Raw genomic sequence first — 57671 nt, forward strand, 5'->3', positions numbered from 1 at the left:
CGATGTTCACGTAGCTGAACATCACCCGCTGCTCTGGTTCGCGTCCGCGCATCCATGCTCCCGGCCGAAGGTTACGGCAATTTACAGCCGTGCCGCTTCGACCGAAAGTGTACATTGCGATTTTTAGCAGCCTGCTAAGTCATAAGTGCCAAGTGCCAAGTGCCAAGTGCCAAGTGATTAAAGGTCCGAACTTCACCATGCTCGGTGTGCGGCCGGACTTATACCACTTAGGACTTGGGACTTGGGACTTGGGACTTCTTTTTGGCTTTAGAACGCGACCTTCGGCACTTCGCGCTCGGCGGCACCGGCCTCGAAGAACTCGCGCGGGTGGAAGCCGAACGGGCCGGCGATCAGGTTCGAGGGGAAGGTCATGATCTTGGCGTTCAGGTCGCGGACGACCGCGTTGTAGTAGCGGCGCGCGTTCTGGACGGCGTCCTCGATCTGCGCCAGCTGCGCCTGCAGGTCGCGGAAGCCGCCGGACGCCTGAAGCTGGGGATACGCCTCGACCGCGACGGTCAGGCCCTGCAGCGCGGTGGTGAGCTGCGCCTCGGCCTGCGCGCGCTGGGCGGGACCGGCACCCTGCGCCTGCATGGCCTGCGTGCGCGCCTGGGTGACGGATTCCAGCGTGCCGCGCTCGTGCGAGGCGTACCCCTTCACCGACTCGACCAGGTTGGGGATGAGGTCCCAGCGCCGCTTCAGCTGCACGTCGATGTCCGACCAGGCGTTCTGCGCCTGCAGCCGCAGCCGCACCAAGCCGTTGTAGACGAGGATCACCATCAGCACGACGACCGCGAGCACTACCAGGGCGATGATCATGCGGCGCTCCATGACGGAGGATGCCCGGCCATGGCCGCCGGGCGGAGTGGAGGCCGAAACTTAGGCACGTACACGGAGCACGCGGAAGGGGGATGACGTGCGGCTCCGTCTGGTTCGTCGGATTCTCACGCGGAGACGCGGAGACGCGGGGGGCGCGAGCACAGGCTCCTCCGCGTCTCCGCGGCTCCGCGTCAGGCTTACGAGGGGTGGAGACGCGGGGATGTTTGGGGGATGAAGAAGGCCGGCACTCGCGCTTGAGTGCCGGCCTCGCTATGACCAAGGTAAATCCATCAGTGATGGCGTACTTTCGTACTCTCGTACTTCCATCGCACTTCCGCACTCACGCACTTCCGCACTTCCTCACCGCACCTTCTCCAGCCTGCCGTAGTTGACGAACTGCACCTGCCCGCGCACCTGGCCGATGTGCATGGACGCAGGGGCGGTGCCGGAGAAGACGGCGCCCAGCGGCAGGCGCACCGTGCCGCCGGGGACCGTGGCCTCGGTGTACTCCACCGTCGCCTCCATCAGCACCCGCGCGGCGTCGGTCCACTCCACCTCGATGCTGGTCACCTGCAGCGTGGCGCGGTCCAGCCGCAGCTCGCCGCGGATGTCGATGCGGCCGCGGCGCGAGCGCTGCGGGCGGAAGCCCAGGGTGTAGACGCCCGCCTCCTCGTCCAGCCCGCCGTCCAGGCAGTGCGAGCGGAGGAAGGCCGGGTCCAGGATCTCGTGCCCGTCCGGGATCTCCAGCGTCATCCGCTGCGGCGACACGCGTCCCCAGCCGGAGCGGTTGCGGTCCATGCGGTTGCGCGGGTCCATGGTCACGTGGCGCACCACCGAGTCCAGCGCGCCGCCGTTCCGCTCCGAGTAGCTGGAATACTGGCGCATGTCGAACTCGTAGTGATACGCGTCGTCGAACGCCCGCCGCGTCTCCACCGCCTTCACCGCCTCGGCCCAGAGCGCGGCCAGCGAGGGAGACTGCGCCAGGTTCCCGGCGGTGCGGCACTCCGCCGTCGCCACGATCCCCTGGATGGCCACGGCGCGCGGCGCGCTGCGGATGTCGCGCTCCACCGTCTGGTCCGCCGCGACGGTGAACGCCTCCGTGGCCTCGGACCCGAAGCCGATGCGCTCCAGCTGCAAGCGGTACGTCCCCGGCGCCACGGCCGCGAAGGCGAACGCCCCCTCCGCATCGGTCAGCGCGGTCCGCGGCGGCGCCCCGGTCCCCACCGGCGCCAGCCGCACCAGCGCGTACGACACCGGCGCCCGGTCCGCCGCGCCGGTCACGCGCCCGCGTACCATGCCTGTCCCCGCCTGCGCGAGCACACGCCCGCCGCAGCCCAGCACGAGCACCAGCGCGACCACCACCCGGCGAATCGTCATCACCCAACGCCGCGTTTCAGTGAATCAGGACTGCGCTATCTCCAACGCACTCACGCACTCACGCACTTCCGCACATTTCCATGTCCGAAGCCGCTGTCTACGTCCCTGCAACGCCGCATGTTCCCGGACCGCGACAAAACGGGTTGCGGGGCGGCGGGGGCGGGCCGAACTTCACGCTCGGCAATCACCCCCCGAATCGGCAAGAGACGGACGGATGGCGGAATACGAAGTGGCCCGCGTGACGGCGGTCCCCCCCGGCGAGGCGCGCGGCTTCACCGTCGCGCGCGAGGAGATCGTGCTCTGCAACGTGGACGGCGAGATCTACGCGCTGCAGGGGATCTGCACCCACGAGGAGCTGCCGCTGGACGGCGGCGAGATCGAGGACGGCGTGCTGACCTGCGAGTGGCACGGCGCCCAGTTCGACGTGCGGACGGGCGCCGTCTGCTCGCCCCCCGCCAGCATCCCCCTCCGCGGCTTCGACACCCGCGTCGACGACGAGGGCCGCATCTTCGTGACGATGCCGTAGACCCGGACGGCGGAACGGCGGAACCGCGGGGGACTCGGGCGTGTTTGGTGCGCGCCGAGCCCCCGTGCCGCCCTCACCCCGCGCCGGAGGGCGCGACCCTCTCCCGTCCCGGCCCGTCCCGGGAGAGGGTGGCTCGCGAGCATCCGCGCGCGTTCCCGAGCGCGGAACGGGTTCCAGCCAGGCGGGCACGATGCCGCCGCCCAGTGCAGATCCCATCCAGCTACCTCGCCCGGTACGGGAGAGGTGGACGGCCTAAGCCGGCCGGAGAGGGCACGATGCCGCGGAAACGAGCGGTTGCCGGTTCCCTCGTTGACGCCTCCGCCGCGTTGCCGTACAATCCCCGCCGTCCGTCCGCCGCTTCCGGAGCCACCGGGGGCGGCGGCGTGCTTTCGCCCTGCACCGATCCAACGCCGTGCCCGCCACCGACCTGAACGGCGCCCGTATCGCCATCGTCATGATGAGCGCCATCGGCGACGCGGTGCACACGCTTCCGGTCGTCAACTCGCTGCGCGCGCACGCACCGGACGCGCGCATCACCTGGATCATCCAGCCCGGCCCGCACGCGCTGGTCGCCAACCATCCCGCCGTCGACGAGTTCGTCGTCTTCGACCGCAAGAAAGGGTGGCGCGCCTACGCAGACGTGCGCCGCGCCGTCCGCGGCCGGCGCTTCGACCTGGTGATCGCGCTGCAGGTGTACCTCAAGGCGGGGCTCGTCACGGCGCTCCTCGACTCGCCGCGCAAGCTGGGGTTCGACCGGGCGCGGGCGCGCGACTTCAACTGGCTGTTCACCACCGAGCGCATCCCCCCGCGCGGCCAGCGCCACGTGCAGGACCAGTACTTCGAGTTCCTCGAGCACCTCGGCGTCCCCCCGCTCCTCGAGTGGGGCCTCGGCCCGACGGCGGAAGAGTCCGCGAAGTACCGGCATCTCCTTCCCGAAGACGGCCGCCCCACCGTCGCCCTGGTCGTCGGCACCAGCAAGCCGGGGAAGGAGTGGCCGGCGGAGCGCTACGCCCGCGTGGCCGACGCGCTGGCGGGCGACCTCGGCGTGCAGACGATGCTCGTCGGCGGCAAGTCCTCCCGCGAACTCGAAGCGGCGGCGGCGATCAAGCGCCTCTCCGGCCACGCGCCGCTGGACCTGCTGGAGTGGGACCTGCGCCGCCTCGTGTACCTCATCGACCGCGCGGACGTGCTGGTGAGCCCCGACACCGGGCCGCTGCACGCCGGCGTCGCCCTGAACACGCCCACGGTGGCGCTGATGGGCTACACGAACCCCAAGCGCGTGGGCCCCTACCGCCGCTTCCACGACCTGATGATCGACGCGTACGGCGACCCCGGCGAGGATTATCCCGTGAGCGCCGAATACCGCCCCGGCCGCATGGAGCGCATCACCCCCGAGCAGGTGGTGGAGAAGGTGGAGCTGGCGCTGAAGCGGTATCCGCGCGGGCGCTGATCGCCACGTCCGCAACAAAGTGTACGCACGCTGGCGCATTCGCATCGATTGCGCCGTAACGGCTTGACCGGCTCTCCCCGCTCCGTTTACCTTCTGCACTCCGGCGGTTCACACGCAGCCCGAACCTTCGCGCGCTCGTGGAGCTCTCGTCCGTAACGCTGCGCGTCCTCCTGCTGTTCTTCCCCGGCGTGCTCTGCGCGATCCTGCTGGACGCGCTGACGGTGCACCGCGAGCGGACGCCCGTGCAGTTCCTCACCAACGCGTTCGCGCTCGGGATGGCGTCGTACCTGTCGCTGGCCGCGGCGCGCGACGTGACGGCGAGCGCGGCGCAGTGGCTGCGGCTCCGCGAACCCCTGGATGTGACGTTCTTCGACGCGCTCATCGACGATCACGTTCACATTGCGTGGCGGGAGATCGCGCTGGCGGCACTGGTCGGGATGGTTCTCGTGGCGGTGATCTCGACCGTGCTGAACCGCAGGCTGGTGCACAGGGCGGCGTACTCGCTGGGCCTGACCCGCAACACGGGCGACATCGACGTGTGGAGCACGATGCTGAACTCGCCGCTCGGGAAATACGTGCTCGTGCGGGACCTCGCGCAGGACGCGGCGTACATCGGAACCGTGGAGATCTTTTCCGAAACCTCCCGCGAGGCCGAACTGCTCCTGAGCGACGTGGAGGTCTTCCGCAATACGACGTTCACGAAACTGTACGACACTGACCACGTATATCTCGCGCGAAGCGCAACCGCGCTGGTCATCGAGCCGATGAAGGAGAAATCGCACCGGGGAGGCCTGAATGCCCATCCGTAGAAGAGGTTCGACTTTCCCGTTGGGGAAGATGAAGGGCGGGTGGAACAAGGATCCGAAGGGACCGCGGCCGGACTTCGCTCCCGCGCCGTTCGGCGTCCCGTTCTCGCCCGACCCGCCCCCGCCGCCTCCGCCGCGGGTACCCTACTCTCTCGAGCCTGCACCTCCCTTCGATCCGTTTGAGGGCTTCAGGCGCCAGAAGAAAACCTGCGACGAGCCTCCGCGGCGGCCGTTCGTGCCAGGGGCGTTCGGTGTGCCGTTCGGCAGGGCGACGCCTCCCGCGCCGCCGGTCTCGCCGACATTCGATCCGAAGCCGTCCAGCTGAGCACGAGCGGGCCCGAACTCGATGGTTCGGGCCCGCTGCTTTCATCCTTCCGACTCGTCCCCTGCCACCGGCTCCTCGTCGCCCGGCGCGTCCGCGCCCTCCGCGCGAAGCTCTTCCTTCGGCGGCTTGGCGAGGTCGAGGCCCGGGGGCCAGTCGTCGCCGTAGCCGGCGCGGAAGGCGAGCCAGTCGGCCGCGGCGAGGCCTGTCCGCAGCTTGCGCGCGGAGCGGGCCAGGCGCCGCAGGTCGCGCACACGGCGCGCGGCGGAGACGGGGTTCGTGCCGACGTCCGCCCGGTCGAAGTCCAGCAGGTACACCTCGGGATCGCCATGCCCGGGCGCGACCAGGAGGTTGCGCAGGTTCACGTCGGGGTGGGCCACGCCGGCCGCGTGCATCATCCCCATCTGCCGCCCCGCCTCCGCCAGCACCGCGCGCCGCCGCGTCTCGTCTCCGCCCTCCACCGCGAGCCACGCCGCGAAGTCCACGCCGCCGGCCACCAGCTCCGTGGCCAGCCAGGCGCGGTAGCCGGCCAGCCGCGCCGGCCGCTCGATCGCCGCGACGACCACGGGGGCGCGCACGCCGCCGGCGCGCGCGCGCTCGGTGGCCCGCAGCTCGTCGAAGGCGCGGTTGCCGCCGAAGTAGACCACGCGGTTCACCCAGCGCATCATCCCCCCGCGCCGGTAGCGGCGGACCACCACGCGGGCGCCGTTCGGCAGCGTGGTGACGGGATGCGCCTCGCGCCCGCCCGCCACGGTCTCGCCGGCCCGGATGGTGTCGGGGTCGGAGAGGTGCTCGGCGGCGTCCTCCCAGCCGCGGCGCACCAGCAGGCGGGTGCGGCCGTCCACCATCGGAACGAAGTCCGCCAGCGAGGCGTCGTGGGTGCCCGGGTTTCGGCTCATGCGCCGCAAGCTGCGGGCGGGCGTTGTCCGTTGTCAAATTTCGGCTTGCGCCGCGCCGCGCGCGTTGACCCCCGGGCGCGCCGCGGCTAGCTTTTCGCCCCTATGCCCGCACCCGCCAAGCGCCTGCTCTGGGTCGACGACGAAATCGACCTCCTTCGCCCCCACCTGCTGTTCATGCAGGGGCGCGGCTACCACGTCGACGCCGTGTCCAACGGCGACGACGCGCTGGAGCTCCTTCGTCTGTCGCCCTACGACCTGGTGCTGCTGGACGAGCAGATGCCCGGCCGCAGCGGGATGGAGGTGTTCGACGAGCTCAGGCGGATGGACGCGCGCGTGCCGGTGGTGATGGTGACGAAGAGCGAGGAAGACCGCACCATGACCGAGGCCATCGGCCGCCGCGTGGCCGACTACCTCGTCAAGCCCACCTCCCCGCGCCAGGTGCTCTCCGTCGTCACCCGGCTGCTCGAGGGCCGCCAGCTGCAGCAGGAGCAGGTGGCGCGCGACTTCACGCTCCGCTTCCGCGAGCTGAACGCCGGCCGCGAGCCGCGCGGATGGCGCGAGTGGGCGCGCGACTACTCGGAGCTGGTGGACTGGGAGCTGCGCCTGCGCACCGCGGGCGAGACGGGGCTGCTGGCCGCGCTGGAAACGCTGCTCGACGACTTCCGCCGCGAGTTCTGCGAGTGGGTGTGCGACGAGTACAGCGACTGGATCACCGGCGCCACGAACCGGCCCCCGCTCTCGGTGGACATCGTCCCCCAGTTCCTGGCGCCGATGCTGGGGAAGGACGCCACCGTCCTCTTCGTCATCATCGACTGCCTGCGGCTGGACCAGTGGCGCACCCTCATCCCCCTGCTGGCGCCCTACGCACAGGTGGAGGAGGCGCTGTACTACTCCATCCTGCCGACGGCGACTCCTTTCTCCCGCAACGCCATCTTCTCCGGCCTGTACCCGGATGAGATCTCCGCGCGCGTGCCCGGGTGGTGGGGATGGGAGGGCGAGGGGAGCCTGAACTCGTTCGAGGGCGAGCTCTTCCGCGAGCAGGTGGCGCGCATCGAGGGCGCCTCGCTTCCCGTGCACTACGAGAAGGTGTTCGACGCGGGCGATGGCGAGGCCATGCTCCGCCGCCTTCCCGCGCACATGGCGCAGCCCGGCGTGACGGCGGTGGTGTTCAACTTCGTGGACCAGCTCACGCACGGCCGCTCGGAGAGCGCGGTGCTGATGGAGGTGGCGCGCGACAAGGAGGCGCTGCGCGCGCTCACCCGGCAGTGGTTTGAGCGCAGCGAGGCGCTGACCGCCATCCGCGACGCGCTGCAGAAGGGGATCCCGGTGCTGGTGACCACGGACCACGGGTCCATCCACTGCCACCGCCCGGCCACGGTGTTCGCCAAGCGCGACACCACGCAGAACCTGCGCTACAAGTTCGGCGACGACCTGCGCGCCGAGGACCCGACCACGGCGTACTCCACGCACGACCCGCGGCGGCTGCGCTTCCCCCCGGGGCGGCAGGCCACGAACTACCTGATCGCGCTGGAAGACGTCTTCTTCGTGTATCCCACCAAGCTGCGCCAGTACCAGGCGCGCTACCGCGGCAGCTTCCTGCACGGCGGCATCAGCCCCGAGGAGATGATCCTTCCGGTGGCGCTGCTCACCCCGCGATGAGCGTCTATCTCCGCATCCTCCGCTACCTGCGGCCGCAGCGGAGGCTCTTCGGGCTGGCCATCGTGGCCATGACCATCGACAACGCGCTCGACGCGTTCTCGTTCACGCTCCTCATCCCCTTCCTGGACCTGCTGTTCAACGGCGGGCAGACGGTGGCGCGCACCAGCCAGGCGTTCGGCGGCGGCGCGGTGGGCCGGCTGCTGCGGTGGACGGTGGGCGGGCTGGTGCAGGGGAACGAGCCGATGGTGGCGCTGCGCAACGTGGTCGCGCTCCTCTTCCTGGTCTACCTGCTGAAGAACGTTGCCAACTACATCTGGAGCGTGCTGGTCACGGTGATCGAAGGGCGGGTGACGCGCGACCTGCGCAACGACATCTACGCGCACCTGCTGCGGCTGGGCTTCCCGTTCTTCCAGCGCACGCGCGCCGGGCAGGTGATCAGCCGGGTGACCAACGACGTGGACCAGATGCGGGCGCTGGTCACCAACAATCTGGCCAAGCTGCTGTCGTCCATCATCCAGGCGCTGGTGTACGTCACCATGCTGCTGCTGCTCTCGTGGCAGCTGACGCTGGTCGCCCTCCTCTTCGTCCCGCTGACCGCCATGCTGTGGGGGCGGCTGCGCAAGCGGCTGCGCCGCGGGGTGATGAAGGTGCTGGACGCGGTGGGCGAGGTTGCCAGCCACGTGCAGGAGACGGTGAGCGGGATCCGGCTGGTGAAGGCGTCGGGGGCCGAGGCGTTCGAGGAGGAGCGCTTCCGGGCGCTGACGCGGCGCCACTACAAGGCACTGGTGCGCAACGACCGCTGGCGCAAGTTCATCCCCCCCGCCACGGAGATGATCTCGGCGGCCACGATCCTGGCGCTGCTCTGGTACGGCACCTGGCTGGTGCTGGGGGCGCGGACGCTGACGCCGAGCGAGCTGCTGGCGGCGCTGATGTTCGCGGGGAAGCTGGCGGTGCCGGTGAAGTTCATCGGCAACTACCCGGCGCAGGTGCAGCCGGGGCTGGCCGCCGCGGAGCGCGCCTTCGAGCTGGTGGACCGGCCGATCGAGGTGATCGACCGGGCGGACGCGGCGCCGTTCCCCGGCTTCCGGCGCGAGCTGCGCTTCGAGCGCGTGGGCTTCGCGTACTCGCCCGACACGCCGGTGCTGGAGGAGATCGACCTGTCCATCCGCCCCGGCGAGGTCGTCGCCCTGGTCGGCCCCAGCGGCGCGGGAAAGAGCACGCTGGCGGACCTGGTCCCCCGCTTCCACGACCCGACCTCCGGGCACATCACGCTGGACGGCGTGGACCTGCGCGACCTGCGGCTGGCCGAGGTGCGGGGGATCCTGGGGATCGTGACGCAGGAGACCATCCTTTTCCACGACACCGTCCGCGCGAACATCGCCTACGGGCGCACCGACGCGCCGCAGGCCGAGGTCGAGGCAGCGGCGCGCGCGGCCAACGCGCACGAGTTCATCGCCGCGCTGCCGAGCGGGTACGACACGGTGCTGGGGGAGAAGGGAACGCGGCTCTCGGGCGGGCAGCGGCAGCGCATCGCCATCGCCCGCGCGCTGCTGCGCAATCCCCCGCTGCTGATCCTGGACGAGGCCACCAGCGCGCTGGACACCGAGAGCGAGCGGCTGGTGCAGCAGGCCATCGACGAGGTGATGGCGCACCGCGCGGTGCTCGTCATCGCCCACCGGCTGTCGACGGTGCGGCGCGCGGACCAGATCGTGGTGCTGGACCGCGGCCGCATCGTGGAGCGCGGCACGCACGACGAGCTGCTGCGGCTGAACGGCGTCTACCGGCGCCTGTACGATCTCCAGTTCGCGGTCGAGGACGAGCGCGCGGAGTCGCCGCTGGTCGAGGCGGTGGACTGAGGGAAAAGAAGTCCTGAGTCCCAAGTCCTAAGTCCCAAGTGGTTTTTCCTCATCCACTTAGGACTTAGCACTTAGGACTTAGGACTTAGGACTTGGCACTGTAACCCGAATCCAACTCCCAACTTTCGTGATCGATAGATGAACGTTCCGCTTCTGGACCTGAAGGAGCAGTACCGCGGCATCGCGGACGACGTGATGCGCGCCATCCAGTCGGTGGTCGAGGACCAGCGCTTCATCCTGGGCCCCGTCGTGGACGAGTTCGAGCACGACGTGGAGCGGGCGCTGGGGGTGAAGCACGCCGTCGGCTGCGCGAGCGGCACGGACGCGCTCCTCCTCGCCCTGCGCGCCTTCGACTGCCCCGGCGCGGAGGTGGTGACCACGCCCTTCACCTTCTTCGCGACCGCGGGGACGATCCACAACGTGGGCGCGCGGCCGGTGTTCGCCGACATCGAGCCCGACACCTTCAACCTCGACCCCGCCGCCGCCGAGGCCGCGGTGACCGGGCGCACCCGCGCGGTGATGCCCGTGCACCTCTTCGGGCAGATGGCGGACATGGCGGCGTTCATGGCCCTCGGGCGGCGGTGCGGCATCGCGGTGATCGAGGATGCGGCGCAGGCCATCGGCGCGCGCCAGCGTGGGGCGGACGGCGCGTGGATCACCACGGGCACGCTGGGCGACGCGTGCGCCTTCTCCTTCTTCCCCACCAAGAACCTGGGCGCGTTCGGCGACGCGGGGATGACGGTGACGAACGACGACGCCACCGCCGAGCGGCTGCGCAAGCTGCGCGTGCACGGCGGGCGGCAGATGTACCACCACGAGGAGGTGGGCTACAACTCGCGGCTCGACGCGCTGCAGGCCGCCGTGCTGGCCGCCAAGCTCCCGCACCTGGAGGCGTGGAGCGCCGCCCGCCGCCGCCACGCCGCGTTCTACGATGAAGCCCTGGCCGGGATCGGCGGGCTGGCGACGCCGGTGGTGCGCGACGGCAACGAGTCCATCGTGAACCAGTACACCGTGCGCGTGCTGGACGGGAAGCGCGACGCGCTGCGCGACCACCTGACGGCGCACGGCGTCGGCTCGTCGGTCTACTATCCCGTTCCGCTGCACCTGCAGGAGTGCTTCGCGTATCTCGGCTATCGCGAGGGGCAGTTCCCCGAGAGCGAGCGCGCCTGCCGCGAGGTGCTGTCGATCCCCGTGTACCCCGAGCTGACGGAGGCGCAGACCGGGCACGTGGCCGACACGATCCGCGCCTTCTTCGGCGCGTAGCCCGCCGCGCCGCCGGCCGATGTTCGTCGTCGCGCACAACGGCGCGCGCATCTGGGGCGGCGCGGAGCGCGCAACGGCGGTCCTGCTGGCTGGCCTCCAGCGGCGCGGCCACCGCGTGCTCCTCCTCTGCAACGACGCCGGGGTGGCGCGCCGCGCGGCCGCGCTCGGCGTCCCCACCGAACTCCTGCCGCTGGGCGGAGATGCGATGCTCCCGCACGCGTTTCGCCTCGCGCGCCGGCTCCGGCGGCTGCGGCCGGACGCGTTCGTCGTCGGCACCTACAAGAAGCTGTTCCTGGCCGCGCTCGGCGCCCGCCTGGCGCGCGTGCCGCGCATCGTCGCGCGCGTGGGGCTGGAGACGGACACGCCGCGCTCGGCCAAGTACCGCTTCGCCCTTCCGCGCTGGGTCGATGCGGTCGTGGTGAACGCGCGCCGCATCCGCCCCGCCTTCGCCGATCTCCCCGGCTTCGCTGCCGACCGCGTCGTCGTGATCCACAACGGCGTGGAGATGCCCGTCCCCCGCGCGCCGCACGGCTCCGTCCGCGCCGCGCTCGGCATCGCCCCCGACGCGCCCGTGGTTGGCGCCGTCGCACGGCTCGCGCGGCAGAAGCGGCTCGACCGGCTCCTGCGCGCCATCTCCATCATCCCCGACCTGCACTGCATCTTGGCGGGCGATGGAGAAGAGCGCGCGGCGCTGGAATCGCTGGCGGCGGAGCTCGGCATCGCCGCGCGCGTCCACTTCCTCGGCCACCGCGACGACACCGGCGACGTGCTGGACGCGCTCGACGTCTTCGTCCTCTCCTCCGACCGCGAGGGGCTCTCCAACGCCATGCTCGAGGCGCTCGCCGCCGGCGTCCCCGTCGTCAGCACGCCCGTGAGCGGCGCCGAGGACGCGCTGGAGCCGTTCGCGGACGGCACCGCGCCGGGCGAGATCGCGGGGTTCTCGGAAGATGAGATCGCCGCCGCGCTCCACCGCCTCCTGCGCGATCCCGAACGCCGCGCGGCGATGGAGGACGCGGCGCGGCGGCGCGCGGCGGAGCGGTTCGGGATGGATGCGATGCTGGAGCGGTGGGAGGCGGTGCTGGCCGGCCGCACGCCACCGGAGGCGCCATGAAGCTGGTGATCCAGAACGGCAGCCGCGTGTGGGGCGGCAACGAGAAGTGGCTGGCCACGCTCGCGTCCGGGCTGATCGCCCGCGGGCACCAAGTCGTCGTCTCCTGCCCGCGCGGCGCCGTCCGCAACCGGCTGGGGGAGATGGGGATCGCGACCACGCCCGTCCGCCCGCGCGGCGAGCTGGACGCGGTGAGCGGGATCGCCTTCGCGCGGTGGCTGCGCCGCGAGCGGCCGGATGCGCTGCTGCTGACCTCGTGGCGCCCGCTGGCGTGGGGCGCGTGGGCCGGCCGCCGCGCGCGCGTCCCCCGCATCGCCGTGCGGCTGGGGATCGTCCGCACCTTCCCGCGCCGCGGCGGCCGCGCCCGCGCCTTCCGCCGCTGGGTGGACGCGATGATCGTGAACTCCACCGAGATCCGCGACACCTGGCTCCGCTCCGCCCCCGGCTTCCCGGCCGACCGCGTGAACCTGGTGCTGAACGGCCTCCCCGCGCGCGATGCCGAGCGCCCGAGTCTACGCGCCAGACTGCGGAACGAGCTGGGGATCGGGCCGGAGACGCTGCTCATCGGCGGCGCGGGCCACCTGGCGCCGCGAAAGGGCTTCGACCTCCTCCTCCGCGCCTTCGCCGCCGCCGATCTGGGCGACGCACGAGTGGTGATCGCGGGCGGCGGAGATCATCTAGCGGAGCTGGTGGAGATTGCGAGGGAGATGGGGATCACGGAGCGCGTGCACTTCCTCGGGCACCGCGGCGACGGGCCGGGCGTGATCGCGGGATGCGACCTCTTCGTCGTCCCCAGCCGCAACGAGGGGATGGCGAACGTGATGCTGGAGGCGATGGCGGCCGGCGTCCCCGTCATCGCCACCGGCATCAGCGGCGTCCGCGGCGCGCTGGAGGCGGAGCCCGGCGGCGCGCCCGCGGGATGGATCGTCCCCGCCGACGACGCCCCCGCGCTCGCCGCCGCGCTGGGCGAGGTGGCGGGCGGCGTCCGCGGGGCGTCTCCAACGATCGCCCAGCGCACGGGCGAGGCGCTGCGCCGCATCCACGAGCGCTTCGGGGTGGAGCGGATGGTGCGCGAGTGCGAGGACATCCTCTTCGGCGGCCGATGAGCGAGCTTCGCTACCCCGCGCGCCACGTCTGCATCGTCCTCCTCACCGGCCTGGGCGACGTGGTGCACGGCCTGCCGCTGGTGAACGCGCTGAAGGACGACGATCCCGAGCGCCGCATCACCTGGGTCGTGGAGCCGATGCCCGCGCCGCTGCTGGAGGGGCATCCGTCCATCGACCGCGTGGTCGTCTACCGCAAGAAGGACGGCCTGCGCGGCGTCGCCCGGCTGGCGCGCGACCTGGCCGCGGGCGAGCGGATCGACCTCGCGCTGAACCTGAACGTCTACACCAAGAGCGTGTGGCCCACGCTCCTCTCCCGCGCGCGCCACCGGCTGGGCTTCGACCGCGGGCGCTCGTTCGAGGGCGTGTGGCTGGCGTCCAACCACCACCTCGATCCCCGCCCGCGCGCACACACCGCCGACATGTTCCTGGAGTTCGCGGAACACCTCGGCCTCGCCGTCCCCCACCCCGAGTGGCGCATCCGCTTCACCGATGACGAGCGGCGCGCGCAGGCGGAGTTCTTCACGCGGTTCGAGGGACGCCGCGTCGCCACCATCATCCCCGCCTCCGCCAACGCGAAGAAGGACTGGCCCGCCGAGCGCTGGGCACGCGTGGCCGATGCGCTGGCGCACGACTTCGGCTTCCGCGTGGTGCTCGCGGGCGGCCCCGGCCAGCGCGAGCAGCGTTTCGCCCGCGACATCGTCGCCGCGTCGAGCGCGAAGCCGCACTGGGCGCTCGGCGATTCCATCCGGCGGCTGGCGTGGATCGTCGCGGGGAGCAGCCTGGTGCTGGCGCCGGACACGGGGCCGGTTCACATCGCGCGGGCTTTCGGCGTGCCGGTGATCGGTCTCTACGGCCACACGAACCCGTGGCGCGTCGGCCCCTGGCGCAAATACCACGACCTGTGGGTGGACCGCTACACCGAGCCGGGCGAGGCGCCGGACCCGTCCAACTTCACGCCCAGGCTCGGGCGCATGGAGCGGATCACCGTCGAGGATGTCGTGGCGAAGATAGCGCTCGCCACGGAGAACCATCTTCGCAGCGCATGACCAGAAATTCCATAATTTCCAGAAATTCCAGCCTCCGCTCCTTTCGCTGCCAATAAACCTGTAAACTGTTTCTATCATTGCGTTTGGATTTGCTATAGCGGAACTCCATTCGAGCATTAACATTGACGATCCGGTGGCAGGCTTCTACTTTCGGCAGGTAAACGGAGGGGCTTGCCAAAACTGCTACCGGGTGTTATACTGCCAATGTACAGCACGGGAGCGCGGGCGCACTTCCTCGAGTTCGTGTTCCTGCCGTCGTTCGAGCGAACGGCGCAGGGGGTTCTCTCTCCCGAAGACATCCGCGAGCTGGAGCTCACGCTGCTCCAGCAGCCGCGGGCGGGGGCGGTTCTCCGCGACACGGGCGGGGTGCGCAAGGTGCGCGCGGCCATCGAGGGCCGCGGCAAAAGCGGCAGCGCGCGGGTGGTGTACCTGTACGTCGAGGTGCGCCAGAAAATCTACCTCCTGCTCTGCTTCGCCAAGAACGAGCAGGGCAACCTCACGCCCGAGCAGAAGCGGCGCGTCCGCGAGCTCGTGGCGCAACTCCAGGCCGAGGAGGCAGCATGGCCGGCAGCGACAGCGGCAGCGCGTTCGGCGACGCGCTGATCGGGGCCCTCGAAGAGGCCGTGGCCTTCGAGCGCGGCGAGCTTCCCGCCGCGCGCGTCGACCGCGTCGACATCACCGCGCGGCATGCGCGCGCCACGCCGGCGCCGGCGTACACCGCCGAGCAGATCCGCGCGATCCGGCGCCGGCTCTCGCTCTCGCAGCCCGTGTTCGCGGAGATGCTGAACGTGAGCGCCAGCACCGTCCGCGCGTGGGAGCAGGGCGCGCGCGAGCCCGACGGCCCCACGCGCCGCCTCCTGCAGGTGGCCGACGTGCACCCCGAGGCGCTGACCGACGCGGTCTACGGCACCCGCGCCACCGAGTACCGCGACCGCGGCTGGCCGCGCATGGTCGCCGAGAGCCGCGTCCCTTTCGGCACCCGCCGCGACGACGATCAGAAGTAGGAAGCCCCGCGCCGGCCGACGCGGGGCTTCATGCATCTGTGGTGGAAAAATGCGCGTGAACTCGCGGCTACCACATCACGCAGTCCGCCTTCGCGGCGCCTTCGCGGACTTCATCGTGGCGCATGCCTGGCGCACGTGCACGGCGGCCGCATCCAGAACGCACTCCCGCACTCCCCTCACGTCACCGCCGGCACGCCGCTCTGCTGGATGAGCTTGGCGACCAGCGCGGTCCATCCCGTCTGGTGCGAGGCGCCCAGCCCCGCTCCGTCGTCGCCGTGGAAGTATTCGTGGAAGGCGAGCAGGTCGCGCCAGTGCGGATCGGTCTGGAAGCGCTCCACGCCGCCGAACACGGGGCGGCGCCCCTGGTGGCGGATGAAGATGGAGATGAGGCGCCGCGACAGCTCCACCGACACCTCCCACAGCGTCAGCATCCTCCCCGAGCCCACCGGGCACTCCACCGTGAACGACGGGCCGTAGTACCAGTCGAACTTCTGCAGCGCCTCCACGATCAGGTAGTTGATGGGGAACCACACCGGCCCGCGCCAGTTGCTGTTCCCGCCGAACAGGCCGCTGCGCGACTCGGCCGGCTCGTAGCGCACCTCGTATGTCTGGTCGCCCAGCCGCATGCGGTACGGGTTGGCGGCGTGGTGGCGCGACACCGAGCGGACGCCGTGCGGCGACAGGAACTCGCTCTCGTCCAGCATCCGCGTGAGGATGGCGCGCAGGCGCTTCTCACTCACCACCGCGAACAGGCGGCGGTCCATCTCTCCCGCGCGGGTGACGGACGCCGCGTCGCCGACCAGGTCCGGGCGGTTGCGGAGGAACCATTCCAGGCGGGCGCGGAAGCCGGGGAGCTTCTCCAGCAGCTCGGCGTCCAGCGTCTCCACCGCCAGCAGCGGGATCAGCCCCACCATCGAGCGCACCTTCACGTACGCCATCCACCCGTCGTAGTGCAGCAGGTCGTAGTAGAAGCCGTCCTCGTTGTCCCACAGGTCCACGCCTTCGTCGCCCATCGTGGCGGGGCGGTCGTTGATCGCGTGGGCGATGTGGAAGAAGTGCTCGAGGAACTTGGTCGCCACGTCCTCGTAGCAGTCGTCCTGGCTGGCCAGCTCCAGGGCGATGGCCAGCATGTTCAGGCAATACATCGCCATCCAGCTGGTGCCGTCGCTCTGGTCCAGGTACCCGCCGCCGGGCAGCTCCTCGCTGCGGTTGAACACGCCGATGTTGTCCAGCCCCAGGAACCCGCCCTGGAACACGTTGCGCCCCTCGGCGTCCTTGCGGTTCACCCACCAGGTGAAGTTGATCAGCAGCTTGTGGAACACCCGCTCCAGGAAGTGCACGTCGCCCTTCCCGCCGCGCATCCGCCGGTCGATCTGGTACACGCGCATGGCGGCCCAGGCGTGCACCGGCGGGTTCACGTCGCCGAACGCCCACTCGTACGCGGGAAGCTGCCCGTTGGGGTGCATGTACCACTCGCGCAGCAGCAGCACGAGCTGGTCCTTGGCGAAGTCGGCGTCCACCAGCGCCAGCGGGATGCAGTGGAAGGCCAGGTCCCATGCCGCGTACCAGGGATACTCCCACTTGTCGGGCATGGAGATCACGTCGTGGTTGTTCAGGTGCAGCCAGTTGTGGTTGCGCCCGCCCCACCGCTCCATCGGCGGCGGGGGCTGCCCCGCGTCGCCGGCCAGCCAGCGGTGCACGTCGTAGTGGTAGAACTGCTTGCTCCACAGCAGCCCGGCGATGGCCTGCCGCTGGATCATCCGCTCGTCGTCGCTCGCCTCGGGCGGCATCAGCGTGGCGTGGAACTCGTCGGCCTCGCGGACGCGCGCGGCGAACACCGCGTCGAAATCTTCCCACGCTTCCTGCGGCGGCGAGTACATCCGCGCCGAGAGCCGCATCCGCACCGTGGCCTGCGCGCCGGCGGGGACGGTGAGCCGGTACCACGCCGCCGCCTTCGTCCCCCGGCGCTCCGGGTTCACCGCGTCCGCGCGGCCGTGCACCACGCGCTCGTGGAAGGCGTCCTTCACGTACGGCTGCGCGTTGGGCGACCCGAAGACGCGCTCGGTGTTGGTCTCGTTCTCGGTGAACAGCAGCTCCGGCGCGCCCTCGCACGTCCAATGGTAGCGCCCCAGCGTGGGGTGGTCGGCGAGCACCTGCAGGCAGCCGTCGGCCGGCGCCTCGACGGGGAGAAGGGTGAGCGACGGAGACGTGCCGTGGTGCGTCCACGACCAGTTGTTGCGGAACCAGAGCGTGGGGAGGAGGTGGAGCGTGGCCTCGTCGGGCCCGCGGTTGAAGGCGGTGATGCGCACCAGCACGTCGTCCGGCGCCGCCTTGGCGTACTCCACCTGCACGTCCCAGTAGCGATCGTCGTCGAAGACGCCGGTGTCCAGCAGCTCGAATTCCGGGTCGTCGCGGGTGCGGCGGCGGCTCTCGTCCAGCAGCCGCTCGTACGGGAAGGCGCGCTGCGGATACTTGTACAGCGCGCGCATACAGGCGTGGGTGGGGACGTTGTCCAGGTAGTACCAGTACTCCTTCGCGTCCTCGCCGTGGTTCCCCTCCGGCCCGGTGAGCCCGAAGATGCGCTCCTTCAGGAACGCGTCCCGGCCGTTCCACAGCGCCGGCGCGAAGCAGAGGTACTGGTCCAGGTCGCAGATCCCCAGCAGCCCGTCCTCGTTCCAGCGGTAGGCGCGGCTGCGGGCGTGGTCGTGCGGAAAATTCTGCCACGCCTCGCCGCCGGGGCTGTAGTCCTCGCGCACGGTTCCCCAGGCGCGCTCGGCCAGGTACGGCCCCCACCGCCGCCAGGGCGTCCCCGTGCGCACCTCCTCCAGCCGCCTCTGCTCCTCGGTCATCGGATGGTAGTGTGATCTGAAGAATTGAAGACGTGGGATCAGGGCGTGTTTGGCGCCGAGGCGCCAAACCGGGCTGCGCGCGCGGTAGGCAACGATACGACTGTTGCCAACCGCGCCGGGCCCCCGCCGCGCCAGGCGCCGGCGCGTTTTTCAATCATCGACGCGCGCGCGGCGGTTTCCCGGCCCTCCGGGCGCGCATCCCTCACGCGGAGCCCTCCCGCCAGAGGCCACCCCGATGCGAGTCGCCGCGACCGATGCCGCGGCCGCAGTCCCGCAGGGACTTTGTGCGGTTGTTGCCCGCGAATTCCATTCGCCGGGTGGGCCGAAGCGAGCACCCGCCTTCCGGCTCCGCGCGGAAATCCATCGCACTCCCGCACTCCCGCACTCCCGCACTCCCGCGCGGAGCGCGGCCTCAATACATCGTCACCTGCTGCGTCAGCCCGCCATCCACGTAGTACGTGCTCCCGGTCACGTAGCTCGCCTCGTCGCTCGCCAGGAACACGGCGACCGAGGCGACCTCCTCCGGCTTCCCGAACCTCCCAAGCGGGATCTCGCTCACGGCATTCTTGAATGCGATGGGGTTGTCGAGCACGGTCTGGTTGATGGGCGTGGCGATCGCCCCCGGCGCGATGTTGTTGGCGGTGATCCCGTGCGGCGCCAGCTCGATGCACAGGTTCCGCATCATCATCCGGATGGCGCCCTTGCTGGCGCAGTACGAGGTGTAGTTGGGAAACGGGATGTCCTCGTGCACGCTCGAGATGAAGATCAGCCGCCCTCCCCCGCCCTGCTTCACCATCGCCCGCGCCGCCGCCTGGCTCACGTAGAAGCCGCCCTGCAGGTTCACGCCTAGCACGCGGTTCCACTCCTCGTCGGTCGTCTCCAGGAACGGCTTGTTGATCTCGATCCCCGCGTTGTTCACGGCGATGTCGATGCGCCCGAAGGCTTCCACGACGCGCGCCACCATCGCCTCCACCTGGTCGTGCTTCGACACATCCGCCTCCACGGCGATCGCGTTCGCGCCGAAGCCCGCGACGGCCGCCTCGGCCGCGTCCCGGTCCTTCGGCGAGCCGGGGCGGAAGTTCACCGCCACGCGCGCCCCCTCCGCAGCGAAGCGCGCCGCGATCCCCGCCCCGATGCCGCTGCTGGCGCCGGTGACGAGCGCGACCTTGTCCTTCAGACGCATGGAAATCCCTCCCGCTGAGTGCCGTTCTGGGAGATGGGATGCGCGCGCACCGATGAGGTTACGCGCGCCGGCGCGGGTGGGCGGGCCGGTGGAGAGGAGATGACACTACGCGCGGGGCGGGAGATGCGCAAACGGCGCGAGCCCCGGGCCAGTGCCTCTCCCGCGCGCCCCGCCGTCTCGATCTGGAGAAACCATCTGTTTGTCTCCAGGACAAACCCGCGCCCGGCCAATCCCGTCCGAGATGATGGGGGGCGCGATCGCGCACCTCTCCGCAGGACCACACCACACCGAGGAGAGTTCCATGACCAAGCTCAGGCTGATGCTCGACGAGCTCGACGTCGTCTCGTTCCCGCTGTCGGAGACCCGTGGCACGGCGATGGGCACCGTCCACGCCAACGAGGTCAGCTTCAACGGGTGCAGCAACTACTGCAACACGGGGGTGGATGGCACCTCGTGCAACACGCAGCAGCAGCCCTGCATCGTCTACACGAAGTAGCCGCGGCGCGCGAAAGGGCACGCCGGCGTTCCGGCGTGCCCCCTCGTCCCCCGCTCCAACGCCCTTTCCGGTGGAGAGATGCAGGTCGCTCAGAAGCCGAACGACAGCCCCACCCCCGTGCCGCCCGTCCGCGCCGGAGCCACGGAGACGTGCCGCGCGGCCGGCTCCCACACCTCGCGCGCGCGGGTGCCCACCAGCGCGCCGATCAGCGCGCCGCCCGCGGTTCCGCCGGCCACGATGGCCACGGCGGCTCCGGTGGGCATCTCGTTGTCGCACTCGAAGCCGGGCTGGCAGTCCACGTTGCCGACCAGCGCGTTGGCGCCAAGGACGATCACCCCGAACATCCCGCCGGCGGCGGCGCCCTGCAGCACGCCGCGCCGGGCGCCGCGGCGCACGTCCAGGTTGCCGCGGCTCACCTGCACCTCCTGGATCACGCCAAAGGGCACCGTCACCAGCGCATCCGCGCGGCCGGGGTTCGTCTGCAGCACGATGCCGTCCGCCGTCACCTCGTGCAGCACGCCGGTGCGCCACTGCATGTCGTTGGCGTCGCGCGACGCGATGCGGTCCTCCACCGCCACCGCCGAGACGCGGATGCGCGTGCCCGGGGCGATCGCGCGCACCGTCTCCGGCGCGATCTGCGCCGCCAGGCGCGTGGAAGCCAGCGCCGCCAGCGCGGCGGCCGGAACGATTCGTCGGGTCATCGGCCGTTCCATGAAAGACGGGAGGGGTCGGAGGAGCGGCGGGAGAGGATCCGGCCCGCGAGCCGGACCTGCGCGCCGCGATCGGCTTGCCGCCGCTGCCGCTTCGATCGGGAGGAGATCGCGAAGCCGGCCGCGAAAAACATACGTTCATCCGTACGCCCCGCACAACTGCCGTCCGGCCCGCGCCGCCGGCCGGAGACGGCGATGCGCGGGCGAGCTCCGCCGCCGCCCTTTCTCGCGTCCCGCGCAGCGGACATATTGGGACGGACGCTCCACGCGGCGTCTCCGCATCTCCCGCGCGCTTCCGCTCCGGTCCCGCTCTCCCGACCCATGCCCGCCGCCGCGCACCGCCTCGCGAACCGCACCGGCCGCCGCGCCGCGCCGCCCGGCCTGATCCGCCCGTGGTGACCCGGCCCGTTCCCCGGGAGGGGAGGGCCGTCCGGCTCGCCACGGCGCTGCACCGGCACGTGGTGTATCCGCTGGCGACCGCGCTGCGTGGCGAGGGCCGCATCTCCGTCCACCTGCGCGAGCTGCGCGAGGCCGAGCGGCTCGCCCCCGGCGCGCTGGCGCGCCGCCAGGACGAAAAGCTGGCGCGGCTCCTCGCCTGGGCGGCCGCCGAGTCGCCGTGGTACCGCGCGCGCATCCCCGCCGGCGTGACGGTCGGCTCCGCGCGGGAGGTGCTCGGCACGCTGCCGCTGCTGGAAAAGCGCACGCTGCAGGACCACGCCGACGAGCTCCGCTGCCGCGGCTTCCGGGGAAGGACCACGGTCAAGAGCACCGGCGGCTCCACCGGCGCGCCGGTTCGCGTGGTGAAGGGCGCCGACGGCGTGGCTCGGGAGCGCGCGGTGAGCTGGATGGCGCAGGGGTGGTTCGGCATCGGGCCCGGCGACCGCGTGGCCCGCTTCTGGGGGACGCCGCTCACCCGCCCCCGCCGGCTGAAGTCCGCGCTGGCCGACCTCGCCACGCACCGCATCCGCTTCGCGGCCACCGAGCTGGATCCGGCGCAGCTGGACCGGCACTGGAACCGGCTCGTGCGCTTCCGCCCGGCGTGGATGTACGGCTACACCTCGCTCATCCACCTCCTCGCCGAGCACGTCGAGGGGCGCGGGTGGAACGGGCGCGTCCCCGGCATCCGCCTCGTGGTCCCCACCGCCGAGCCGCTCTCGCCGCGCCAGAGCGAAGACATCTCCCGCGTGTTCGGCGCGCCGGTGCAGAACGAGTACGGCTGCGGCGAGCTGGGGGCGATCGCGTACGCCTGCCCGCTCGGCGGGATGCACCTGATGACCGAGACCTGTCTGGTGGAGGTGCTGGACGAGGCTGGACGCGCCGTAGCACCTGGCGAAACCGGCGAGGTCGTGGTCACCGATCTGGTGAACCTGCACACGCCGCTGATCCGCTACCGCTTGGGCGACCGCGCCACGACCAGCACGGAGCCCTGCCCCTGCGGACGGCCCTTCCCCACGCTGGCGAACATCGACGGGCGCATCCAGGACGTGGTGTACACCCCGCTCGGCCGACGCTGGCACGGCGAGCGGATCGACTACGTGCTGTCGCGGCTGTGGAGCGATGGGGGCGGCTTCCGCCAGTTCCAGGTGGTGCAGACCGGCCCCTCCACGCTCGAGGTCCGGCTGGTCAGCGACGCGCCGCTTCCGCCCGCGCTGGAAGAACTCATCCGCGCCGACGTCGCCGAGCGGCTCGACGGCATGGAGGCCATCGTGCGCCGCGTCGACGAGGTCGAGCGCTCGCCCAACGGAAAGCTCCGCACCGTGCGCAACGACTGGATCCGCGCCCGCGACGACGAGAGCGATCCGGCGACGGCGTGAGCTCCGGATTCGCGAGCCCGGCTGGCGATCTTTCCATCTCTCATGGAGGACGCGGAGGGTGGGACGGACCGCGCCTTTCGCTGCGTCCTCCGGGCCATACGTGGGAGGCTTCTTCTTCATGAAGAAACGGGGCGCTGCCGTTTGAAGCAGCGCCCCGTTCTTTACCGCCGGACCCGGTCCGTCACGCCGTCCGCGCCTTGCGCCCCCGCCGCGGCTTGGGGTCCGCGGGGGCGACGGCGGCCACGCGGCCGTTCAGCATCGGCGCCAGGAACTGGCCGGTGAACGAGTCCGGCACCGCCGCCACCACCTCGGGCGGGCCCTCGGCCACGATGCGGCCGCCGGCGGGGCCGCCCTCGGGGCCCAGGTCGATGATCCAGTCGGCCGTCTTGATCACGTCCAGGTTGTGCTCGATCACCAGCACGGTGTTGCCGCGGTCCACCAGCTTGTGCAGCACCTCCAGCAGCATCCGCACGTCCTCGAAGTGCAGCCCCGTGGTCGGCTCGTCCAGGATGTAGAAGGTCTGCCCCGTGGCGATCTTGGAGAGCTCGCTGGCCAGCTTCACCCGCTGCGCCTCGCCGCCCGACAGCGTGGTGGCACTCTGGCCCAGGTGGATGTATCCGAGCCCCACGTCGCTGAGCGTCTGCAGGTGGCGGCGCAGCCGCGGCACCGCCTCGAACAGCTCCAGCGCGTCGTCCACCGTCAGCTCCAGCACGTCGGCGATGGAGTGGCCCTTGTAGAACACCTCCAGCGTCTCGCGGTTGTAGCGCTTCCCGCGGCACACGTCGCAGGGCACGTACACGTCGGGAAGGAAGTGCATCTCGATCTTCACCAGCCCGTCGCCCTGGCACGCCTCGCACCGGCCGCCCTTCACGTTGAACGAGAAGCGCCCCGGCGTGTAGCCGCGCATCTTGCTCTCCGGCAGGTCCGAGAACAGGTCGCGGATGATGGTGAAGAGCCCGGTGTAGGTGGCCGGGTTCGACCGCGGCGTACGCCCGATGGGGCTCTGGTCGATGTCCACCACCTTGTCCAGCAGCTCCAGCCCGTCGATCCCCGCGTGCAGCCCGGGAACGGTCTTGGCCCGGTAGAAGCGGCGCCCCATGGCGTTCCACAGGATGTCGTTCACCAGCGTGCTCTTTCCCGAGCCGCTGACCCCCGTGACCGCCACGAAGCACCCCAGGGGGATGCGGGCGTCCAGGTTGCGCAGGTTGTGCTCGCGCGCGCCGCGGATCACCAGCTCGTGCCCCGGCCGCGGCTCCTTGCGGTGCTCGGGGATGCGGATCTGGTGCTCGCCGCGCAGGTACGCGCCGGTGAGCGAGGCGGGCGCGGCGAGGATGTCGTCCACCGTGCCCTCGGCGATGATCTCGCCGCCGTGGCGCCCGGCGCGCGGGCCCAGGTCCACCACGTGGTCGGCCGCGCGGATGGTTTCCTCGTCGTGCTCCACCACCAGCACGGTGTTCCCCAGGTCGCGCAGCTGGATGAGCGTTTCCAGCAGCCGGCGGTTGTCGCGCTGGTGCAGGCCGATGGAGGGCTCGTCGAGGATGTACAGCACGCCGCAGAGCCGCGAGCCGATCTGCGTGGCCAGGCGGATGCGCTGCGCCTCGCCGCCCGAGAGCGTCTCGGCCGAGCGCCCCATCGTGAGGTACTCCAGCCCCACGTTCACCAGGAACGAGAGGCGCTCCTTCACCTCCTTCAGGATCGGCCCGGCGATCTCGCGCGAAAGGTACGGGAGCCGGTCCACCCGCTCGAAGAAGGCGTGCGCCTCGGAGACGGGCATCGCCACCACCTCGCCGATGGAGCGGCCGTCCAGCGTAACCGCCAGGCTCTCCGGGCGCAGCCGCGCGCCGCCGCAGGTGGCGCACGGGAGGGTGGACATGTACTCCTCCAGCGTCTCGCGCATCGACTCGCTGGTGGTCTCCTTGTAGCGCGCGGCCACGTCCTTCAGGATCCCCCCCCAGCGCAGCTTCGGCGCGCCCTTCTTCCCCTCGCCCCCTGGCGCGCCGTACAGCAGGACCTGCCGCGCGTTCTCGGGCAGGTCGCGCCACGGGGTGTTCAGGTCGAAGCCGAGCGCCGCCGCCAGCCCCTCCAGGATCGTCCCCCGCAGGTGCCCGCGCGGGACGCCCCAAGGCAGCACCACGCCCTCCAGGATGGAGAGCGAGGTGTCGGCCAGGACCAGCTCGGGGTTGGGCTCCTTGCGCGTGCCCAGCCCGCCGCAGTCGGGGCAGGCGCCGAAGGGCGAGTTGAACGAGAACTGGCGCGGCTCCAGCTCGGGGATGCTGACCCCGCACTCGGCGCAGGCGTACGCCTCGCTGTACAGCTCGCGCGCCGGCTCGCCGCTCTCGGGATGGGCGATGACCTCGACCACGCCTTCCGCCGTCCGCAGGCCGGTCTCGATCGAGTCGGCGATGCGCTGCCGGTCGTCCTCGCGCACCTCCACCTTGCGCTCCACGAAGACGGAGATGTCGTGGTTGGCGCGGCGGTTCAGTGTGGGCGGCTCCTCCAGGCGGTGGTTCTCGCCGTCGGTGCGGGCGTGGGTGAAGCCCTTCTTCCGCATCTCCTCGAAGAGCTCGCGGAACTCGCCCTTGCGGCCGCGGACGACCGGCGCGAGAACCTCGACCCACGTTCCCGCGGGGAGCGCCATCACCCGCTCCACGATCTGCGACGCGCTCTGCCGCTCCACCGGCTTCCCGCAGCTCGGGCAGTGGGGAACGCCCACCCGCGCCCAGAGCAGGCGCAGGTAGTCGTACACCTCGGTCACCGTGCCCACGGTGGAGCGCGGGTTGCGGCCGGCGGTCTTCTGCTCGATGGAGATGGCGGGCGACAACCCCTCGATGGAGTCGACGTCGGGCTTCTCCATCATCCCCAGGAACTGGCGCGCGTACGCGGACAGGCTCTCCACGTAGCGCCGCTGCCCCTCGGCGTAGATGGTGTCGAAGGCGAGCGAGCTCTTCCCGCTCCCCGACAGCCCCGTGATCACGGTCAGCCGGTCGCGGGGGATCTCGACGTCGATGTTCTTGAGGTTGTGCTCGCGGGCACCGCGGACGATCAGGCTTTCTTCAGGCATCCCTGAAAGTTACCGCAGTGAGCCGCGTCATTCAACCGTCCCCCGCTGACAAAGTGCGGGAGTGCGGAAGTGCGGGAGGCGGGAGTGCGTGAGTACGGTGGATCGGTATGCGGGCCCGGCACCTTTCGAGAGACGGACCGGCGGGCGGCGCCACGCGGAGACGCAGAAATGCCATCGATCTCCCGCGGCTGTGCGTCTTTGCGGGATGGATCCGGGTTACGGAACCGGGCGGGCGCGCCGTCCGGGCCCTTCCGTCGCTTGCGGCCCCTTCGATTGCGATCCGATTGCGGGACAACGACTTACGGAGAATCCTGAAGCGTTGACGAACGCTCGTTCCACGGTTATCATTGTGGCCTGTCCCCGTGGTTCCGAAGTTCCCGAAGGCGGCGGACATCGCTTCCGTTTTACGCAGAATCCCACAAGAAAACAGCGCACCACCGCGGAGCATCCGCGCCGTGGCAAGCGTTCGCAGCCCTTCCCGACAATGGCACCCCGGCCGCGAGGCCGGTCCGCAAAGCCAGGAGTCTCCCGCGCGTGGAGACCGTCCGGCTCCCGAACAGGGTCGACCCCCGCCGGCGCATCGTGGCGCCGGCAAACACCCTTCCTAGCTGGAGGACCCGCGATGAAGCAGTTCCGTATCGTGCCGGCGTTCCTGGTGGCCCTGTCCCTGGGGCTGGCCGCCTGCTCGGCCGACAGCACGGGCCCCGCCCCGGCCGCGCCGCGCGCCCCCGCCCTTTCCGCCGCCCCCGGCGCCGGGCAGTACATGGTGGTGTTCAACGGGAACAAGGTCCCCGCGACGTTCGCCGCGCAGGTGCAGGCGCTGGGCGGCACGATGGTCTTCGAGCACGGCAACTCCGGCTTCGCCGTGGTCGGCGGGCTCGACGACGCCGCGGCCGCGAAGATCAAGGGGATGAACGGCGTGTCCGACGTGCAGGCCGACGTGGCCATCACGCTCGACGACCCGCAGCCCGCCGCCGAGATGGACGTCAGCGAGCTGGCCGCCTTCGCGAACGACCAGGCGCAGAGCCAGACCAACCCCACCACCGCCGCGCGCTACGCGTGGCAGTGGAACATGCGGCTGATCCACGCCCCCACCGCCTGGGCCGCCGGCAAGCTGGGCTCCTCCAGCATCACCGTGGCCATCCTGGACAGCGGGCTGGACTACAACATCGCCGACCTGAACGGCCTGGTGGACCTCGCCCGCTCGAGGTCGTTCATCCCCACCGACGACTCGATCGCCGTCCACTACTTCCCCACCCGCAACCTGATCACCGACTTCAACGGCCATGGCACCAACGTGGCCACGCAGGTCAGCAGCAAGGCGTTCGCGCTGGCCGGCGTGACCTCGCGCACCACGCTGATCGGCGTGAAGGTGCTGAACCGCTCGGGCTCGGGCTCGCTGAGCGCCGTGCTCTCGGGCGTGCTGTACGCGGCCGACCAGGGCGCGAACGTGGCCAACATGAGCCTGGGCTCCAGCTTCTCCAAGGTCGCCCGCGGTCCCGTCATCTCCATCATCAACCGCACGTTCAACTACGCGCACCGCAAGGGGATGATGATCGTGGTGTCGGCCGGCAACGACGCCGCCGACCTTGACCACAACGGCAACACCTTCGTGAGCTACTGCGACGCGCCGCACGTGGTGTGCGTGTCGTCGGTCGGCCCCGAGGTCGTCACCGCGAACCCCGACAACTCGTCGTACTTCACCAACTTCGGCCGCTCGGCCGTGACCGTGGCCGGTCCTGGCGGCAACGCCGACGCGGCGCACGGCTTCACGGTGTCGGCCTGGCCGTGGGGCAACGACATCGCCTCGTGGGTGTGGTCGTACTGCCCCAAGGACCGCATCGCCAGCGTGAGCGCGACGGGCGTGCCCACCATCACCGCCTGCGCGGCGGGGAACCGGCTCAGCGGCGTCATCGGCACCAGCCAGGCGTCGCCGCACGTGGCGGGGCTCGCGGCGCTGCTGATGGCCGAGTACGGCGCGAGCGACCTGGGCGCCATCAAGGACCGCATCACCAGCACGGCCATCGACCTGGGCCCCGCCGGCCCGGATCCGTTCTACGGCCGCGGCCGCATCGACGTGGCCCGCGCGCTCGGCCTGTAAGCGCCGCATCGCGCACGAACGATGCGGGCGGATCCCCAGCGGATCCGCCCGCTTTCTTTTCCCCTGCCTCGCTGGATCTCACGCGGAGACGCGGAGACGCAGAGAACTCACCGCGGCGATGAGTTCTCTGCGCCTTCCGCGTCTCCGCGTGAGGCCGTCTTTTCGTCGCCTCGCAGCAATGCCCGACTCACCCACCAATCCAACGCACTCCCGCACTCCCGCACTCACGCACTTTCCCGATCTACAACTCGATCTGCGCGCCCAGCTCGACCACCCGGTTCGGCGGCAGTCCGAAGAACGACGTCGCCGTGCGCGCGTTGCGGCTCATGACCGCGAACAGGTGCTCGCGCCACATCGCCATCCCCGGCTTCTTCGAGGGGATCAGCGTCTCGCGCCCCAGGAAGTAGCTGGTCTTCATGGGGCTCAGGTCCAGCTCCGGGCGCCGCACCTGCGCCAGCGCGCCGGGAACGTCGGGCTCCTCGGTGAAGCCGTAGCGCACCGAGATCCGGTAGAAGCCGTGCCCCGCGTCGGCCACCGAGATCCGCTCGGCGGCGTCGACCACGGGGATCTCCTCCGTCTCCACGGTCAGCAGCACCACGCGCTCGTGCAGCACCTTGTTGTGCATCAGGTTGTGCAGGAGCGCCGGGGGGGTGCCGCCGGTGTTGCCGTACATGAACACCGCCGTCCCGGGAACGCGCGCCGGCGGGTTCCTCTGCAGGTCGGCCAGGAACAGGTCGAACGGCAGCGTGGTGGCGTGCATCCGCGTGGCCAGGATCTGCCGCCCCCGCTTCCAGGTGGTCATCAGCGTGAAGATCACCCCCGCCACCACCAGCGGGAACCATCCGCCGTGCGGGATCTTCTCCAGGTTGGCCCCCCAGAACGCCAGGTCCACCACCAGGAACGCGGTCGCCAGCACGCCCACCCGCCACCACGCCCACCCCCACCGCGCCCGCGCCACCGCGCTGAAGAGGAGCGTGGTGAACACCATGTCGGTGGTCACCGCCACCCCGTACGCGTTGGCCAGGCTGCTGGACTCCTTGAACCCCGCGACCAGCCCGATGGCGGCGATCATCAGCAGCCAGTTCACCCCCGGGATGTAGATCTGCCCGATCTCGCGCGACGAGGTGTGCTCGATGTGCACGCGCGGGAGGTATCCCAGCTGCACCGCCTGCCGGGTGAGCGAGAACGCCCCCGAGATCACCGCCTGCGACGCGATGACCGTGGCCACGGTGGAGAGCGTGACCAGCGGATAGGTGGCCCACGCGGGGGCCAGCAGGAAGAACGGGTGCTCGGCCGCAGAGGGGTCGCGGATGATCAGCGCCCCCTGCCCGAAGTAGTTCAGCACCAGCGCGGGAAGCACCACCGCGAACCAGGTCAGGCGGATGGGCCGCTTGCCGAAGTGGCCCATGTCGGCGTACAGCGCCTCGCCGCCGGTGACCGCCAGGAACACCGACCCCAGGATGAGGAAGCCGGCGCTCCCGTTGCGCCCGAAGAAGCGCGCCGCGTGCAGCGGGTTCAGCGCCGCCAGCACCTGCGGGTGGCGCACGATCTCGGACAGGCCCAGCGCCGCCAGCACCAGGAACCAGAGGAGCGTCACCGGCCCGAACACCCGCCCGATCCCGGCGGTGCCGCGGCTCTGGATGGCGAACAGCCCCACCAGAATGGCGATGGTGATGGGAACCACGAAGGGAGAGAAGAAGGGCGTGGCCACCTCCAGCCCCTCCACCGCGCTCAGCACCGAGATGGCCGGGGTGATCATGCTGTCGCCGTACAGCAGCGACGCGCCGAACAGCCCCAGCAGCACCAGGATCCCCGCCTTCCCCGTGCTGGCGCGCCGCGGCACCACCAGCGCGGTCAGCGCGATCATCCCCCCCTCGCCCCGGTTGTCCGCGCGCATCACGAACACCAGGTACTTCACGGAGATGACCACGATCAGCGCCCAGAAGATCAGCGACAGGATCCCCAGGACGTTGGCCGGCGTGGCGGCGATCCCCCCCGCGGGGCGGAAGGCCTCGCGCATGGCGTACAGCGGGCTGGTGCCGATGTCGCCGTACACCACGCCCAGCGCCGCCAGCGCCAGCACGAACAGGTAGCGGCCCTGCGGCTGCTCTCGCGAATGCTCGCTCAACTCGTGCTCCGGCGGTGGGTCCGGGGTGCGCTCACAGCTCGATCTGCGCGCCGAGCTCCACCACCCGGTTGGGTGGCAGCCCGAAGAACGACGTGGCGGTGCGCGCGTTCCTCGACATCAGCGCGAACAGCTGCTCGCGCCAGAGCGCCATCCCCGGGCGCCGCGAGGGGATCAGCGTCTCGCGCCCCAGGAAGAAGCTGGTGTGCGCCGGCCTCAGGTCCAGCCCTTCGAAGTGCACGTTCGCCAGCGCCTGCGGCACGTTGGGGTCTTCCATGAAGCCGTAGCTCAGCGTCACCCGGTAGAACCCCTCGCCCAGCTCCTCCACCTCGCTGCGCTGCTCGTCGGCCACCAGCGGCGTCTCGTGCGTCTCCACATTCAGGAACACCATCGTCCTGTGCAGCACCTTGTAGTGCTTCAGCGAGTGCAGCAGCGCGGGCGGCGTCCCCTGGCGGTTGCCGTACATGAACACCGCCGTCCCCGGCACCCGCACCGGCGGGTTGCGGCGCACGTCCTCCAGGAACAGGTCGATCGGCAGCGAGGTCTCCACCATCCGCTGCCCCAGGATGCGCCGCCCCGTCTTCCACGTGGTCATGGCGGTGAACACCACGGCGCCCACCAGCAGCGGGAACCAGCCGCCGTGCTCGATCTTGGTGGCGTTGGCCAGGAAGAACGCCAGGTCGATGATCAGGAAGAAGAAGGCCGGGATCCCCGCCTGCACCGCCGTCCACCCGAAGCGGCGGCGCGCCACGAAGTAGAACAGGATGGTGGTGATGGCCATCGTTCCCGTCACCGCGATCCCGTACGCCGCGGCCAGGTTGCTGCTGCTGCCGAACCCCACCACCAGCGCGATGCAGGCGATCATCAGCACCCAGTTCACCCCGGGGATGTAGATCTGCCCGATCTCGCGCGCCGAGGTGTGCTCCACGTCCACGCGCGGGCTGTACCCCAGCTGCACCGCCTGCCGCGTGAGCGAGAACGCGCCGGTGATCAGCGCCTGGCTGGCGATCACCGCCGCGGCGGTGGCCAGCGCCACCAGGGGGTACAGCGCCCACGCCGGCGCCAGCCGGTAGAACGGGTTCTCCACGGCCGACGGGTCGCGCAGCAGCAGCGCGCCCTGCCCGAAGTAGTTCAGCAGCAGCGCCGGCAGCGCCAGCGTGAACCAGGCCAGCCGGATGGGGTCGCGGCCGAAGTGCCCCATGTCGGCGTACAGCGCCTCGCCGCCGGTGACCACCAGGAACACCGAGCCCAGCACCAGGAACCCCGTGTACCCGTGGTGCACCATGAAGCGGATGGCGAAGTACGGGCTGACCGCCACGAACACCGCGGGAAAGCGCACCGCCTCGGCCAGCCCCATCACCGCGATGGCCCCGAACCAGAGCAGCATCACCGGCCCGAAGATGCGCCCGATGGCCGCCGTCCCCCGGCTCTGCACCACGAACAGCCCCACCAGGATGGCGATGGAGATGAAGATGATGTACGGCTCGAAGAAGGGCGTGGCCACGTTCAGCCCCTCCACCGCGCTCAGCACGGTGATGGCGGGGGTGATCATCCCGTCGCCGTACAGCAGCGCGGCGCCGAACACGCCCATCAGCGCCAGCACCATGGCCGTGCCGCGGGGCGGCGCCTCGCGCGGCGGCGCCACCAGCGCCAGCAGCGCCAGAATCCCCCCCTCGCCCCGGTTGTCGGCGCGCATCACGAACACCAGGTACTTCACCGACACCACCAGGATCAGCGACCACACGATCAGCGACAGGATCCCCACCACGTTGTCGTGGGTGGGGCGAATGCCGGTGGAGTGGTGGAAGCACTCGCGGAGTGCGTAGAGCGGGCTGGTGCCGATGTCGCCGTACACCACCCCCAGCGCACCAAGGGAGAGCGTGAGGAGGTACCGTCCCCTGGGCGCGCCCTCGTGCGGTTGCGTTGCGGTCACGTTTTCCGATAGCCGGTTCCGATCCAGCGCCGCGGACGGGTGATCCCCGCCCGCGCCGCCGGAGATACGTTGCAACCCGGGTGCCGGTTGCGCTGCTCACGCGGGAAGCGCCGACAAGCTTGCGCGCGCGGCCCCGAGCGTCAACGGCTGGGCCCCTGGTTTCACGCAGAAGAACTGCGGGGTCTGGGCGTGTTTGGCGCCGAGAAGCCAAACCGGGCTGCGCGCGCGGTAGGCAACGATACGACTGTTGCCAACCGCGCCGGGCCCCCGCCGCGCCTTGCATCGGCGCGATTCTCCCGCGTCCGCGCGGGCGCGGCGGGTTCCCGGCCCTTCGGGCGCGCATCCCTCACGCGGGTGCGCGCCCGAGGCGCCCGCGCCGCCCTCAGCCCGCGCCGGAGGGCGCGACCCTCTCCCGTCCCGGCATAGGGTGGCCCTCCAGCATCCGGGCCGTTGTTCGACCATCCTCGCACCGATGCGTGGAGTGGCGCCGATGCCGGAAAGCTACCTCTCCCGGTACGGGAGAGGTGGACGGCCTCGGCCGGCCGGAGAGGGCGCGATGCCGGCCCGACGCACCGCCTGCAGTTCCCCCGATCGCAACCTGCTCCGCCGCCTCTCACGACAGGACCCCTCCCCCGCCGCGCGGAAGAGGGGTCCTTGCCCCGCCGAGCTCTATCCCGGTGTCTGCGGCCGGCCGGCTGACGCGCGGTTCCAGCCGCGGCTCAGTCGAAGCCGCCCGCCGCGCCTTCGTCGCCGGCGGCGGCCACGCCGTTGATGCCGAGCACGTCCTTCACCTTCTTCTCGATGTCGGCGGCAAGGTCCGGGTTCTCCTGCAGGAACGCCTTGGCGTTCTCGCGCCCCTGCCCCAGGCGCACGTCGCCGTAGCTGAACCAGGCGCCGGACTTGTTGATCACGTCGTTCTCCACCCCCAGGTCCACGATGATCCCGAAGTGGTCGATGCCGACGTTGAACATGATGTCGAAGTCCGCCTGCTTGAAGGGCGGCGCCACCTTGTTCTTCACGATCTTGGCGCGGGTCTTGTTCCCGACCAGCACCTCCTTGTCCTTGATGCTCCCGATGCGCCGGATGTCGATGCGCAGCGAGGCGTAGAACTTCAGCGCCCGCCCGCCCGTGGTCGTCTCGGGGTTGCCGAACATCACCCCGATCTTCTCGCGGATCTGGTTGGTGAAGATGACCGTCGTCTGCGAGCGGTTGATGGCGCCGGTGAGCTTGCGCAGCGCCTGGCTCATGAGCCGCGCCTGCAGCCCCACGTGGCTGTCGCCCATCTCGCCCTCGATCTCGGCGCGCGGCACCAGCGCGGCCACCGAGTCGATCACGATCACGTCCAGCGCGCTCGAGCGCACCAGCACCTCGCAGATCTCCAGCGCCTGCTCGCCCGTGTCGGGCTGCGACACCAGCAGGTTGTCCACGTCCACGCCCAGCTTGCGCGCGTACTCGATGTCGAGCGCGTGCTCGGCGTCGATGAAGGCGGCGATCCCGCCGGCGCGCTGCGCGTTGGCGATCACGTGCAGGCAGAGCGTGGTCTTGCCGGAGCTTTCCGGACCGTAGATCTCGGTGATCCGCCCGCGCGGCACCCCGCCGATGCCGATGGCGGCGTCGAGGTTGATGGCGCCCGTGGGAATCACGCTGACCTTGACCATGGGCCCGTTCACGCCCATGCGCATGATGGAGCCTTTTCCGTACGCCTTCTCGATGGTGCCGATGGCCACGTTCAGGGCCTTCTTCCGGTCCTCGGTGGCGGCGTCCGCCTTGGTGCTGATCATCGCGGTCAGATCTCTCGTTGGAAGGGGCGTGCTGTGGGCGTTGGATACCCCGGACGCAACGTGCGGTTCCCGAAGAACACCCGAAAGTTTACATCCGGGCGGCGCTCCGCACAAGGGTTTCGTGCGGCGCCGCGAAAACTTTCACCGGCTCAGGCGCGGAGCGCGTCGACGACCTCGCCGAAGGCCGCGGCGGCGCGCTCGATGCCCGCGTCGTCCACGTCCATGTGGGTGACGGCGCGCAGGCGGCGGGGGCCGAACTGGGTCATCCACACCCCGTGCTCGGCCAGCCCGCGGAGGAGGGCGGCGGGGTCCAGCCGCTCGTCCTCCAGGTCCAGCATGACGATGTTGCTCTGCGGCTTCAGCGCGGCCACGCCGTCGCGCGCGCAGCGGCGGGCCAGCGCGTCGGCGCGGCGGTGGTCGTCCTCCAGCCGCGCCAGGTTGTTGCGCAGCGCGTACAGCCCCGCGGCGGCCAGGATCCCCGCCTGCCGCATCCCGCCGCCCAGCCGCCGGCGGATGCGCCACGCCTTTTCCATCAGCTCCGCGCTCCCGGCCAGGATGGAGCCCACCGGCGCGCCCAGCCCCTTGGAGAGCGCCACCATCACCGTGTCGGCCGGCGCGGCGTAGTCGGCCATGGGCACGCCGGTGGCGGCGGCGGCGTTGGGGAGGCGCGCGCCGTCCAGGTGCACGCGGATGCCGCGCTCGCGCGCCACCTCGGCCACGGCCTGGAGCTGCACCAGGCGGAGGACGCGCCCGCCGGCGGCGTTGTGCGTGTTCTCCAGGCAGAGCACCGAGGTCCGCGGGAGGAAGGGCGACACCGGGCGGATGGCCTCGGCTGCGTCTTCCGGGCGGAGCAGCCCGTCGCGGGTGAACACGGCGCGGAACTGCACGCCGCCCAGCTGCGCCGCGGCGTTCTCCTCCCAGTTCAGCATGTGCCCGGTGGAGTCGATCACCGCCTCGGTGCCCGGCTCGGCCAGGGTGAGGATGGCCGCGGTGTTGGCCATCACCCCGCTGGGGAAGAAGAGCGCGCGCTCCTTGCCCAGCAGCTCGGCGGCGTAGCGCTCCAGCTCGGCGGCGGTCGGGTCGTCGCCCAGCACCGCGTCGCCCACCGGGGCCTCGGCGATGGCGCGGCGCATCTCGGGGGACGGCCGGGTGACCGTGTCGGAGCGCAGGTCTACGGGCGGCTGGGGGGTGCTGGGCGGCATGGGCGCGGTCCAGGGGGCGCAGGGCGGTTCGGGCGCGGGGGAACGGCGACAAGATCCCCCGCCGGGCCGCCGGAGACAAGCCCCGCTCCCACGCCCGGCGCGCGCGCCGGAAGGCGTCCGCCGTCCACCTTGCCGCGTACGGCACGGTGCTCATGCGCGGGTGAACTCCCGCGGCTGCACGCGCTCGTGCAGATCGCCCGCGTCCGGCACCGCGTCCACGCCGCCGCGGGCGAGGCCGACGGGCGCGCACTGCTCCACTCCCAGGGCCCGCAGGACTTCGCGAAGCACGCTGCTCAGCTCGTTCATGGTGAGGTTTCGCGTTCGAGGTTGGGCGGCGCTTTCGCCGCGGCGCTGCTGCTGATATCGGCACTTCCCGCAGGTTCGTCGACCGACGGCGACGGCTTCACGGAAGGCGAAATCCACGGACTTCACGGCTGGACAAATTGGATTTTCTGGAATTGCCGGACAAAGTGAACACCGTCTGACGCACTGTAATTCTGGCCCGGTTTGCTGTCAAGATGCTCGTGGTGGACGTCAGGATTTAGGATGGAATCGATCGGGAGGTGCAGGAAGGCCTGTCGGCGCGCGCCCGCCGCATCGCGCCCTCTCCGGCCGGCCGAGGCCGTCCACCTCTCCCGTACCGGGAGAGGTAGCTTTCCGGCATCGGCGCCACTCCACACATCGGTGCGAGGATGGTCGAACAAACGGCACGGATGCTGGACGGCCACCCTCTCCCGGGACGGGAGAGGGTCGCGCCCTCCGGCGCGGGGTGAGGGCGGCGCGGGCGCCTCGGGCGCGCACCCGCGTGAGGGATGCGCGCCCGAAGGGCCGGGACGCCGCCGCGCGCGCAGCGATGATGTGGACCGCATCGACTTACGGCGCGGCGGTGGCCCGGCGCCGTTGGCAACAGCTGTATCGTTGCCTACGGCGCGCGCAGCCCGGTTTGGCGCCCAGGCGCCAAACACGCCCGAATACCGCAGTACGGAAGTACGACCACAAAAAAGAACGGCGCCGATGCTGCCGGCGCCGTTCCCGATCGATCAACCGCCCGCGATCATCTGCCTGCCGTCAGACCGAGCAGAAGTAGAGGCGCGCGGGGAGGATGTTCAGGGGCTCGAAGGCCTCGCGGATGTCGCGGAACTCGGGTTTCAGGAAGCGCGAGACCTCGCGCGAGAACTGGTAGACGAGAAACCGCCCGCCCGGCCGCAGCGACCGCCGCGTGGCGCGCACGATGGCCGTGCCCACCTGCTCGGGCATGGTGCTGAAGGGAATGCCGGAGATCACGCAGTCGGCCTGCCCCAGCCCGTGCTCCTCGAGCACGCGGGCCACGTCGGCGGCGGAGCCGTGCACCACGGTCAGGCGCGGGTCGGGGATGGAGCGGCGGAGGAATTCCACGAAGTCGTCGTTGGTCTCGAACACCACCAGGCGCGCGTCGCGGTGCATGCGCTTGAGCACCTCGGCGGTGATGTTGCCCACGCCGGGGCCGTACTCCACGATCACGCGGGCGCGGCGCCAGTCCACCTGCCGCATCAGGTCGCGCACCAGAAAGCGCGAGCTGGGGATGATGGAGCCCAGCATGCGCGGGTGCTTGAAGAAGTTCCGCGCGAACAGCATCATCTGCCTGCGCCGGGTCGCCGCCGTCTTCGCCATTCCGTCTCTCCGTCCTTCGTGCGCGTGGGGATAATCTCTCCGAAACAGGCAAGCTGCCGCCGAAGGGCCGCGCCGCGCAAGCGCACAATGCGGGCCGCCGCCCCCTTGCAGCGGGGCGGCGGCCCGGATCGGCGGTGCTGGACGGTCCTTTCAGGCCGTCAGCGGAGCCCGGCGCGGATCTGCTGCGCCTGGGCCAGGTGCCGTACCACCGACGCGCGCATCTCCTCGGTCATCCGCACCGTTCCGGCCGAGGCGCCGGCGCGCAGCGAGGGAAGCATGTTGTCGATGGTGCGCAGCGCGTACTGGTGCGCGGCGATCTGGCGGTCCATGTACGCCCGGTCGAACGCCGCCCCGCGCAAGGCCTGCAGCCGGTCCATGGCGCGCATGTGGTCCTGCACGATGGGGCGGCTCCAGGTGTTGTCCATCAGCATGGCGTGCAGCCGCGGGTCGCCCACCGAGTACAGCCCCATGGACCCCGATCCGGCGGCCATGTGGTGGCCGGAATGCATGTCCGGCTGCACGGCGGCCGGCTTCCCGCCCGGGTGGTCGCCGCCGGGGCCGGCGGGCCGCGGCGCGTCGGCCGCGAACACGCTGCGCCCCTCGCCCACGGTGCCGGTGGGGTTCCCCGAGTTGTTCTCGGGAATGGGCTTGCCGTTGCGATCCAGCAGCTGTGCGTTGCTTCCCAGCGCCTGCCCGGCCGGGGTGCCCTGCGCGGGCTCGGAGCTCATCGACCCGGAGCCGGCGGGAACGGTTCGCGTGGCGTTCGCGCTCACGTTGCCGGGGCCCACCGCCACGCCGTTGGCGGCGCCGTTGTTGGCCACGATGGGCTGCCCGCTGCCGGGGTCGCGGTTCAGGTCGGTGCCGGCCGCGCTGAAGCCGGTGCTGCCGTTGGGCGAGCCGGAGTTGTTCTCGGGGATGGGGTGCCCGTGCGCGTCCACGCCCCGCGCGTTGCTGCCGCGGTTGTAGCCGGCCGCGGCCAGGTCGTTCCCCGCCAGCCCCACGCGCACCATGGACTGCTGCAGCCGCCCCACCGCGTCGCCGTGCTCGCCCACCATGACGTGCGCGAAGTCGCGGACGCGCGCGTTCACCGCGCGGCTGGCCGCCAGCTGGCCCTCTTCCACCTCGCCGGCGTTGATGGCCAGCAGGGTGTGGTGCGCCGCGGACTCGGGCGTCCCGGGATCGCCCGCCATCACCCCGCGCGCCCCGGCGAACCCCGTGAGCGCGAGCACGGCGGCGCCGCACACCGCCAGCCTGCGCGCCGGGCTCCCTTCGAGTGTTGCCATCTTCCCCTCCTGAAACGGTTTCCGCATCCACGCGGGCGCCCTCCGGGCCCGCACTCCCTCACGTCAACCATCCGTCCGGGTGGGGCGGAAACCCGTTGCAAAGGCGAGACCATCGAAACACCATAAGCGTATGGGGATGAAGAAGATGGAAGCAGATCCGCCATCCCCGTGTTCCTCCATCCCGCTGGGTCTCAGCGATGTAGGGCAGACGCGACAAAGCCCTCCCCGGATCGGCCGGGGAGGGCTCGTCGTCGGATGAAGATGGGGGTCAGACGTGGAGCTTGGTCCACATGACGATGGCGCCGCACATGGAGCCGCGCAGGTTGCGCACGAACTCCACGGGGATGGTGGAGGCGTCGTAGATCTCCACCCCCTCCAGGTCGCCCGGCTGCACCAGGTCGTCGATGGTGGTGGTGGCGCCGTACATGCTCACCTGCATCCCGTCGATGAACACCAGCGGCTCGCACCCGCCGCGCCCGCGCACCGCCTCGGTGCCGCGCCGCGTGGGGCGGAACGACAGCCCCGCCACGCGCCGCAGCACGTCGGAGGTGCGCGACGCGTTCAGCGCCTCGATGCGGTCGCGGGTGATGAAGCGCCCGAAGCGGTTGGAGTGCATGCGGCCGTAGAAGCCGGCCAGCCACGCCGGCGGCTGCCGCGGCGTGGCGCTCACCTGCACCGGATCGAGCGCCACCGCCTCGGTGGTCATGTGCATCACCACGCTCACCGAGTCCAGGTAGTCGATCTTCACGTCGTCCGACAGCAGCGACGCGTACCCCACCCGGTCGGCGGCCAGGCGGTAGGTGCCCGCGCCGGGAACGTCGATCTGGAAGGCGCCGGTGGTGTCGGTCTGCGCGCGGCCACGCACGGCGCTGCCGGCGCGGAGCTCCACCAGCACGCTGTTCACGGGGCGGTCGCTGCCGCGCTCCAGGACGCGGCCGTGCACCGACTGCGCGGCGGCGGGGGCGGCGGCGCAGAAGAGCGCCGCCAGGGCGGTGAGCGGGCGCATGGCGTGCCTCCCGCATTGACGAAACGGGTCCGGCGGCGGGCCGGACGGCCGGGTGGGGCGCCCCGGGCGGGGTGCCGCCGGTGGAACGTACGGCGAGGGGATTTTCTTGCACGCCCCGGGCCGCGGCATGGGGCGTTCCCCGTATCGATGCCGCGCGCCCGCCCCGAAGGCAAGGGTTCCGCGCGCGCCACCCTCCCCCCCGCGGCCCTTTGCGCGCAGATTCATGCGCGAGCCTCCGCCGACGCACCGAACCCGCAAGGCATGTCCACCCGCGAATCTCCCCCGCCCCGCTCCGCTTCCGCCCCTCGCGGCCGTCTCGCGGCGCTGCGCCGGAACCTGAGCACCGTCCCGAATCAGCTCACCGCCGCGCGGCTGGCCATGGTGCCGCTGCTCTGGGTGCTGGTGCTGTTCGGGCACCCGGTGTGGGTGGGGATCGGGGTGATGGTGGCCGCCGCCACCGACGTGCTGGACGGCTACCTGTCGCGCAGGTGGAACCAGACCAGCGAGTTCGGCAGCCGGATGGACTCGGCCGCCGACCACCTGCTGGCGATCTCGATGACGCTCTGGCTGGTGCTGCTGCGGCCGTTCTTCTTCCGCGAGCAGCGCTGGCCGCTGATCGCCTGGGCGGCGTTCGCGCTGCTGGTGCTGGCCGTCAGCTGGCTCAAGTTCCGCCGCGCGGTGGACCTGCACCTGTACAGCAGCAAGGCGGCGGTCTTCCTGGCGTGGTGCTTCGGCATCCCCCTGCTCGTGGTCGGCCGCTACAGCCGGCTGCAGTTCTGGATCACCATCACCATCTGCTTTCTCGCGGCCGCCGAGTCGCTGGTCGTCATCCTCACGCGCCGTGAGGTGGACGAGCACATCGGCTCCATCCTCCTCCGCCGCAGCAGCAGCCCGGACGACGAACGGCACGGGATCACACGGAGGAAACGGAGGTAACGGAGGATTAGCATTTTCACAGGACGCGGTCGTCGGGGAGATCCGGGGTATCCCGGCGATGAATGAGAGCGCTATCTTCCCGCCCCGCGAACCCGAATCGATCCGCTCAGAACCGGAGCCTCGACTGATGTCTTCCATCCCCTTCGGCCGGACGCTCTTCCGCGGCGCGCTGGCGGCCGTCCTGGCCACCGCCGCGGCGGCGTGCGGCGGCTCGAACCAGACGGCGCAGAAGTCCGGCGGCGACGCGGCCCCGGCCGGGAGCGCCGCCGTCCCCGCCGACGCGCCGCTCGCCGTGGTCTACAAGAGCCCTACCTGCGGTTGCTGCAACAACTGGGTGAAGCACATGCAGGACAGCGGCTTCCGCGTGGAGACGCACGATCAGGACAACGTGGACCCGGTGAAGGACGAGGCCGGCGTGCCGCAGGCCATGCGCTCGTGCCACACCGCGAAGATCGGCGGCTACGCCATCGAGGGCCACGTCCCCGCCGACGTCATCCGCCAGCTCCTCCGCGAGCATCCGGCCGACATCGTGGGGCTGGCCGTGCCGGGAATGGTCACCGGCTCGCCGGGGATGGAGGGCCCCAACCCGCAGCACTACGACGTCGTCGCCTTTACAAAGGACGGCCAGACGCGCGTCTACGCCTCGCGCTGACGGACATCCTCCCTCCTTCTCCAACATCGTCGGATCTCACGCGGAGCCGCGGAGACGCGGAGGTGCAGCCCAGTCGCCTCCGCGTCTCCGCGTCTCCGCGTGAGATCCAGCAGTGCCTGGAGACGCGAAGAGGTGGACCGGCGTCATTGCGCCGACGCGCCGGGCGACGCAGCATTGGGGGATGAGCGAGATGAAGCTGATGTACTTCCGCGCGGACTGGTGCGGCGTCTGCCACGACAAGAACCCCGTGGTCGACCGCCTGGCCGCCGCGGCCGGGCTCCCGCTGGACGTGGTGGACTGGGAGTCCGAGGAGGGGCAGGCCAAGGCAATCGGCCTGCGCATCCAGACCGTGCCCACGCTCGCGCTGGTGGACGGCGAGCGCGTCCGCTTCCGGCTGGTGGGGCGGATGATCACCCCCGAAACGGCGGCGCACCTGATCGGGATGTACCGTCCGGCACGGGACAGCGGCGGAGGAGGAGCAGATGGAGATGGAAACGCGTGACGCGCTGTGGATGAAGCTCTCCGCCGCGCACCAGGAGGCCCTGCGCGTGGGCGACAGCCCGCTCCGCGCCGACGCGCTGGCCGACCGCCTTCCCGCCCTCGCCCGCGACGTCGACGCGTCGCCCGCCACCGACGAGATCAAGGCGCGCATCCGCGCCGAGCTGGCCGACGCCGAGCGCGTCCTCCGCCGCGACGACGACGGCCGCGAGGCCGCCCGCCATCTCCAGACCGCGCTGCGCCACGCCGAGGGCAGCCGCCCGCGCCACCCCAACCCCTTCGGCGACGACGACTGACGCGGCTACCGGCCGCCCGGCATCACCGACGCCACCTCGGCCATCAGCCGCTCCACGCTGGGCAGGGCGTCGCGAATCCCGTCGGGCAGCCGCGCGCCCGTGTCGAAGGTGGAGACGCCGATCGGGCGCCCCATGTCGCGCAGCGCGTACTCCACGATCACCTCGTCGCGGTCGCGGCAGAGGATGATCCCCAGGCTGGGCCCGTCGCCCTCGCGGCGCATCAGGTCGTCCACCGCGGCCAGGTAGAAGCTCATCTTCCCCGCGTACTCCGGCTCGAACATCCCCACCTTCAGCTCGATCACCACGAAGCAGCGCAGCCCCAGGTGGTAGAAGAGCAGGTCGAGGAAGTACTCGCTCCGCCCCACCCGCAGCGCCTTCTGCTGCCCCACGAACGCGAACCCCGCCCCCAGCTCCACCAGGAAGTCGCGGATGTGCGCGATCAGCGCCCGCTCCAGGCTCTGCTCGCGCTCGGCGTCGTGCAGCGTCAGGAAATCGAGCGAGTAGGGGCTCTTCAGCAGCTCGCGCGCGAGGTCGGACCGCTCCGGCGGCAACGTGCGGTCGAAGTTGGTGATCGCGCGCCCCTGCCGGTTCACCAGCCCGCTGTCGATCTGGTGCAGCAGCACATTCCGCGACCACCCGTGCTCCGCCGCCCTGCGGGCGTAGAACACCCGGTGTTCCGGGGTGTCGACACGGTCGAGAAGCACGACCTGATGCCCCCACGGCAATTGTGCAACAAGCTGTTGCACAAATGTAATGTCTGTCCATGCTGCCGCGAACTTCCTCATGTACTTGAGGTTACGTGGAGAGAATCCCGTCTGCTCCGGGAACGCGGCGCGCAGGTCGGCAGCCAGGCGGTCGATCACCTTCGCACCCCACTTCGCGCGGGACTGACGCTCCAGGATCTCGCGGCCGATCTCCCAGTACAGCAGGATCAGCTCGCGGTTGACGCTGACGGCGGCGCGCAGCTGGGCGTTGCTGATGCGTTCCTTGATGTCGCGGAGCAGCTGCTCGTAATCGGGCGGTACCGAGACAATTGGATGCATGGTTCGGCGCCTCCGGTGTGAGTAGATGAATGGAGCGCCCACAGTAACCGGCGTCCTGCACTTTGTACAGTCGCCTCCGCGAACAGGCCTTCACACCGGTGCTCACTTCGAACACTGTTCTTCCTGCCGCCCTGTGAGCTGCGATTCTCTTTGTCAATGTAAGCATCAGTATTCCAAGGCGTTACGGATATTCAGAACACTCAGCACAATTGTGCAGCAACCTGCTGCACAATTGTGCGGTCTGATCGGTTCTGTGACATCCATCTTCGGGTGCGCGCGTAATCTTGGGGAAGATTTACTTGCAGCGTCCCTGAATCTTCCACGCGGCCACAAAGGCAGTGCTCGCCGCAGCGGCGGTTTAGCCGTCCGGCTGCGGTTGCGCGGGGGACGCGCCGGGCGGATCATCAGGGGCTCTCCGCTCGCAGGGAGCCCCTGATGGTTTCACCTGATCGATCGGTTTGCGGCGGACGCGATGCAGGCAGACCCACCCGAGGCACCCTACCCCCACGTTGCGCAGCCGCGGCTGCGCGGACCCGTGCGCGAGCTCGCGCGCTTCGGCGGGCGACCGAACCTGGGCGCCGGGCTGCGCGCCGCGGTGGCCACGGTGGTGCCGATGGCGGCGGCGGCCGCGCTGGACATTCCCGGCGCCACCTGGCTGGGGCTGGCCGGCTTCGTCGTGGCCATCGCCGACAAGGGCGGCGCCTACCGCACCCGCGCGCGGATCATGGGCGCGCTCACGCTGGCCACGGCGCTCGCGGGCGTGCTGGGCGGGCTGGCGAGCGGGCGGCCGGCGCTCTCCATCCCCCTGATCTTCGCGTGGGCGCTGGGTGGCGCGCTGCTGCGGGCGTTCGGCGCGGGGCCGGGGTCGATCGGCACCTCGTCGACCATCACCTTCATCATCTCCCTCTCGGCGCCGGCGGCGGGGCTGGATGCGGCGCTCGGGCGCGGCGGGTTCCTGCTGATCGGCGGGGCGCTGGCGATGGCGCTCTCCCTCTTCCTCTGGCCGATCCGCGCGTATCGCCCGGCGCGAGTGGCGCTCGCCGCATGCTACCGCGCGCTGGCGGGGTACGCGGACGCGGTGGCGACCGGGGCGCCGCGCGACTTCGGCGGCTTCCGCGGCGCGCTGGAGGCCGCGCGCGACACGCTGGCGCAGACCCGCCGCGGCCGCCCCGGCGAGAGCGGCCGCGGCGAGCGCCTGCTGATGCTGGCCGAGGCGGCGGACCGCACCTTCGCGGCGACGACGGCGCTCGGCGGGGTGGCGGACGCGGAGCCGGTGGACGACGCCGAGGCCGCGGCGCAGGAACGAGCGCGCGCGACCGCCGCGGCCGCCGCCCGGCTGGCCCGCGAGCTGGCCGACGCGGTGGAGCGCGAGCGCACGCCTGGTCCTCCGCCGACGTTTCCGGAGCAGGGGGGTGGAGATGAGTCGCTCCTCGCCCGGCTCACGGCTTCGCTCCGGCGCGAGGCGATGCGCGCGTGGGAGGCCGCCGCCGGGGTGGAGAGCGGAAAGCCCGTCCGCCTCCCCGAGTCGCCCCCCGCGCCGTCGCCGGCGATCGGCGAGGTGCTGCGCGAGAACCTGACCTTCCGCTCCGTCACCCTGCGCCACGCGCTGCGCGTGGGTGTCACCGCCGCGGCAGCGACGGCGCTGGCGCACTACCTGGGCGTGCAGCGCGGCTACTGGGTGACGCTGACGGCGCTCATCGTCCTGCAGCCGTCCGCGGGGGCCACGTGGGTGAAGGGGCTGCAGCGGATCGGGGGGACGATGGCCGGCGGAATCGCGGCGGCGGCCATCGGCGCGCTGGTGCACGACCCGCACGCGCTGCTGGCCATCATCTTCGTCCTGGCCTGCGCCACCGCGTCGATGCTGCAGGTGAACTATGCCGTCTACTCGGCGCTGCTGACGCCGACGTTCGTGCTGCTGGCCGAGACCTCCGCGCCGGACCGGCATCTGCCGATGATCCGCATCGCCAACACGCTGATCGGCGGGGCGCTGGCGCTGGCGGCGGCGCGGCTGCTCTGGCCCGCGCCCGAGCGGCTGGCGTTCCGCGGGCGTTTGGCCGAGGCGCTGCGGGCGTGCGGCGCCTACCTGCGCGTGGCCGCGCGCCGGTACGCGGGCGCCGCCACCCGCGCCGAGGCGGACGCGGCGCGGCGCAACACCGGCCTGGCGGTGCTGAACGCGGAGGAGTCGCTGCAGGTGGTGCTGTGGGAAGGGCGCCGGGGGCACGCGCCCGAGGCGGGGATGGCCGCGCTCGCCTACCTCCGCCGCCTGGGCGAGGCGGCCAACGCGCTGGCCTACGCCCCCGCCGGCCCGGGCGGCGCCGCCCCCGAGGTCGTGGCCTTCGGCGACACGGCGGCGCACGCGCTGGACGGCCTGGCGGCGGTGTCGGAGGAATTGGCGGACGCAGTCGCGCTCGAGGAGATCCATCCCCCCTCCACGCCCGACGCGGCCGTGAACCAGCGCCTGGCGATCACTGCAGACGTCATCACCGCCCTCGAGCGCGTCCTCGCCCGCGGCATGCGTGAGATCGGCGAATCGCGCGGAGAGGCGGACGGATAGAGGGCCATCCCTCCGTTCCTCCAGCATCGTTGGATCTCACGCGGAGACGCGGAGGTGCATGGGCAGCCACCTCCGCGTCTCCGCGTGAGATCCAGCTGTGTTTAGAGGCGCGAAAGATCAGACGAAGCGGACGCGGGCGAAGTGACGCTTGCCGCGCTGCAGCACCAGTTCGCCGGCGGCGGGGACGCGCGCCATGCGGTCGCCCACCTTCTCCCCGCCGATGGAGACGGCGCCCTGCTGGATCTGCCGCTGCGCGTCGGCGTTCGACGAGACGAGCCCGGCGCGCACCAGCAGCTTGGAGACGAGCACCTGCCCGTCCTGCGCCGCCAGCTCCGGGTCGTCCGGCGACAGGTCGAATTCCGGCATCTCGTCCGGGATCTCCTTGCGCCGGAAGAGCGCGTCGAACGCTTCCTCGGCCTGCCGCCCCGCGCCGGCCGGGTGGTACTGCTCCACGATCAGGCGGCCCAGGCGGCGCTTGGCCTGGTACGGGTCCGACTTCGCCGCCTCGACGGCCGCGTCCAGCTCGCCGGCGGAGAGGCCGGAGGCCAGGCGGTACCACTCGTCCAGCAGCTCGTCGGGGATCGACATCGTGCGGCCGAACTGCTGGTCGGGCGCGTCGCTGAGTCCCACGTAGTTGTCGTAGCTCTTCGACATCTTGTGCACGCCGTCGGTGCCGCGCAGCAGCGGCATCAGCAAGCACACCTGCGGCTCCTGGCCATAGCGCGGCTGCAGGTCGCGCGCGACCAGCAGGTTGAACTTCTGGTCGGCGCCGCCCAGTTCCACGTCGGCCTTCAGCGCCACCGAGTCGTACGCCTGCATCAGCGGGTACATGAACTCCACGATCGAGATGGGCCGGTTCTCCTCGAAACGCTTCTCGAAGTCGTCGCGCTCCAGCATCCGCGCCACGGTGTAGTGGGCCGTGAGCCGGAGGATGTCCTTCAGCTGCAGCGGCGCCAGCCAGCGGGAGTTGTACTCGATGCGCGTGCGCCCGCGGTCCAGCACCTTGTACAGCTGCTCGGCGTAGGTGCGGCCGTTCTCGCGCACCTCGTCTTCCGTCAGCTGCGGGCGCAGGTCGCTGCGGCCCGTGGGGTCGCCGATCAGCGCGGTGTAGTCGCCCATCACGAACACCACGTCGTGCCCCAGCTCCTGGAAGGCACGCAGCTTCCGCAGGGAGACGGCGTGGCCGATGTGCAGGTCCGGCCGCGTGGGGTCGAATCCCTGCTTCACCACCAGCGGCGCTCCGCTCTTCAGCGACCGCTCCAGCTTGCGGGCCAGCTCGTCTTCGGGAACGATCTCCAGCGTGTCGCGCCGGATCTCGTCCATCTGCTCGTTCACGGGGGCGAAGGTCACGTCCTGCACCGGCTGGGGTGATGGAATTCCGTCGTTTCGGTAGATGATAACAGGGCGCGGAGTGTAGCCGAAGCGGCCTCGCGGACGCAAGGCTGCGGCGGCGAGGGTGGAGAAGGATTGTCCCATAACGGGACAGCCGTCGCGGAAAGCGACGCGACGTCGATGCTAAACCATGGATCGACAAAGAGTTATGGCGGTGCGCGTGTTGCTGGTGCGGTGTCTGCCGCGCCGCCCGGCGCGGCGCTTGGCCGTCCTGCGCGCGCATCTCCCACGGGCCGCGCTCGCCCCCGGAACGGGACGGCTCCCCGCATCACCCGGAGGTGGCTCCATGAGGCCCTTCTCCCCTGCGGCCGCGGCCGCGCTCCTCCTGCTCGCCGCCTGCGACCGTCCCTCGCCCCTGTCGCCGGCGGGCCCGCTGACCGCGCGGGCCGAGTTGCAGCGCAACATCTCGCTGAAGGACGCCTGCGATCCCGCCACCTTCAACGCGGCGCTGGGGCCGGGCAGCTGCGTGCGCAGCGGCGGCATCACCTTCCAGCAGTTCCTGGCCGAGCTGCAGGCCCACGGCTCGGTGGGCGCCTGGCACTTCGCGCCCACGGTGCTGAACGCGCGCGTCGGCGACGAGCTGCTGGCCACCAACCGCGGCGGCGAGGTGCACACCTTCACCGAGGTGGAGGAGTTCGGCGGCGGGATCGTGCCCTCGCTGAACCAGCTCTCCGGCAACACGACGGTCGCGCCTGAATGTACCGCGCTGGAGGCGGACGACTTCGTGGCGCCCGGCGGCACGTATCCGGAGGAGGTGGAGGACGCCGGTTCGGAGAAGTACCAGTGCTGCATTCACCCGTGGATGCGGATGGTCGTGAACGCCCGGTAGGGAGTTTCCACGCCCGTCGAATCCCTTCGCGTCGCGGCGCCCGCCGCGGCGCGCGGGGGCTTCGCGTCTCCGAGAATCTCCCGCATCTCCCCTCCTCCCCGCTCGCCATCTCCCCCATCCCTCCGCATCTTCCCGACAGCTCGTGTAAACGCCTCCCCGCCTGCCGCCGTCTCATGGCGTCCACATCGGATGAACCGACCACGTTCGCCAAGCGAGACGCCTCCATGCACATCCCCAGAATCCCCCGCCCCGTCCGCCTCGCCGCGCTGGCGATGTCGGCCGCTGCGCCCCTGGCCGCGCAGGAACCGCGCGAGGTGATGCCCGTCACCCCCGCCCTCGCGGATTCCGTCGCGCGGTCGGCGGCGGACCTCGTCGCGGCGAAGTACGTATTCGTGGAGAAGGGAGACGAGGCGGCGCGTCTCGTCCGTCGCGGCGTCCGCGCCGGGCGCTACCGCTCGCTGGCCACGGCGGCAGCGCTGACGGACTCGATCACGGCGGACCTGCGCAGGGCGACGGGAGATGCGCATCTCCAGGTCGTCTACAGCCTCCGCGCGCGCACCGCGCCGCCGGGCGCCGGCAGCGGCGCGGATGACGTGGCGCGCGACCGCGAGGCGGCGCAGTGGCGGAACTTCGGCTTCCACCAGGTGGAGCGGCTGGACGGGAACGTCGGCTACCTGGAGCTGGGGCGGTTCGACGATCCCGCGCTCGCCGGCGGCACCCTGGCCTCGGCGATGGAGTTCCTCGCGGGGACGGACGCGCTGGTCATCGATCTGCGCAACAACGGCGGCGGGAGTGCGGCGATGGTGGCGCTGGTGGCCTCCTACTTCTTCCCCGAGTCCACGCTCCTCAGCACGCTGCACCACCGCGACGCGGCCGACGACGCGCAGCTGTGGACGCTTCCGCACGTGGCCGGGCCGCGCTACCTGGACCGCCCCGTCTACCTGCTCGTCAGCAGCCGCACCTTCTCCGCCGCCGAGGCGTTCGCGTACGACCTGAAGGCGCACGGGCTGGCGACGATCGTCGGCGAGAACACGCGCGGCGGCGCCAATCCGGGCGGATGGCAGATGATCGGCGGCCACTTCGGCGTGTTCGTCCCCACCGCCCGCGTGGAGAACGCCGCCACGCACGGCAACTGGGAGGGCGTGGGGATCCGCCCCGACGTGGCCGTTCCCGCCGCGGAGGCGAAGAAGGCCGCGCACCGTGCCGCGCTGGAGCGGCTGGCGGCCGCGCACGCCGACAGCCCGCGGGCGCCGCGCTGGCGCGAGGCGCTGGAGATGCTTCGTGCCGACGACGCGCGCACCGCGTCCGCCGCGGCGCGTCCGTAACCGTCTTCCGCCGCGAGCCGCCCGTGCGCGCCGATCCTCCCGTCGCGGAGCCGCTGGACGCGCTGGCGGCGCGCGCCCGCACCGGCGACGAGGGCGCGTTCGCCGCGCTGGCGAACGCGGTGCGCGACCAGGTGCGGCGCTGGGCGCTGGTCCGCACCGGCGACCCGGACGACGCGGAGGATGTGGCGCAGAACGTGGTGATCCGCCTCCACCGGAGTCTCGCGGCGTTCGAGGGGCGGTCGCGCTTCGCCACCTGGCTGTACCGCCTGACCGCGAACGCGGCGACGGAGATGGCGCGCGGCCACGCCCGGCGGACGCGCCTGCACGACGCCGCTGCGGTGGACCACGCCGGCGCGTCACCCGCGATGGCGGACCGCATCGGGGAGATGGAGAACGCGCGGATGGCGGCGCTGGTGCGGGGCTTCTTCGCGGAGCTGCCGGGGCGCCAGCGCGAGGTGTTCGACCTGGTGGACCTGCAGGGCCACACCCCGGCCGAGGCGGCGGAGATGCTGGAGATCGAGCAGTCCACCGCGCGCGTGCACCTGCTCCGCGCCCGCCGCGCCATCCGCGAGCGCATCCTGGCCGCGCACCCGACCCTGATGGACGACCGATGACGATGGACCACGCAACCGCTCGCAGCCTGCTGCTGGAAGCCGACCCCGCCGAGCTGCGCGGCGACGGCGCCTCCGAGCTCGCCGCCCATCTCCGCGACTGCGCGGAGTGCCGCGCCCGCGCCGACGGCATCCTCGCGGGCGAGGCCGAGCTGGACGCGGCGCTCACGATGCTCGCCGCGCCGCGGGCGGGAACGCGCGTCATCCCCCTGCGGCCGCGGGCGAGCGTGGCGCGGCGGATGGCCACCATTGCCGTCCCCCTCGCGGCGGCCGCGGCGGCGGCGGGCGTGCTCCTGCTGCCGCGCGGCCCCGCGCCCGAGCGGCCGGGAATCACCACCGAGAAGATCGCCCGCGCGCTCTTCCCCCGTCAGCCGGTCGTGCGGCCGGGAACGGGGCGGAGCGCGGCCGTGATGAACACGAGCGATCCGGGCGTCACCCTCGTCTGGATCTACTGAAAACGGGAGATGATGATGAAGATGCGAACGATCGCGCTCGCCGCGGCGTTGCTGGCCCTGGCCGCGTGCGACAGGGAGCGGGGGATGCAGGTGCGCACCTACGAGCTGCACCGGCTGACCTACAAGCAGGCGGAATCGCTGCTCACGCCCTACATCCGCGAAGCCGGCATGATCTCGGGGCAGGACCGGCTGCTCACCGTGCGCGAGAAGCCGGACCGCCTGGACAGCATCGCGAAGATCCTGCGCCGCTTCGACGGCGCGCCGCAGAGCGTGGTCCTGCACTTCCAGGTGATCGAGGCGGGCGACTTCGCGGGCACCGACTCCGCCGTCGCGGCGGTCGCGGCGCCGCTGCGCGAGATGCTGCGCTACCGCGGCTACCGTCTCCTGCGCGAGGTCACCGTTCCCGCCACTGCGGGCCAGCCGTTCTCGCACACGGGAGCGAACCTGCGCATCGAGGGCGAGGTGCAGCAGGTGACGCCCGCGCCGGACGCGTCGGTCACGCTGAAGGTGGCCGTCCGCGCCGACAGCGCCTCGGTGGAGGCCGCCGTCAGCGGCGCCCCCGGCCAGACGCTCGTCCTCGGCTCCGGCGACCGGCAGGGCGGCAGCGGCGCGCTGATCGTGGCCGTGCGCCCGGAACTGGGAGCGATGGTGGCCGCCCCGCCTCCCGCGCGACCGTGATGGAGCAGGACAAACGGGTTCGCGCCAACCTCCACCGACGTCATCCTGAGGCGGCCACACCCCCAGGATCGTCATGCACAAGTGGTTGCAGGCCGAAAGATCCATAGCCGGCCCGCACGTCGGCCAGAGGCCACGCGAGCGATGCACGGTTGTGCGATGAGTTCACCTCTCCCAGGTTGTTTTGGGAGAGGTCGAAAAAAGGCGATCCGGCAGTTTGGATCGCCTTTTTTCGGGTGAGGGCCACCGCGAGGCGGCCGCCGCGCGACACCATCGGGACAGAGACGAACCTCCGTATCTCTTGCGAAAGGATCGTCGGAGATGCGCTCCGGCAGCGGACGTGCGACGCCGGCGATAGATCCTTCGGCCTGCCGTCTCCGGTGCGGACGCAAGTTCGTCGTGGCCGGCCTCAGGATGACGTCTTTTTCTGTGTTTCAGGCTACCGGTGACTGCCGATAAAGGAGGCAGATGCACGTGATGGAACCCGAATCCCCATCCCCCGTCTTCACCTTCGACACCACGCACCACGCGCTGTGGGCGGAGGAGATCGCGCGGGAGCGCAAGATCCCCGCCGAGGTGATCCCCGCGCCGGCGGCCGCGCACGCGCGCTGCAACCTGGCGCTGGAAACCCTCCCCGGGGATGTCGCCCGCCTTCGCGAGGCGCTGGAGGCGGAAGCGGTGCCGTTCGGGCTCTACTCCTCGTCGCCGTAGTCGCGGCCGGCCGCAGGGCCCACCGCGAAGAGCTCGTCCTCATCGACGTCGGAGGGACGGCGGACCGCGTCGGGGATGTGCGCTGCGATCTGGCCCCAGCGGGTGAAGGTGTCGGCCATCCAGTCGTAGATCGACTTCATCGACCCCTGCAGCTTCTCGATCCCCGCCGCGCGCTCCTCGCGCGGCAGCGTCAGCGCGTCGCGGATCTTCAGGGCGCACCCCTCGGGGTCGTACGGGTTCATCAGCACCGCCCCGTCGGCCATCTCCTCCGCCGCCCCGGCGAACTCCGACAGCAGCAGCACCCCGCGCCGGTCCACCTGGCTCGCGACGAACTCCTTGGCCACCAGGTTCATCCCGTCCTGCAGCGACGAGATCAGGCAGATGTCGGCCATGCGGTAGACGATGGCCAGCCGCTCGGCGGGAAGCGACTGCTTCACCAGGTGGATGGGGCGCCAGTCGCCGGTGCCGAAGCGCTCGTTGATCTCCCACACCTGCTTGTCCACCTTCTGCGCCAGCTCGTCGTACGCCTCGATGTCGCTGCGGCTGGGCACGGCCACCTGGATGAAGGTGAAGCGCTCGCGGAACTCGGGGTAGCGGTCCCACAGGAACTCCAGCGCCTTGAACTTCTCCGGCAGCCCCTTGCTGTAGTCCAGCCGGTCCACCCCGATGCCGATGGCCCCGCCGCGCGGCGCGTAGCGGGCGCGCAGCCGCTCCATCTGCTCCTCCACCCCGTCGGCCGTCGCCGCGTCGCGGAACTGGTCCACGTCGATGGAGATGGGGAAGTCGCCCACGTGGCAGGTGTGGCCGTCCACCGTGGCGGTGCGCGCATTCCAGTCCACCTCCGCGCCCAGCAGCCGCCGGGCGCAGCGCAGGAAGTTGTCGGCGAACTGGGGGAGGTGGAACCCCATCAGGTCGTTGGCCAGCATCCCCCGCAGCAGGTAGTTGGAATGCGGCGACAGGCGGAAGATGTCGATGGGCGGAAAGGGGATGTGCCAGAAGTGCGCGAGCGCCAGGTCCGGCCGCCGCGCGCGAACGAAGAGCGGGGCCAGGGCCAGGTGGTAGTCCTGGAACCAGATGGCGGCGTCCTTCCCGCGCACCTCCTCCAGCGTGGCCTCGGCGAAGCGGCGGTTCACGCGGCGGTAGCGCTCCCAGTAGCGCGAGCGGATGCGGGTGAGGTCCGGGCGCAGGTGGCAGAGCGGCCACAGGAACTGGTTGCTGAAGCCCAGATAGTAGCGGTGGATGTCGTGGTGCGTGAGCCACACGCGGCGCAGCGTGTACGCCTCCTCGCCGGGAGGCACGCGCACGCGGCTCTCGGGGTCCACCGCGGCCGCGTCGGCCTCGCCGCTTCCCCACGCCACCCAGGTGCCGCCCAGCGCCTGCATCAGCGGGTCCAGCGCGCTGGTGAGCCCGCCGGCGGGGCGGCGCACGTCCATCTCGCCCACCTCGTTCCCCCAGCGGTGCTCGTACGGCTCGCGGTTGGAGACGACCACCAGCCGCCGGTCGTCGAAGTAGCGGCGGAAGAGGGGTTCCAGCTCGTCGGGATGGATCGGCACAGGATCCTTTGAGTGCGAAAGTGCGTGAGTGCGGAAGTGCTTGAGTGCGTTGGAGATGCGCTAACACCCGATGCCGCTCGGGCGTCATGTCTCCAGGGCGAACGAGAACGCGGAAGCGGCCGGGATCGCTCCGGACCCCGCGCACTTCCGCCCTCACGCACTCACGCACTTGCCGTTCAGAGCGTGAACCGCCGCCGCGCCAGGCCCTCGGCGCGGTCGATGGCGCGCGGCGCCTCGGGCTCGGCCGCGTCGGCGGCGTCCGCGACACCATCTCCATCGTCGCCGTCGCGGGCGTGGAGCTCGGCCAGGCGCTCGCGGAGGGTGCGGCCGGCGCGGGCGCCGGCGGCCTCCACGCCGTCGCGCGCGGCGCCCATCCCGCCGCGGGCGGAGCGGCCCACGGCGCGCGCGGCGCGGACCACGACCCGGCGGCCCGAGTCCATCCGCTCGCCGGGGAGGAAGAGGAGCGCCAGGCCGGCGCCCAGCACGGTGCCGAACACGAGGCCGCTCAGCAGGTTGAGCCGCCTCGCCGAATCGTCGTAGTACATGCCGTCCGCGGGAAACGTATGATGGTGACCAGACCGCCGGAGAAGCCCGGCAACGCCCGTGCCGCGCGCGGATTAGGCGCGCCCGAAAGGCGCCCGCATGCGCTTGCGGCGCCTTGACACCCCGGGTATATATGAACGCCTGCCCCGCCCCGCGCCACCGTCCCGCTTCTTGCAGCGGGCACGCGCGGCGGGCAACCACAGATGAGGGCTGCACAGAAATGGCCGACTCCAGCAAGACGGTTCTCCTGGTCGAGGACAACGAGGACAACCGGACCGTCTACCGTACCATCCTGGAGCACTTCGGATACAGGGTCACCGAGGCGCGAAATGGCGAGGACGGGGTGCGGATGGCTCGCGAGGAGCATCCGGACCTGATCCTCATGGATATCTCCATCCCCCTGATCGACGGCTGGGAGGCGACGCGGATGCTGAAGAGCGACGCCGCCACCTCGCACATCCCCATCATCGCCCTCACGGCCCACGCGCTGGCGACGGACCGCGCCAAGGCCACCGAGGTCGGGTGCGACGGGTACCTGGCCAAGCCGTGCGAGCCGCGGCGGGTGGTGGCCGAGGTCGAGCGCTTCATCGGCGCCGGGCGCGAGCGGGAGGCGCGCGCTTGAGCGAAGCGGGAAATGCCGCGGCCGCCGGGCCCGTGCGCGTGCTGGTGGTGGACGACCTTCCCGACAACGTCGAGATCCTGCGCGCGCGGCTGGAGTCGCGCGGCTACGAGGTGGACACCGCCGAGAACGGCGAGGAGGCGCTGGCCCGGGTGAAGGCCGCGCCTCCGCAGCTCATCCTCTGCGACGTGATGATGCCGGGAATCGACGGCTACGAGGTGGCCCGGCGCATCAAGGACGACGCGAAGACCGGCGCGCTTCCCTTCATCCCCATCATCCTGGTCACTGCGCTGGGCGAGACCGAGCACATCGTGCAGGGGCTCAACACCGGCGCCGACGACTACATCGCCAAGCCGTACCACTTCCAGGAGCTGGAGGCGCGGGTGCGCGCCATGCTCCGCATCAAGCGGCTGCAGGACGAGCTGGACCTGAAGAACCGCGAGCTCGAGGTCGCCAACAAGCGCCTGCGCAAGCTCTCCATCACCGACGGGCTGACCGAGCTCTTCAACCACCGGCACGTGCACGAGCTGCTGCAGGAAGAGTTCGAGCGCAGCCGCCGGACCGAGGAGCCGCTGGCGGTGACGATGATCGACCTGGACAAGTTCAAGAACGTCAACGACACCTACGGCCACCCCACCGGCGACGTGGTGCTGTACGAGACCGCGCGCATCCTCCGCGAGACGGCGCGGGAGATCGACATGGTGGGACGCTACGGCGGCGAGGAGTTCATCGTCATCCTCCCCAACACCGACGAGGAAGAGGCCGCCGCCTTCGCCGAGCGCGTGCGCTCGGCGGTGGAGACGCACGTCTTCCGCGACGAGGACGTGGGGGTGGAGCTGCGCATGACCTGCTCGTCGGGCGTGGCCTCGTTCCCCGTGCCGGGGGTGCAGACCCCCGAGCAGCTGCTGAAGCTGGCCGACGAAGGGCTGTACATGGCCAAGGAGAGCGGCCGCAACCGCGTGGTGCGCTCGTCGCAGATGCCCCCCGCTACCGCCTGACGTGACCGACCCCGCCCCGCCCCAGCAGCTCGCGGCCCGGGCCGCCGAGCTGCGGGAAACCCTCGAACGCGCCAGCCACGAATACTACGTCCTCGACGCGCCGGCCATGCCGGACGCCGAGTACGACCGGCTGTTCCACGAGCTGAAGCGGCTCGAGGAGGAGCATCCCGCGCTCCGCACCCCCGATTCTCCCACGCAGCGCGTGGGCGCCGAGCCCGCGTCGAAGCTGGAGAAGACGGAGCACCTCGCCCCCATGCTCTCGCTCGACAACGCCTTCAGCCCCGAAGAGCTGCAGGCGTGGGAGACGCGGAACGCGCGCATCGCCGACGAGGTGCGCACCGCCGGCTACGTGGTCGAGCCCAAGATCGACGGGCTGGCGATCGCGCTGACCTACGAGAACGGCGTCTTCGTGAAGGGCGCCACCCGCGGCAACGGCACCATCGGCGAGGACGTCACCCGCAACCTCCGCACGATCCGGCAGATCCCGCTCCGCCTGCGCCAGGACGACGGCGCGCCCGCGCCGCCGCCGGTGATGGAGGTGCGCGGCGAGGTGTACATGTCGCTCCCCGGCTTCGAGCGGATGAACCAGGGGCGCGCGGCCGAGGGGCTGGCCACCTTCGCCAATCCCCGCAACGCCGCGGCGGGCGCGCTCCGCCAGCTCGACCCCGCCATCACCGCGCGGCGCCCCTTGCGCTTCTTTGCCTACGCGGTGGAGACGGGGAGCGGCGAGGGGCCGTTCGCCTCGCAGTGGGAGCTGCTGCAGACGCTGAAGGCGTGGGGATTCCCCGTCAACCAGCTCGCCCGCCCCTGCGCCTCGCTGGACGAGGTGCTGGAGTTCGTCGGCGCGTTCGAGAAGACGCGCGGCACGCTGGACTACGAGGTGGACGGCGCGGTGGTGAAGGTGAACCCGCTGGCGCTGCACGTGGAGCTGGGCGTGGTGGGCGGCCGCGAGCCGCGCTGGGCCACGGCGTACAAGTACGCGCCCGACCTGGTCGTCACCACGCTGCGGTCGATCGAGATCAACGTGGGGCGGACGGGCGCGCTGAACCCGTACGCGGTGCTGGAGCCGGTGGAGGTCGGCGGGGTGATCGTGAAGCTGGCCACGCTCCACAACGAAGACGACATCCGCCGCAAGGACATCCGTCCCGGCGAGAAGGTGCTGGTGAAGCGCGCCGGCGAGGTTATCCCCCAGGTCGTGGGGCCGATCCTGGAGGAGGGGCAGGAGCGCGCCCCGGAGTGGCATCTCCCCGACCGCTGTCCGGCGTGCGGCACCCCCGCCGAGCGGCCGGAGGGGGAGGCGATGACCTACTGCCCCAACTCGGCCTGCCCGGCGCGCATCTACTGGGGAATCGTGCACTTCGCCTCGCGCGGGGCGATGGACATCCGCGGGCTGGGCGAACGCACGATCCTGCAGATGGTACGCGCGCGGCCCGTGGACGACGCGGGCCAGCCCGTCGCGGCGGACGACGCGGCCGCAGTCGGATACACGCCCCCGTGGGACCTTGCGGAGGAGAAATCCGCGCTGCCCGAAAGCCCGCCGGCGCACGAGACCACGGGCGAAGGACTGCCGGACGCGGCCGGGGCGGAGGGCGCGGGCGGCCGCGCGCGCAAGAAGCTGGTCGAAGATGTCGGCGACCTGTATCGTCTTACCATCGACGACCTGCTGACACTGGAGGGCTTCAAGCAGAAGTCCGCCCAGAACCTGCTGGACGGGATCGAGGCGTCGAAGCAGCAGGGGCTGGCCCGCGCGCTCTTCGGCCTGGGGATCCGCCACGTGGGCGAGATCGCGGCGCAGACGCTGGCCCGCCACTTCGGCTCCATCGACCGGCTGATGACGGCGACGGTGGAGGAGATCGAGGGGGTGCACACGATCGGCCACGTGATGGCCGAGGCGCTGCACGCCTGGTTCGCCGAGCCGCGCAACCTGGAGGTGGTGGAGAAGCTGCGCGCCGCCGGGGTGAAGCTGACCGAGGAGCGCACCGAGCCCGCCGAGGGGCCGTTCACCGGGCTCACCTTCGTCATCACCGGCACGCACCCCACCATGTCGCGGCCGCAGCTGGAGGAGTTCATCCAGCAGCGCGGCGGGCGGGTGACGGGCGGCGTGACGAAGAAGACGAGCTACCTCGTCGTGGGCGAGGACGCAGGCTCCAAGCTCGCCAAGGCGCGCGAGCTGGGGGTGAAGGAGCTTACCGAGGCGCAGCTGCTCGAGCTGGCCGAATCCACCGGCGCGGACGCGGGAGACGCGGACGCCGCCGAACCCGACCCGACCACCCAACCCGCCACCGCCCAGCTGGGGCTCCTATGACCGACACCGCCATCGCCACCGAAGCGAAGTTCGTGCAGATCCCCGCGGGAATGATCTCGTCGATGCGCCGCGCGCTGGCCAGCGACCGCGAGCCGCTGGAGGCCGTGAACCTGCTGCGGCAGGTGGGCTACGAGGCGGGCGAGGCGGTGCACGCCGCTCTGGCCGGCCACCTCTCCGGCGGCGGCGACGCGGGCGAGCTGGACGCCGGGCGCTTCTGGCAGGGGGTGAGCGACTACTTCGAGCGGATCGGCTGGGGGCGCGTGGAGCACCGTCGCCTTCACCCCGGCGTGGGCGCGCTGGACCTGGTGAACTGGCTGGAGGCGGGGAGCGACGGCGGCCCCGCCGGCTGCCATCTGTCCACCGGCTTCTTCACCGACCTGCTGGGCCGGGTGGCCGGCGCGGGCGTGGTGGTGATGGAGGTCCCCGCCGAGCCCGGCCGCTCGCGCCTCCTCTTCGGCAGCGGCGACACCCTCGGCGCCGTCTACCAGTCGCTCGCCTCGGGAGCGTCGCTGGACGAGGCGCTGGGGCGGCTGCAGAGCTGAGCGGCGGGTGATCGGCATCGCAGTGGGAAGTGCGAGTGAACTCGCGGCTACAACGGCACGCAGTCCGCCTTCGCGGACATCAGATTGGTGATGGGGAGATTGCGGTGCGCGACGGGAGCCGGTGCATGCGGTGAGTTCTCTGCGTCTCCGCGTGAGATCCCGGGATGCCGCGGGAACGCGCCCGAAGCAAGGAGATGATGCGACGGCCCACCATCGCGGCGGGCCGTCGCTGCGTTTGGGGTGATGCAGACGGCCCCGCGGTTGCGTAGCTTTCGTACTCTCGCACTTCCGTACTTTCGTACTCTCGCGAAGCGAGCAGATGCCCCGGACGATGGCCCTGGACTACGGCGAGCGCCGCATCGGCGTGGCGCTGACAGACCCCACGCGCACGATCGCGTCGCCGCTGACCACGCTGCAGCGGCGCGCGGGGAAGCGCCCGCCGTGGGCGGAGATCGCGAAGCTCATCGAGGAGCACGAGGTGGAGGACGCCGTGGTGGGACTACCCTTGGACCTTTCGGGAGATGAGACGGAGTGGACGAAGGAAGTCCGCCAGTTCGGCGATGACCTGGCCCGGCGCACGGGGCTGCCCGTGCACTGGGTCGACGAGCGGCTCACCTCCGTGGCCGCCGAGCGCGCGGTCCGCGGGATGGGGCTGAAGCGCAGCGAGCGCGAGCAGAAGGAGCGCATCGACGCCGCCGCCGC

At 71.2% G+C, this 57671-nt stretch carries 49 protein-coding genes and 1 riboswitch (1 of these 50 running past the window's edge); of the genes, 30 read left to right on the forward strand and 19 right to left on the reverse strand.

Translation table 11 applies throughout. The annotated features are described in order from the left end of the window. Window positions 1-267 precede the first annotated feature (267 nt). Window positions 268-816: a LemA family protein gene (locus tag VLK66_RS02475; protein WP_325307621.1), complete on the reverse strand. Its 549-nt coding sequence runs from the start codon at window positions 814-816 to the stop codon at window positions 268-270. A 360-nt stretch (window positions 817-1176) separates the two neighbouring features. After that, window positions 1177-2193: a carboxypeptidase-like regulatory domain-containing protein gene (locus VLK66_RS02480; RefSeq protein WP_325307622.1), complete on the reverse strand. Its 1017-nt coding sequence runs from the start codon at window positions 2191-2193 to the stop codon at window positions 1177-1179. A 214-nt stretch (window positions 2194-2407) separates the two neighbouring features. Here VLK66_RS02480 and VLK66_RS02485 point away from each other — a divergent pair, with 214 nt between their 5' ends. The 3 genes from VLK66_RS02485 (at window position 2408) to VLK66_RS02495 (ending at window position 4978) form a co-directional block, all read left to right on the forward strand. Further along, a complete protein-coding gene (locus VLK66_RS02485; RefSeq protein WP_325307623.1) occupies window positions 2408-2719 on the forward strand; it encodes a non-heme iron oxygenase ferredoxin subunit in 312 nt (103 codons plus the stop codon). A gap of 412 nt (window positions 2720-3131) precedes the next feature. Next, window positions 3132-4169, forward strand: a complete 1038-nt coding sequence (locus VLK66_RS02490) for a glycosyltransferase family 9 protein (protein WP_325307625.1) — start codon at window positions 3132-3134, stop codon at window positions 4167-4169. Window positions 4170-4306: 137 nt separating this feature from the next. Beyond that, window positions 4307-4978, forward strand: a complete 672-nt coding sequence (locus VLK66_RS02495; RefSeq protein WP_325307626.1) for a hypothetical protein — start codon at window positions 4307-4309, stop codon at window positions 4976-4978. Between the two features lie 363 nt (window positions 4979-5341). On the opposite strand, the gene VLK66_RS02500 is transcribed toward VLK66_RS02495, so the two are convergent. Beyond that, a complete protein-coding gene (locus VLK66_RS02500; RefSeq protein ID WP_325307627.1) occupies window positions 5342-6196 on the reverse strand; it encodes a lipopolysaccharide kinase InaA family protein in 855 nt (284 codons plus the stop codon). A 102-nt stretch (window positions 6197-6298) separates the two neighbouring features. Between VLK66_RS02500 and VLK66_RS02505 the strand changes: the two genes are divergently transcribed. From VLK66_RS02505 to VLK66_RS02540, 8 genes are all read left to right on the forward strand, one after another. Then, a complete protein-coding gene (locus VLK66_RS02505; protein ID WP_325307628.1) occupies window positions 6299-7855 on the forward strand; it encodes a response regulator in 1557 nt (518 codons plus the stop codon). Next, window positions 7852-9711, forward strand: a complete 1860-nt coding sequence (locus VLK66_RS02510) for an ABC transporter ATP-binding protein (RefSeq protein WP_325307629.1) — start codon at window positions 7852-7854, stop codon at window positions 9709-9711. Before VLK66_RS02505 ends, VLK66_RS02510 begins: the two co-directional genes overlap by 4 nt. Window positions 9712-9849: 138 nt before the next feature. Continuing rightward, complete coding sequence (locus VLK66_RS02515; protein WP_325307630.1) at window positions 9850-10974, forward strand: DegT/DnrJ/EryC1/StrS family aminotransferase; 1125 nt, start codon at window positions 9850-9852, stop codon at window positions 10972-10974. A gap of 19 nt (window positions 10975-10993) precedes the next feature. Further along, the gene (locus VLK66_RS02520) at window positions 10994-12085 is read left to right on the forward strand and encodes a glycosyltransferase (RefSeq protein WP_325307632.1); all 1092 of its coding nucleotides are present in this window, start codon (window positions 10994-10996) and stop codon (window positions 12083-12085) included. Further along, window positions 12082-13188, forward strand: coding sequence for a glycosyltransferase (locus tag VLK66_RS02525; protein WP_325307633.1), 1107 nt, complete (start codon window positions 12082-12084; stop codon window positions 13186-13188). Before VLK66_RS02520 ends, VLK66_RS02525 begins: the two co-directional genes overlap by 4 nt. Beyond that, entirely contained in the window at window positions 13185-14234 is a 1050-nt protein-coding gene (locus VLK66_RS02530; RefSeq protein WP_325307634.1) for a glycosyltransferase family 9 protein, read from the forward strand. The genes VLK66_RS02525 and VLK66_RS02530 overlap by 4 nt, the downstream gene beginning before the upstream one ends. A gap of 204 nt (window positions 14235-14438) precedes the next feature. Then, window positions 14439-14837, forward strand: a complete 399-nt coding sequence (locus tag VLK66_RS02535; RefSeq protein ID WP_325307636.1) for a type II toxin-antitoxin system RelE/ParE family toxin — start codon at window positions 14439-14441, stop codon at window positions 14835-14837. Beyond that, a complete protein-coding gene (locus VLK66_RS02540; protein ID WP_325307638.1) occupies window positions 14795-15238 on the forward strand; it encodes a helix-turn-helix domain-containing protein in 444 nt (147 codons plus the stop codon). Before VLK66_RS02535 ends, VLK66_RS02540 begins: the two co-directional genes overlap by 43 nt. 176 nt (window positions 15239-15414) lie before the next feature. Here the strand turns inward: VLK66_RS02540 and VLK66_RS02545 are convergent, their stop codons facing one another. Together VLK66_RS02545 and VLK66_RS02550 are read right to left on the reverse strand one after the other, a co-directional pair. Further along, window positions 15415-18087: an MGH1-like glycoside hydrolase domain-containing protein gene (locus VLK66_RS02545; protein WP_325307640.1), complete on the reverse strand. Its 2673-nt coding sequence runs from the start codon at window positions 18085-18087 to the stop codon at window positions 15415-15417. A gap of 412 nt (window positions 18088-18499) precedes the next feature. Further along, complete coding sequence (locus VLK66_RS02550; protein WP_325307642.1) at window positions 18500-19270, reverse strand: glucose 1-dehydrogenase; 771 nt, start codon at window positions 19268-19270, stop codon at window positions 18500-18502. 301 nt (window positions 19271-19571) lie between these two features. Here VLK66_RS02550 and VLK66_RS02555 point away from each other — a divergent pair, with 301 nt between their 5' ends. After that, window positions 19572-19766: a hypothetical protein gene (locus tag VLK66_RS02555; protein WP_325307644.1), complete on the forward strand. Its 195-nt coding sequence runs from the start codon at window positions 19572-19574 to the stop codon at window positions 19764-19766. 89 nt (window positions 19767-19855) lie between these two features. Here VLK66_RS02555 and VLK66_RS02560 read toward each other — a convergent pair whose 3' ends face one another. Beyond that, window positions 19856-20467, reverse strand: a complete 612-nt coding sequence (locus tag VLK66_RS02560) for a hypothetical protein (protein ID WP_325307646.1) — start codon at window positions 20465-20467, stop codon at window positions 19856-19858. Between the two features lie 401 nt (window positions 20468-20868). On the opposite strand from VLK66_RS02560, the gene VLK66_RS02565 reads away from it, so the two are divergent. Continuing rightward, window positions 20869-22290, forward strand: coding sequence for a phenylacetate--CoA ligase family protein (locus VLK66_RS02565; protein ID WP_325307647.1), 1422 nt, complete (start codon window positions 20869-20871; stop codon window positions 22288-22290). A gap of 181 nt (window positions 22291-22471) precedes the next feature. On the opposite strand, the gene uvrA is transcribed toward VLK66_RS02565, so the two are convergent. Further along, the gene (gene uvrA / locus VLK66_RS02570) at window positions 22472-25351 is read right to left on the reverse strand and encodes an excinuclease ABC subunit UvrA (protein WP_325307648.1); all 2880 of its coding nucleotides are present in this window, start codon (window positions 25349-25351) and stop codon (window positions 22472-22474) included. A 476-nt stretch (window positions 25352-25827) separates the two neighbouring features. Beyond that, a riboswitch (cyclic di-GMP riboswitch) is annotated at window positions 25828-25908 on the forward strand. A gap of 65 nt (window positions 25909-25973) precedes the next feature. Between uvrA and VLK66_RS02575 the strand changes: the two genes are divergently transcribed. Next, window positions 25974-27452, forward strand: coding sequence for a S8 family serine peptidase (locus VLK66_RS02575; RefSeq protein ID WP_325307649.1), 1479 nt, complete (start codon window positions 25974-25976; stop codon window positions 27450-27452). A 241-nt stretch (window positions 27453-27693) separates the two neighbouring features. Here VLK66_RS02575 and VLK66_RS02580 read toward each other — a convergent pair whose 3' ends face one another. From VLK66_RS02580 to VLK66_RS02615, 8 genes are all read right to left on the reverse strand, one after another. Next, the gene (locus tag VLK66_RS02580; protein WP_325307650.1) at window positions 27694-29580 is read right to left on the reverse strand and encodes a potassium transporter Kup; all 1887 of its coding nucleotides are present in this window, start codon (window positions 29578-29580) and stop codon (window positions 27694-27696) included. Between the two features lie 31 nt (window positions 29581-29611). Beyond that, window positions 29612-31510 (reverse strand): potassium transporter Kup, encoded by a 1899-nt coding sequence (locus tag VLK66_RS02585; protein ID WP_325307651.1) that lies wholly within the window; start codon window positions 31508-31510, stop codon window positions 29612-29614. 719 nt (window positions 31511-32229) lie between these two features. Beyond that, window positions 32230-33291: a recombinase RecA gene (recA, locus tag VLK66_RS02590; protein WP_325307653.1), complete on the reverse strand. Its 1062-nt coding sequence runs from the start codon at window positions 33289-33291 to the stop codon at window positions 32230-32232. A 149-nt stretch (window positions 33292-33440) separates the two neighbouring features. Next, complete coding sequence (locus VLK66_RS02595; RefSeq protein ID WP_325307654.1) at window positions 33441-34493, reverse strand: GntG family PLP-dependent aldolase; 1053 nt, start codon at window positions 34491-34493, stop codon at window positions 33441-33443. 150 nt (window positions 34494-34643) lie between these two features. Continuing rightward, window positions 34644-34799, reverse strand: a complete 156-nt coding sequence (locus VLK66_RS02600) for a hypothetical protein (RefSeq protein ID WP_325307656.1) — start codon at window positions 34797-34799, stop codon at window positions 34644-34646. A gap of 762 nt (window positions 34800-35561) precedes the next feature. Then, window positions 35562-36143 (reverse strand): class I SAM-dependent methyltransferase, encoded by a 582-nt coding sequence (locus VLK66_RS02605; RefSeq protein ID WP_325307657.1) that lies wholly within the window; start codon window positions 36141-36143, stop codon window positions 35562-35564. Window positions 36144-36301: 158 nt separating this feature from the next. After that, window positions 36302-37426, reverse strand: a complete 1125-nt coding sequence (locus tag VLK66_RS02610; RefSeq protein WP_325307658.1) for a DUF4142 domain-containing protein — start codon at window positions 37424-37426, stop codon at window positions 36302-36304. 268 nt (window positions 37427-37694) lie between these two features. Next, window positions 37695-38432, reverse strand: coding sequence for a TonB-dependent receptor plug domain-containing protein (locus VLK66_RS02615; protein ID WP_325307659.1), 738 nt, complete (start codon window positions 38430-38432; stop codon window positions 37695-37697). A 261-nt stretch (window positions 38433-38693) separates the two neighbouring features. Here VLK66_RS02615 and VLK66_RS02620 point away from each other — a divergent pair, with 261 nt between their 5' ends. The 4 genes from VLK66_RS02620 (at window position 38694) to VLK66_RS02635 (ending at window position 40814) form a co-directional block, all read left to right on the forward strand. Next, window positions 38694-39368, forward strand: coding sequence for a CDP-alcohol phosphatidyltransferase family protein (locus VLK66_RS02620; protein ID WP_325307660.1), 675 nt, complete (start codon window positions 38694-38696; stop codon window positions 39366-39368). A 127-nt stretch (window positions 39369-39495) separates the two neighbouring features. Continuing rightward, window positions 39496-40020: a DUF411 domain-containing protein gene (locus VLK66_RS02625; protein WP_325307661.1), complete on the forward strand. Its 525-nt coding sequence runs from the start codon at window positions 39496-39498 to the stop codon at window positions 40018-40020. Between the two features lie 181 nt (window positions 40021-40201). Next, window positions 40202-40522 carry a thioredoxin family protein gene (locus tag VLK66_RS02630; RefSeq protein WP_325307663.1) on the forward strand — a complete coding sequence of 107 codons (321 nt, stop codon included), beginning with the start codon at window positions 40202-40204 and terminating at the stop codon, window positions 40520-40522. Further along, entirely contained in the window at window positions 40509-40814 is a 306-nt protein-coding gene (locus VLK66_RS02635) for a hypothetical protein (protein ID WP_325307665.1), read from the forward strand. The genes VLK66_RS02630 and VLK66_RS02635 overlap by 14 nt, the downstream gene beginning before the upstream one ends. 5 nt (window positions 40815-40819) lie before the next feature. On the opposite strand, the gene VLK66_RS02640 is transcribed toward VLK66_RS02635, so the two are convergent. After that, window positions 40820-41857: a PDDEXK nuclease domain-containing protein gene (locus VLK66_RS02640; RefSeq protein WP_325307667.1), complete on the reverse strand. Its 1038-nt coding sequence runs from the start codon at window positions 41855-41857 to the stop codon at window positions 40820-40822. 535 nt (window positions 41858-42392) lie between these two features. On the opposite strand from VLK66_RS02640, the gene VLK66_RS02645 reads away from it, so the two are divergent. Then, window positions 42393-44411: an FUSC family protein gene (locus VLK66_RS02645; protein WP_325307668.1), complete on the forward strand. Its 2019-nt coding sequence runs from the start codon at window positions 42393-42395 to the stop codon at window positions 44409-44411. A gap of 117 nt (window positions 44412-44528) precedes the next feature. On the opposite strand, the gene tyrS is transcribed toward VLK66_RS02645, so the two are convergent. After that, the gene (tyrS, locus tag VLK66_RS02650; protein WP_349260476.1) at window positions 44529-45734 is read right to left on the reverse strand and encodes a tyrosine--tRNA ligase; all 1206 of its coding nucleotides are present in this window, start codon (window positions 45732-45734) and stop codon (window positions 44529-44531) included. 355 nt (window positions 45735-46089) lie between these two features. Between tyrS and VLK66_RS02655 the strand changes: the two genes are divergently transcribed. From VLK66_RS02655 to VLK66_RS02680, 6 genes are all read left to right on the forward strand, one after another. Beyond that, window positions 46090-46632, forward strand: coding sequence for a hypothetical protein (locus VLK66_RS02655; protein WP_325307672.1), 543 nt, complete (start codon window positions 46090-46092; stop codon window positions 46630-46632). A gap of 224 nt (window positions 46633-46856) precedes the next feature. Next, window positions 46857-47957 carry a S41 family peptidase gene (locus tag VLK66_RS02660; protein WP_325307673.1) on the forward strand — a complete coding sequence of 367 codons (1101 nt, stop codon included), beginning with the start codon at window positions 46857-46859 and terminating at the stop codon, window positions 47955-47957. 23 nt (window positions 47958-47980) lie between these two features. After that, entirely contained in the window at window positions 47981-48571 is a 591-nt protein-coding gene (locus VLK66_RS02665) for an RNA polymerase sigma factor (RefSeq protein WP_325307675.1), read from the forward strand. Between the two features lie 2 nt (window positions 48572-48573). Continuing rightward, window positions 48574-49023: a hypothetical protein gene (locus VLK66_RS02670; RefSeq protein ID WP_325307677.1), complete on the forward strand. Its 450-nt coding sequence runs from the start codon at window positions 48574-48576 to the stop codon at window positions 49021-49023. Between the two features lie 15 nt (window positions 49024-49038). After that, window positions 49039-49701, forward strand: a complete 663-nt coding sequence (locus VLK66_RS02675) for a hypothetical protein (RefSeq protein WP_325307679.1) — start codon at window positions 49039-49041, stop codon at window positions 49699-49701. 465 nt (window positions 49702-50166) lie between these two features. Then, complete coding sequence (locus VLK66_RS02680; protein ID WP_325307681.1) at window positions 50167-50409, forward strand: DUF3343 domain-containing protein; 243 nt, start codon at window positions 50167-50169, stop codon at window positions 50407-50409. Here VLK66_RS02680 and VLK66_RS02685 read toward each other — a convergent pair. Continuing rightward, on the reverse strand, window positions 50391-51962 hold the full coding sequence (locus tag VLK66_RS02685) for a trehalose-6-phosphate synthase (protein ID WP_325307682.1): 1572 nt from the start codon (window positions 51960-51962) through the stop codon (window positions 50391-50393). The two genes, VLK66_RS02680 and VLK66_RS02685, sit on opposite strands and share 19 nt — an antisense overlap. A 176-nt stretch (window positions 51963-52138) precedes the next feature. Next, window positions 52139-52507, reverse strand: coding sequence for a hypothetical protein (locus VLK66_RS02690; protein ID WP_325307685.1), 369 nt, complete (start codon window positions 52505-52507; stop codon window positions 52139-52141). A 218-nt stretch (window positions 52508-52725) separates the two neighbouring features. On the opposite strand from VLK66_RS02690, the gene VLK66_RS02695 reads away from it, so the two are divergent. From VLK66_RS02695 to ruvX, 5 genes are all read left to right on the forward strand, one after another. Further along, entirely contained in the window at window positions 52726-53127 is a 402-nt protein-coding gene (locus VLK66_RS02695; protein ID WP_325307687.1) for a response regulator, read from the forward strand. Continuing rightward, window positions 53124-54122, forward strand: a complete 999-nt coding sequence (locus tag VLK66_RS02700; protein WP_325307689.1) for a diguanylate cyclase — start codon at window positions 53124-53126, stop codon at window positions 54120-54122. Before VLK66_RS02695 ends, VLK66_RS02700 begins: the two co-directional genes overlap by 4 nt. 1 nt (window position 54123) lies before the next feature. Then, window positions 54124-56427 carry an NAD-dependent DNA ligase LigA gene (ligA, locus tag VLK66_RS02705; protein ID WP_325307691.1) on the forward strand — a complete coding sequence of 768 codons (2304 nt, stop codon included), beginning with the start codon at window positions 54124-54126 and terminating at the stop codon, window positions 56425-56427. Further along, window positions 56424-56969: a hypothetical protein gene (locus VLK66_RS02710; protein ID WP_325307692.1), complete on the forward strand. Its 546-nt coding sequence runs from the start codon at window positions 56424-56426 to the stop codon at window positions 56967-56969. Before ligA ends, VLK66_RS02710 begins: the two co-directional genes overlap by 4 nt. A 319-nt stretch (window positions 56970-57288) precedes the next feature. Continuing rightward, window positions 57289-57671, forward strand: the 5' portion of a protein-coding gene (gene ruvX, locus VLK66_RS02715) for a Holliday junction resolvase RuvX (protein ID WP_325307693.1). The gene runs 55 nt beyond the window's last position; 383 of the gene's 438 nt are visible here — the first part of the coding sequence; the start codon lies at window positions 57289-57291; the stop codon falls past the right edge of the window.

It is taken from the genome of Longimicrobium sp., from assembly GCF_035474595.1.
GTDB lineage: Bacteria > Gemmatimonadota > Gemmatimonadetes > Longimicrobiales > Longimicrobiaceae > Longimicrobium.

Coding starts and splice junctions, on each gene's coding strand:
- VLK66_RS02475 (WP_325307621.1), bottom strand. CDS start 816: ATGATCATCGCCCTGGTAGTGCTCGCGGTCGTCGTGCTGATGGTGATC.
- VLK66_RS02480 (WP_325307622.1), bottom strand. CDS start 2,193: ATGACGATTCGCCGGGTGGTGGTCGCGCTGGTGCTCGTGCTGGGCTGC.
- VLK66_RS02485 (WP_325307623.1), top strand. CDS start 2,408: ATGGCGGAATACGAAGTGGCCCGCGTGACGGCGGTCCCCCCCGGCGAG.
- VLK66_RS02500 (WP_325307627.1), bottom strand. CDS start 6,196: ATGAGCCGAAACCCGGGCACCCACGACGCCTCGCTGGCGGACTTCGTT.
- VLK66_RS02505 (WP_325307628.1), top strand. CDS start 6,299: ATGCCCGCACCCGCCAAGCGCCTGCTCTGGGTCGACGACGAAATCGAC.
- VLK66_RS02510 (WP_325307629.1), top strand. CDS start 7,852: ATGAGCGTCTATCTCCGCATCCTCCGCTACCTGCGGCCGCAGCGGAGG.
- VLK66_RS02515 (WP_325307630.1), top strand. CDS start 9,850: ATGAACGTTCCGCTTCTGGACCTGAAGGAGCAGTACCGCGGCATCGCG.
- VLK66_RS02520 (WP_325307632.1), top strand. CDS start 10,994: ATGTTCGTCGTCGCGCACAACGGCGCGCGCATCTGGGGCGGCGCGGAG.
- VLK66_RS02525 (WP_325307633.1), top strand. CDS start 12,082: ATGAAGCTGGTGATCCAGAACGGCAGCCGCGTGTGGGGCGGCAACGAG.
- VLK66_RS02530 (WP_325307634.1), top strand. CDS start 13,185: ATGAGCGAGCTTCGCTACCCCGCGCGCCACGTCTGCATCGTCCTCCTC.
- VLK66_RS02535 (WP_325307636.1), top strand. CDS start 14,439: ATGTACAGCACGGGAGCGCGGGCGCACTTCCTCGAGTTCGTGTTCCTG.
- VLK66_RS02540 (WP_325307638.1), top strand. CDS start 14,795: ATGGCCGGCAGCGACAGCGGCAGCGCGTTCGGCGACGCGCTGATCGGG.
- VLK66_RS02545 (WP_325307640.1), bottom strand. CDS start 18,087: ATGACCGAGGAGCAGAGGCGGCTGGAGGAGGTGCGCACGGGGACGCCC.
- VLK66_RS02550 (WP_325307642.1), bottom strand. CDS start 19,270: ATGCGTCTGAAGGACAAGGTCGCGCTCGTCACCGGCGCCAGCAGCGGC.
- VLK66_RS02555 (WP_325307644.1), top strand. CDS start 19,572: ATGACCAAGCTCAGGCTGATGCTCGACGAGCTCGACGTCGTCTCGTTC.
- VLK66_RS02560 (WP_325307646.1), bottom strand. CDS start 20,467: ATGACCCGACGAATCGTTCCGGCCGCCGCGCTGGCGGCGCTGGCTTCC.
- uvrA (WP_325307648.1), bottom strand. CDS start 25,351: ATGCCTGAAGAAAGCCTGATCGTCCGCGGTGCCCGCGAGCACAACCTC.
- VLK66_RS02575 (WP_325307649.1), top strand. CDS start 25,974: ATGAAGCAGTTCCGTATCGTGCCGGCGTTCCTGGTGGCCCTGTCCCTG.
- recA (WP_325307653.1), bottom strand. CDS start 33,291: ATGATCAGCACCAAGGCGGACGCCGCCACCGAGGACCGGAAGAAGGCC.
- VLK66_RS02595 (WP_325307654.1), bottom strand. CDS start 34,493: ATGCCGCCCAGCACCCCCCAGCCGCCCGTAGACCTGCGCTCCGACACG.
- VLK66_RS02600 (WP_325307656.1), bottom strand. CDS start 34,799: ATGAACGAGCTGAGCAGCGTGCTTCGCGAAGTCCTGCGGGCCCTGGGA.
- VLK66_RS02605 (WP_325307657.1), bottom strand. CDS start 36,143: ATGGCGAAGACGGCGGCGACCCGGCGCAGGCAGATGATGCTGTTCGCG.
- VLK66_RS02610 (WP_325307658.1), bottom strand. CDS start 37,426: ATGGCAACACTCGAAGGGAGCCCGGCGCGCAGGCTGGCGGTGTGCGGC.
- VLK66_RS02615 (WP_325307659.1), bottom strand. CDS start 38,432: ATGCGCCCGCTCACCGCCCTGGCGGCGCTCTTCTGCGCCGCCGCCCCC.
- VLK66_RS02620 (WP_325307660.1), top strand. CDS start 38,694: ATGTCCACCCGCGAATCTCCCCCGCCCCGCTCCGCTTCCGCCCCTCGC.
- VLK66_RS02625 (WP_325307661.1), top strand. CDS start 39,496: ATGTCTTCCATCCCCTTCGGCCGGACGCTCTTCCGCGGCGCGCTGGCG.
- VLK66_RS02630 (WP_325307663.1), top strand. CDS start 40,202: ATGAGCGAGATGAAGCTGATGTACTTCCGCGCGGACTGGTGCGGCGTC.
- VLK66_RS02635 (WP_325307665.1), top strand. CDS start 40,509: ATGGAAACGCGTGACGCGCTGTGGATGAAGCTCTCCGCCGCGCACCAG.
- VLK66_RS02640 (WP_325307667.1), bottom strand. CDS start 41,857: ATGCATCCAATTGTCTCGGTACCGCCCGATTACGAGCAGCTGCTCCGC.
- tyrS (WP_349260476.1), bottom strand. CDS start 45,734: ATGGACGAGATCCGGCGCGACACGCTGGAGATCGTTCCCGAAGACGAG.
- VLK66_RS02655 (WP_325307672.1), top strand. CDS start 46,090: ATGAGGCCCTTCTCCCCTGCGGCCGCGGCCGCGCTCCTCCTGCTCGCC.
- VLK66_RS02660 (WP_325307673.1), top strand. CDS start 46,857: ATGCACATCCCCAGAATCCCCCGCCCCGTCCGCCTCGCCGCGCTGGCG.
- VLK66_RS02670 (WP_325307677.1), top strand. CDS start 48,574: ATGGACCACGCAACCGCTCGCAGCCTGCTGCTGGAAGCCGACCCCGCC.
- VLK66_RS02675 (WP_325307679.1), top strand. CDS start 49,039: ATGAAGATGCGAACGATCGCGCTCGCCGCGGCGTTGCTGGCCCTGGCC.
- VLK66_RS02680 (WP_325307681.1), top strand. CDS start 50,167: ATGCACGTGATGGAACCCGAATCCCCATCCCCCGTCTTCACCTTCGAC.
- VLK66_RS02690 (WP_325307685.1), bottom strand. CDS start 52,507: ATGTACTACGACGATTCGGCGAGGCGGCTCAACCTGCTGAGCGGCCTC.
- VLK66_RS02695 (WP_325307687.1), top strand. CDS start 52,726: ATGGCCGACTCCAGCAAGACGGTTCTCCTGGTCGAGGACAACGAGGAC.
- VLK66_RS02710 (WP_325307692.1), top strand. CDS start 56,424: ATGACCGACACCGCCATCGCCACCGAAGCGAAGTTCGTGCAGATCCCC.